At 69.2% G+C, this 54,289-nt stretch carries 56 protein-coding genes (1 of these 56 cut by a window edge); 20 read left to right on the forward strand and 36 right to left on the reverse strand.

Going from position 1 to position 54,289, the window contains the following annotated elements:
- Positions 1-133: 133 nt before the first annotated feature.
- From hypE to Sp245p_RS21665, 9 genes are read right to left on the reverse strand one after another with little or no spacing between them, the layout of a single operon-like run.
- Positions 134-1,180, reverse strand: a complete 1,047-nt coding sequence (hypE, locus tag Sp245p_RS21625) for a hydrogenase expression/formation protein HypE (protein WP_041812429.1) — start codon at positions 1,178-1,180, stop codon at positions 134-136.
- 28 nt (positions 1,181-1,208) lie between these two features.
- On the reverse strand, positions 1,209-1,439 hold the full coding sequence (locus Sp245p_RS21630) for a HypC/HybG/HupF family hydrogenase formation chaperone (protein ID WP_014198366.1): 231 nt from the start codon (positions 1,437-1,439) through the stop codon (positions 1,209-1,211).
- Complete coding sequence (hypF, locus tag Sp245p_RS21635) at positions 1,412-3,691, reverse strand: carbamoyltransferase HypF (RefSeq protein ID WP_014198367.1); 2,280 nt, start codon at positions 3,689-3,691, stop codon at positions 1,412-1,414. The genes Sp245p_RS21630 and hypF overlap by 28 nt, the downstream gene beginning before the upstream one ends.
- On the reverse strand, positions 3,688-4,299 hold the full coding sequence (locus Sp245p_RS21640; RefSeq protein WP_014198368.1) for a LysE family translocator: 612 nt from the start codon (positions 4,297-4,299) through the stop codon (positions 3,688-3,690). Before Sp245p_RS21640 ends, hypF begins: the two co-directional genes overlap by 4 nt.
- Positions 4,296-5,228, reverse strand: a complete 933-nt coding sequence (gene hypB, locus Sp245p_RS21645) for a hydrogenase nickel incorporation protein HypB (RefSeq protein WP_014198369.1) — start codon at positions 5,226-5,228, stop codon at positions 4,296-4,298. Before hypB ends, Sp245p_RS21640 begins: the two co-directional genes overlap by 4 nt.
- The gene (gene hypA / locus Sp245p_RS21650) at positions 5,228-5,569 is read right to left on the reverse strand and encodes a hydrogenase maturation nickel metallochaperone HypA (RefSeq protein WP_109138829.1); all 342 of its coding nucleotides are present in this window, start codon (positions 5,567-5,569) and stop codon (positions 5,228-5,230) included. The genes hypB and hypA overlap by 1 nt, the downstream gene beginning before the upstream one ends.
- 3 nt (positions 5,570-5,572) lie before the next feature.
- The gene (locus Sp245p_RS21655) at positions 5,573-6,757 is read right to left on the reverse strand and encodes a nickel-dependent hydrogenase large subunit (RefSeq protein WP_109138830.1); all 1,185 of its coding nucleotides are present in this window, start codon (positions 6,755-6,757) and stop codon (positions 5,573-5,575) included.
- Complete coding sequence (hybE, locus tag Sp245p_RS21660) at positions 6,754-7,455, reverse strand: [NiFe]-hydrogenase assembly chaperone HybE (protein WP_014198371.1); 702 nt, start codon at positions 7,453-7,455, stop codon at positions 6,754-6,756. Before hybE ends, Sp245p_RS21655 begins: the two co-directional genes overlap by 4 nt.
- Positions 7,452-7,724, reverse strand: a complete 273-nt coding sequence (locus Sp245p_RS21665) for a HypC/HybG/HupF family hydrogenase formation chaperone (RefSeq protein ID WP_014198372.1) — start codon at positions 7,722-7,724, stop codon at positions 7,452-7,454. Before Sp245p_RS21665 ends, hybE begins: the two co-directional genes overlap by 4 nt.
- A 236-nt stretch (positions 7,725-7,960) precedes the next feature.
- Here Sp245p_RS21665 and Sp245p_RS21670 point away from each other — a divergent pair, with 236 nt between their 5' ends.
- From Sp245p_RS21670 to Sp245p_RS21680, 3 genes are all read left to right on the forward strand, one after another.
- Positions 7,961-8,563, forward strand: coding sequence for a HupE/UreJ family protein (locus tag Sp245p_RS21670; protein WP_014198374.1), 603 nt, complete (start codon positions 7,961-7,963; stop codon positions 8,561-8,563).
- A 202-nt stretch (positions 8,564-8,765) separates the two neighbouring features.
- Positions 8,766-9,764 (forward strand): MBL fold metallo-hydrolase, encoded by a 999-nt coding sequence (locus Sp245p_RS21675; RefSeq protein WP_014198375.1) that lies wholly within the window; start codon positions 8,766-8,768, stop codon positions 9,762-9,764.
- A 179-nt stretch (positions 9,765-9,943) separates the two neighbouring features.
- Positions 9,944-10,948: an MBL fold metallo-hydrolase gene (locus Sp245p_RS21680; protein WP_014198376.1), complete on the forward strand. Its 1,005-nt coding sequence runs from the start codon at positions 9,944-9,946 to the stop codon at positions 10,946-10,948.
- 34 nt (positions 10,949-10,982) lie between these two features.
- Here Sp245p_RS21680 and Sp245p_RS21685 read toward each other — a convergent pair whose 3' ends face one another.
- The 6 genes from Sp245p_RS21685 to Sp245p_RS21710 all read right to left on the reverse strand — a co-directional run bounded on the left by Sp245p_RS21685 (position 10,983) and on the right by Sp245p_RS21710 (position 18,776).
- Positions 10,983-11,462: a HyaD/HybD family hydrogenase maturation endopeptidase gene (locus tag Sp245p_RS21685; RefSeq protein ID WP_014198377.1), complete on the reverse strand. Its 480-nt coding sequence runs from the start codon at positions 11,460-11,462 to the stop codon at positions 10,983-10,985.
- A 153-nt stretch (positions 11,463-11,615) separates the two neighbouring features.
- Positions 11,616-13,319, reverse strand: coding sequence for a nickel-dependent hydrogenase large subunit (locus tag Sp245p_RS21690; protein WP_041812431.1), 1,704 nt, complete (start codon positions 13,317-13,319; stop codon positions 11,616-11,618).
- Between the two features lie 18 nt (positions 13,320-13,337).
- Entirely contained in the window at positions 13,338-14,492 is a 1,155-nt protein-coding gene (hybB, locus tag Sp245p_RS21695; RefSeq protein WP_014198379.1) for a Ni/Fe-hydrogenase cytochrome b subunit, read from the reverse strand.
- Between the two features lie 13 nt (positions 14,493-14,505).
- Complete coding sequence (gene hybA, locus Sp245p_RS21700) at positions 14,506-15,591, reverse strand: hydrogenase 2 operon protein HybA (protein ID WP_244439439.1); 1,086 nt, start codon at positions 15,589-15,591, stop codon at positions 14,506-14,508.
- Positions 15,592-15,600: 9 nt separating this feature from the next.
- The gene (locus Sp245p_RS21705; protein WP_014198381.1) at positions 15,601-16,764 is read right to left on the reverse strand and encodes a hydrogenase small subunit; all 1,164 of its coding nucleotides are present in this window, start codon (positions 16,762-16,764) and stop codon (positions 15,601-15,603) included.
- 320 nt (positions 16,765-17,084) lie between these two features.
- Complete coding sequence (locus Sp245p_RS21710; protein WP_014198382.1) at positions 17,085-18,776, reverse strand: methyl-accepting chemotaxis protein; 1,692 nt, start codon at positions 18,774-18,776, stop codon at positions 17,085-17,087.
- A gap of 235 nt (positions 18,777-19,011) precedes the next feature.
- On the opposite strand from Sp245p_RS21710, the gene Sp245p_RS21715 reads away from it, so the two are divergent.
- From Sp245p_RS21715 to Sp245p_RS21725, 3 genes are all read left to right on the forward strand, one after another.
- Positions 19,012-19,269 carry a hypothetical protein gene (locus Sp245p_RS21715; RefSeq protein WP_014198383.1) on the forward strand — a complete coding sequence of 86 codons (258 nt, stop codon included), beginning with the start codon at positions 19,012-19,014 and terminating at the stop codon, positions 19,267-19,269.
- Positions 19,270-19,362: 93 nt separating this feature from the next.
- Positions 19,363-21,072: an adenine deaminase gene (gene ade, locus Sp245p_RS21720; protein ID WP_014198384.1), complete on the forward strand. Its 1,710-nt coding sequence runs from the start codon at positions 19,363-19,365 to the stop codon at positions 21,070-21,072.
- Positions 21,073-21,227: 155 nt separating this feature from the next.
- Positions 21,228-21,944, forward strand: a complete 717-nt coding sequence (locus Sp245p_RS21725) for a hypothetical protein (RefSeq protein ID WP_014198385.1) — start codon at positions 21,228-21,230, stop codon at positions 21,942-21,944.
- Between the two features lie 57 nt (positions 21,945-22,001).
- Here the strand turns inward: Sp245p_RS21725 and Sp245p_RS21730 are convergent, their stop codons facing one another.
- On the reverse strand, positions 22,002-22,850 hold the full coding sequence (locus tag Sp245p_RS21730) for a DMT family transporter (protein ID WP_041812434.1): 849 nt from the start codon (positions 22,848-22,850) through the stop codon (positions 22,002-22,004).
- A gap of 150 nt (positions 22,851-23,000) precedes the next feature.
- Here Sp245p_RS21730 and yddG point away from each other — a divergent pair, with 150 nt between their 5' ends.
- Positions 23,001-23,933, forward strand: coding sequence for an aromatic amino acid exporter YddG (gene yddG / locus Sp245p_RS21735; protein ID WP_014198387.1), 933 nt, complete (start codon positions 23,001-23,003; stop codon positions 23,931-23,933).
- A gap of 145 nt (positions 23,934-24,078) precedes the next feature.
- Here the strand turns inward: yddG and Sp245p_RS21740 are convergent, their stop codons facing one another.
- The 3 genes from Sp245p_RS21740 to gloB all read right to left on the reverse strand — a co-directional run bounded on the left by Sp245p_RS21740 (position 24,079) and on the right by gloB (position 25,977).
- Complete coding sequence (locus Sp245p_RS21740; protein WP_041812921.1) at positions 24,079-24,507, reverse strand: cupin domain-containing protein; 429 nt, start codon at positions 24,505-24,507, stop codon at positions 24,079-24,081.
- Positions 24,508-24,521: 14 nt separating this feature from the next.
- Positions 24,522-25,127, reverse strand: coding sequence for a glutathione S-transferase N-terminal domain-containing protein (locus Sp245p_RS21745; protein WP_109138831.1), 606 nt, complete (start codon positions 25,125-25,127; stop codon positions 24,522-24,524).
- Positions 25,128-25,215: 88 nt separating this feature from the next.
- A complete protein-coding gene (gloB, locus tag Sp245p_RS21750; protein ID WP_014198389.1) occupies positions 25,216-25,977 on the reverse strand; it encodes a hydroxyacylglutathione hydrolase in 762 nt (253 codons plus the stop codon).
- A 61-nt stretch (positions 25,978-26,038) separates the two neighbouring features.
- Between gloB and Sp245p_RS21755 the strand changes: the two genes are divergently transcribed.
- Together Sp245p_RS21755 and Sp245p_RS21760 are read left to right on the forward strand one after the other, a co-directional pair.
- Complete coding sequence (locus Sp245p_RS21755) at positions 26,039-26,815, forward strand: class I SAM-dependent methyltransferase (protein ID WP_035678754.1); 777 nt, start codon at positions 26,039-26,041, stop codon at positions 26,813-26,815.
- A gap of 61 nt (positions 26,816-26,876) precedes the next feature.
- A complete protein-coding gene (locus Sp245p_RS21760; protein WP_014198391.1) occupies positions 26,877-27,440 on the forward strand; it encodes an RBBP9/YdeN family alpha/beta hydrolase in 564 nt (187 codons plus the stop codon).
- A gap of 4 nt (positions 27,441-27,444) precedes the next feature.
- Here Sp245p_RS21760 and Sp245p_RS21765 read toward each other — a convergent pair whose 3' ends face one another.
- From Sp245p_RS21765 to metX, 3 genes are all read right to left on the reverse strand, one after another.
- A complete protein-coding gene (locus Sp245p_RS21765) occupies positions 27,445-28,029 on the reverse strand; it encodes a PRC-barrel domain-containing protein (protein WP_014198392.1) in 585 nt (194 codons plus the stop codon).
- A 98-nt stretch (positions 28,030-28,127) separates the two neighbouring features.
- On the reverse strand, positions 28,128-28,778 hold the full coding sequence (gene metW, locus Sp245p_RS21770) for a methionine biosynthesis protein MetW (protein ID WP_014198393.1): 651 nt from the start codon (positions 28,776-28,778) through the stop codon (positions 28,128-28,130).
- 10 nt (positions 28,779-28,788) lie between these two features.
- Positions 28,789-30,012 (reverse strand): homoserine O-acetyltransferase MetX, encoded by a 1,224-nt coding sequence (gene metX, locus Sp245p_RS21775; protein ID WP_014198394.1) that lies wholly within the window; start codon positions 30,010-30,012, stop codon positions 28,789-28,791.
- A gap of 145 nt (positions 30,013-30,157) precedes the next feature.
- Between metX and Sp245p_RS21780 the strand changes: the two genes are divergently transcribed.
- The 5 genes from Sp245p_RS21780 to Sp245p_RS21805 all read left to right on the forward strand — a co-directional run bounded on the left by Sp245p_RS21780 (position 30,158) and on the right by Sp245p_RS21805 (position 35,211).
- On the forward strand, positions 30,158-31,072 hold the full coding sequence (locus Sp245p_RS21780; protein ID WP_014198395.1) for a chorismate mutase: 915 nt from the start codon (positions 30,158-30,160) through the stop codon (positions 31,070-31,072).
- An 8-nt stretch (positions 31,073-31,080) separates the two neighbouring features.
- Entirely contained in the window at positions 31,081-32,175 is a 1,095-nt protein-coding gene (gene hisC / locus Sp245p_RS21785; RefSeq protein WP_014198396.1) for a histidinol-phosphate transaminase, read from the forward strand.
- Between the two features lie 276 nt (positions 32,176-32,451).
- The gene (locus Sp245p_RS21795; RefSeq protein ID WP_014198397.1) at positions 32,452-33,357 is read left to right on the forward strand and encodes a prephenate/arogenate dehydrogenase family protein; all 906 of its coding nucleotides are present in this window, start codon (positions 32,452-32,454) and stop codon (positions 33,355-33,357) included.
- Between the two features lie 193 nt (positions 33,358-33,550).
- The gene (locus tag Sp245p_RS21800) at positions 33,551-34,567 is read left to right on the forward strand and encodes a sulfate ABC transporter substrate-binding protein (RefSeq protein ID WP_014198399.1); all 1,017 of its coding nucleotides are present in this window, start codon (positions 33,551-33,553) and stop codon (positions 34,565-34,567) included.
- A 47-nt stretch (positions 34,568-34,614) separates the two neighbouring features.
- Positions 34,615-35,211 carry a helix-turn-helix domain-containing protein gene (locus Sp245p_RS21805; RefSeq protein WP_014198400.1) on the forward strand — a complete coding sequence of 199 codons (597 nt, stop codon included), beginning with the start codon at positions 34,615-34,617 and terminating at the stop codon, positions 35,209-35,211.
- A 23-nt stretch (positions 35,212-35,234) separates the two neighbouring features.
- Here the strand turns inward: Sp245p_RS21805 and Sp245p_RS21810 are convergent, their stop codons facing one another.
- Positions 35,235-36,191: a hydrogen peroxide-inducible genes activator gene (locus Sp245p_RS21810; protein ID WP_014198401.1), complete on the reverse strand. Its 957-nt coding sequence runs from the start codon at positions 36,189-36,191 to the stop codon at positions 35,235-35,237.
- A 234-nt stretch (positions 36,192-36,425) separates the two neighbouring features.
- On the opposite strand from Sp245p_RS21810, the gene ahpC reads away from it, so the two are divergent.
- Both ahpC and ahpF read left to right on the forward strand, forming a co-directional pair.
- The gene (ahpC, locus tag Sp245p_RS21815; protein ID WP_014198402.1) at positions 36,426-36,989 is read left to right on the forward strand and encodes an alkyl hydroperoxide reductase subunit C; all 564 of its coding nucleotides are present in this window, start codon (positions 36,426-36,428) and stop codon (positions 36,987-36,989) included.
- Between the two features lie 230 nt (positions 36,990-37,219).
- Positions 37,220-38,800: an alkyl hydroperoxide reductase subunit F gene (gene ahpF / locus Sp245p_RS21820; RefSeq protein WP_014198403.1), complete on the forward strand. Its 1,581-nt coding sequence runs from the start codon at positions 37,220-37,222 to the stop codon at positions 38,798-38,800.
- A gap of 135 nt (positions 38,801-38,935) precedes the next feature.
- On the opposite strand, the gene Sp245p_RS21825 is transcribed toward ahpF, so the two are convergent.
- The 7 genes from Sp245p_RS21825 to Sp245p_RS21855 form a co-directional block, all read right to left on the reverse strand.
- Positions 38,936-41,212, reverse strand: coding sequence for a xanthine dehydrogenase family protein molybdopterin-binding subunit (locus tag Sp245p_RS21825; protein ID WP_109138832.1), 2,277 nt, complete (start codon positions 41,210-41,212; stop codon positions 38,936-38,938).
- Entirely contained in the window at positions 41,209-42,207 is a 999-nt protein-coding gene (locus Sp245p_RS21830) for an FAD binding domain-containing protein (RefSeq protein WP_014198404.1), read from the reverse strand. The genes Sp245p_RS21825 and Sp245p_RS21830 overlap by 4 nt, the downstream gene beginning before the upstream one ends.
- Positions 42,204-42,740, reverse strand: coding sequence for a (2Fe-2S)-binding protein (locus Sp245p_RS21835; protein WP_014198405.1), 537 nt, complete (start codon positions 42,738-42,740; stop codon positions 42,204-42,206). Before Sp245p_RS21835 ends, Sp245p_RS21830 begins: the two co-directional genes overlap by 4 nt.
- 181 nt (positions 42,741-42,921) lie before the next feature.
- Entirely contained in the window at positions 42,922-44,535 is a 1,614-nt protein-coding gene (locus Sp245p_RS21840; protein ID WP_014198406.1) for a hypothetical protein, read from the reverse strand.
- Between the two features lie 216 nt (positions 44,536-44,751).
- Positions 44,752-45,405 (reverse strand): metal-dependent hydrolase, encoded by a 654-nt coding sequence (locus Sp245p_RS21845; protein ID WP_014198407.1) that lies wholly within the window; start codon positions 45,403-45,405, stop codon positions 44,752-44,754.
- Between the two features lie 213 nt (positions 45,406-45,618).
- Positions 45,619-46,038, reverse strand: coding sequence for a hypothetical protein (locus Sp245p_RS21850; protein ID WP_014198408.1), 420 nt, complete (start codon positions 46,036-46,038; stop codon positions 45,619-45,621).
- 40 nt (positions 46,039-46,078) lie between these two features.
- Entirely contained in the window at positions 46,079-46,378 is a 300-nt protein-coding gene (locus Sp245p_RS21855; RefSeq protein ID WP_014198409.1) for a cupin domain-containing protein, read from the reverse strand.
- A gap of 245 nt (positions 46,379-46,623) precedes the next feature.
- Here Sp245p_RS21855 and Sp245p_RS21860 point away from each other — a divergent pair, with 245 nt between their 5' ends.
- Positions 46,624-48,507, forward strand: coding sequence for a DEAD/DEAH box helicase (locus Sp245p_RS21860; RefSeq protein ID WP_082188243.1), 1,884 nt, complete (start codon positions 46,624-46,626; stop codon positions 48,505-48,507).
- Between the two features lie 90 nt (positions 48,508-48,597).
- Positions 48,598-48,981, forward strand: a complete 384-nt coding sequence (locus Sp245p_RS21865; RefSeq protein WP_014198411.1) for a response regulator — start codon at positions 48,598-48,600, stop codon at positions 48,979-48,981.
- A 10-nt stretch (positions 48,982-48,991) separates the two neighbouring features.
- Here the strand turns inward: Sp245p_RS21865 and plsY are convergent, their stop codons facing one another.
- The 6 genes from plsY to Sp245p_RS21895 are packed head-to-tail and all read right to left on the reverse strand — an operon-like array spanning position 48,992 to position 53,778.
- The gene (gene plsY, locus Sp245p_RS21870; protein WP_109138834.1) at positions 48,992-49,585 is read right to left on the reverse strand and encodes a glycerol-3-phosphate 1-O-acyltransferase PlsY; all 594 of its coding nucleotides are present in this window, start codon (positions 49,583-49,585) and stop codon (positions 48,992-48,994) included.
- A gap of 4 nt (positions 49,586-49,589) precedes the next feature.
- Positions 49,590-50,894 (reverse strand): dihydroorotase, encoded by a 1,305-nt coding sequence (locus Sp245p_RS21875; RefSeq protein WP_014198412.1) that lies wholly within the window; start codon positions 50,892-50,894, stop codon positions 49,590-49,592.
- The gene (locus tag Sp245p_RS21880; RefSeq protein WP_014198413.1) at positions 50,887-51,849 is read right to left on the reverse strand and encodes an aspartate carbamoyltransferase catalytic subunit; all 963 of its coding nucleotides are present in this window, start codon (positions 51,847-51,849) and stop codon (positions 50,887-50,889) included. Before Sp245p_RS21880 ends, Sp245p_RS21875 begins: the two co-directional genes overlap by 8 nt.
- A gap of 55 nt (positions 51,850-51,904) precedes the next feature.
- The gene (locus Sp245p_RS21885) at positions 51,905-52,411 is read right to left on the reverse strand and encodes a hypothetical protein (RefSeq protein WP_014198414.1); all 507 of its coding nucleotides are present in this window, start codon (positions 52,409-52,411) and stop codon (positions 51,905-51,907) included.
- 26 nt (positions 52,412-52,437) lie between these two features.
- Entirely contained in the window at positions 52,438-52,794 is a 357-nt protein-coding gene (locus Sp245p_RS21890; protein ID WP_014198415.1) for a DUF6152 family protein, read from the reverse strand.
- Positions 52,795-52,824: 30 nt separating this feature from the next.
- Positions 52,825-53,778, reverse strand: coding sequence for a transcriptional regulator GcvA (locus tag Sp245p_RS21895; protein WP_014198416.1), 954 nt, complete (start codon positions 53,776-53,778; stop codon positions 52,825-52,827).
- Between the two features lie 167 nt (positions 53,779-53,945).
- On the opposite strand from Sp245p_RS21895, the gene Sp245p_RS21900 reads away from it, so the two are divergent.
- Positions 53,946-54,176, forward strand: a complete 231-nt coding sequence (locus Sp245p_RS21900) for a DUF1127 domain-containing protein (RefSeq protein ID WP_014198417.1) — start codon at positions 53,946-53,948, stop codon at positions 54,174-54,176.
- Positions 54,177-54,212: 36 nt separating this feature from the next.
- Positions 54,213-54,289, forward strand: partial view of a GFA family protein gene (locus tag Sp245p_RS21905; RefSeq protein WP_014198418.1) — the beginning only. 340 nt of this gene lie beyond the right edge of the window; 77 of the gene's 417 nt are visible here — the first part of the coding sequence; the start codon lies at positions 54,213-54,215; the stop codon falls past the right edge of the window.

The following is a 54,289-nucleotide window of genomic DNA, read 5'->3' on the forward strand; positions in this document are numbered from 1 at the left end:
GCCTTCCGGGGGAGGCAACGCGTGAGGCGCGTCCGGGGTCCCCCGGCTGGGCCGATCCACCGCAGTTCCATTGCGGTACGCCGGGTGGTGGGGATAGGGCCGGCGGGGTGCCTCTTTCGGCGGAAGCGAGGACTCAGCAGATGCGTGGAAGCTGTTCGCCGGACAGCCAGTCGACGATGCGCTTGCCGCCAAAGCGCGTTTCCATCTGCACGAAACGGTGCGAGTCCTCGACCACAGTCCCGACGACCGCGGCCTCGGCTCCCAGAGGATGGGCCCGCATGGCCTCCAGGAGGCGCGCGGAGTCCTCGGCCGCGCAGATGGCGATCAGCTTGCCCTCGTTGGCGACGTACAGCGGGTCGAGCCCGAGCAGTTCGCAGGCGGCTGCGACCTCGGCCTTCAGCGGGATGTCCGCCTCGCGCAGCAGCATGCCGACGCCCGACTGGTGGGCGACCTCGTTCAGCGTCGTCGCCAGACCGCCGCGGGTCGGGTCGCGCAGGACATGCACATCCGGCACCGCCGCGACCATGCCGGCGACCAGCCCATGGAGTGCTGCGCTGTCCGACCGGATGTCCGTTTCGAAGCTCAGATTCTCGCGGGTGGACATGATGGCGACGCCGTGGTCGCCCATGGTGCCGCTGACCAGGATCGCGTCGCCGGGCCGCGCCCGCTCGCCGGACGGGGCGACGCCGGGGGGCACCACGCCGATGCCAGTGGTGGTGATGAAGACACCGTCGCCCTTGCCGCGCTCCACCACCTTGGTGTCGCCGGTCACGATGGACACGCCGGCCTCTCGCGCGGCATGGGCCATGCTGTCGACCAGCCGCTTCAGGTCGGCCAGCGGGAAACCTTCCTCCAGGATGAAGCCGGCGGTCAGATAGAGCGGCACCGCGCCGGCCATGGCGACGTCGTTCACCGTGCCGTGCACGGCCAGCGACCCGATGTCGCCGCCGGGAAAGAACAGGGGCGAGACGACGAAGCCGTCGGTCGTCACCACCATGCGCCCGGCGGGCGCGTCGAAGGCCGCCTGGTCATTGCCCTGGTCGAGCAGCGGGTTGGCGAAGGCGGCGGCGAACAGCTCCCGCACCATTTGGGCCATGGCCTTGCCGCCCGATCCGTGGCTCATGTCCACGGTGCCGCGGGCGAGATCGAGCTTGCGGGTGAAGAGACGGCGGTCGGTCATGGCGGGGTCCACAAAATCAGGCGGCGGATCAGGCGGCGGGCATCAAGGTGCCGGTTTCGGCGAGCAGGGCGAGTGTGCGCTCCGCCTCCTCCGGGTCGAGCCTGGACAGGGCGTAGCCGACATGGACGATCACGTAGTCGCCCACCGCCACCCCCTCGACCAGCGCCAGGGAGCAGGCGACCTTCACCCCGCCCAGGCTGACGGTGGCGCGGTCGTCCTCCAGAAGCTCGATCACGCGGGCGGGAACGGCGAGGCACATGGGGGCGGTCCTTCCTCAAGCAAGCTCTGCATGGCGACCCAGGCCTGTCCCAGGCTGAGCCCGCCGTCGTTGGCCGGCGCCCGACGCGGCAGCAGCGCGGTGACGCCGCGCGCCGCGAAGCCGGCGCTCAGCCCCTCCGCCAGCACGGCGTTCATCAGGCAGCCGCCGGACAGGGCGATGCGCTCGAAACCGCGAGCCGTCAGTTCCGGCATGGCCCAGGCGACCAGCGCCGCGGCCAGGGTGCCATGGAACCGGTCGGCCCCCTCCTGCGCATTGATCTGCAACAAACTTTCCAGAAGGGGCGTGAGGTCCAGCACGCCGCCGTCGATCCGCCAGCCGCCGTCCAGCACCGTGGGGCGGAGCACCAGCGATTCCAGGGCCATCGGCGCCTCGCCCTCGAAGCCGGCGCCCCCGGGGCTGAAGGCACGGACTCCCAGCAGCCCGCAGGCGGCGTCGAACCAGCGCCCGCAGGAACTGGTCGGCGGTGCGTTGACGCCGGCCTCGATCATCCGCCGCACGCCGTCCGCTGGGCCGCAGGCGGCGAAGCGCCCGGCGATCTCCGCGCCGCGTCCCATGCGGGCCAGCGCCGCCGCCGCCATGCGCCAGGGCTGACGCGCCGCCACGTCGCCGCCCGGCTGGGCCAGCGGCGCCAGATGGCCGAGGCGGGTGAAGCCGGCGCCCTCCGCCAGCAGCATTTCCCCGCCCCAGGACCCGCCGTCCGCTCCCAGCCCGAACCCGTCCAGCGCCAGCCCCAGCGCCGGGCCGTTCACACCGTGTTCGGCCAGAACGGCGGCGATGTGGGCGTGATGATGCTGCACCGGCAGCGTCGGCAGGCCGAGCGATTCGGCGAAGCGGGTGCCCTGGAAATCCGGGTGCAGGTCGTGGGCGACGGCGACCGGCTCCACCGCCAGGATGCGGCGCAGGTGGGCGACGCTCTCCTCAAGGAACGCCAGAGTTGCGGCGTTGTCGAGGTCGCCGATGTGCTGGCTGAGGAAGGCCTCGTCGCAGCGGGTCAGGCAGACGGTGGCCTTCTGGTGCCCGCCGACCGCCAGCACCGACGGTCCGGCGCGCGGCAGGCGGATGGGCACCGGCACATGGCCGCGCCCCCGCCGCAGGACGACCGGCGCGCCCGCCACCACCCGCATCACGCTGTCGTCGGCGCGGATCAGGATGTCGCGGTCGTGGTCGACGATCAGGTCGGCGATGCCGTCCAGCCGTCGCCGCGCCTCGTCGTTGCCGATGGCGAGCGGCTCGCCGCCGGGGTTGGCAGAGGTCATGACCAGGGCGAGATCCTGCGGCCGCTCCAGCCACGCTGTGCCGTCCGGGCGGCCGGCGGCCTCGTGGAACAGCAGATGATGGATCGGCGTGTAGGGCAGCATGATTCCCAGCCAGGCGAGGCCGGAGGCGATGGCGTCGGGAAGGGGCGGGGCGCCATCCCGCCGCCGCAGCAGCACGATGGGTCGCGCCACACCCTCCAGCAACGCCCGTTCCGCCGCTCCGACCTCCCCGAACCGCTCGGCGGAGGCGGCGTTGGCGACCATCAGGGCGAAGGGCTTGCCGTTGCGCTGTTTGCGGGCGCGCAACCGCTCCACCGCCGCCGCGTCGAACGCGTCGCAGGCGAGGTGGGAGCCGCCCAACCCCTTGATGGCGACGATCCGTCCGCCGCGCAATGCGGCCAGCATTTCCTTGATGGAATGGGACAGACGTGGGCCGCAGGCCGGGCAGGCGGTCGGCTGGGCGTGGAAGCGGCGGTCGGCGGGGTCGGCGTATTCGGCGGCGCAATCCGGGCAGAGCGGAAAACCCGCCATGGCGGTCTGCGGCCGGTCGTAGGGCAGGGCGCGCGTGATGGTGAAGCGCGGGCCGCAATGGGTGCAGTTGAGGAAGGGATAACGGTAGCGCCGGTCCGCCGGGTCGAACAGTTCGGCCAGACAGGCCGGGCAGACGGCGGCGTCGGGAGCGACCCCGGTGGTCACCGCTCCGCGCCGCGAGGCCAGGATGGCGAAGCCCGTCTCATCGGGCCGAGCGGGAATCGCGTCCGTTTCGATCGCGTCGATCCGCGCCAGCGGCGGGGCGTCCTCCGCGAGCGCCGTCAAAAAGCGCTCCAGAGCATCGCCCTGCACCTCCGCCAGCACCCCGGCCCCGTCGTTCAGCACCCAGCCGGTCAGGGCGAGGCGGTGCGCCAACCCATGCAGGAAGGGCCGGAAGCCAACCCCCTGCACCTGCCCGCGGACCCGGAGGCGAAGCCGTTTCACCGCGCGGCGACCGCCACGCCCGCGCCGATCATCAACGTGCCGGCGCCCTGGTTCAGCGCCTTCATGGCCCGCTCGCTGCGGAACAGATGACGGGCGCGCGACGCCGCCATGGCGTAGGTCAGCAGGACGGCGCTCAACACGCCCACCACGATGCCGGCCATCAGCACGGCGTCGATGGCGGAGACGCGGGTGAGATCCACGAAGGCCGGGAGAAAGGCCATGTAGAACAGGATGGTCTTCGGGTTGGAAAGGGTCAGGGCCAACCCGCTCGCAAAGCCTCGCAACTGTGCGCTTTCGGCCTCCGGAAGGTCTCCATTAAAGGTGACGGGAGCGCGCCACGTGCGGATACCCAGCCAGATCAGGTAACCAGCGGCGGCGAAGCGCAGCAGCGTGAACAGTTCCTCGAAGGCGTGGGCGACGGCGGCCAGCCCGCCGAGGGCGAGCGCCAGCAGCACGAGGTCGCCCACCACCATTCCGGCGAGGAAGCCCAGATTGCGCCGCCATCCCAGGGCGAGGGAACGGGCGACCACGGCGAAGATGCCGGGTCCGGGGGTGGCCATGAAATACAGGCAGGCCCCGGCCACCAGGAGGAAGTCGGCGGGGCTCATGCTCCGCGTTCCGCCACCGCTTTCGCAAGCCCCTCCTCGATCCAGTCGTACCAGTCCTCAAGCCCCTGGCCGGCGGTCGCGGAGACCTCGATCACGCGCAGGTCGGGGTTGAGTTGGCGGGCATAGGCGATCATGCGCGCCACGTCGAAGGTCAGGTGGGGCAGCAGATCGACCTTGTTGACCAGGAGCAAATCGGCGCCGGCGAACATCGCCGGGTACTTCAGGGGCTTGTCCTCCCCTTCCGTCACCGAAAGAACGACGACCTTGTGCGCCTCGCCGAGGTCGAAACCGGCCGGGCAGACGAGGTTGCCGACATTCTCAATGAACAGGACGCTGCCGGTCTCCACCGGCAGGCGCCCCACCGCCTGGGTGACCATCTGGGCGTCGAGGTGACAGCCCTTGCCGGTGTTGACCTGGATGGCCGGCGTGCCGGTGGCGCGGATGCGGTCGGCGTCGAAGCTGGTCTGCTGGTCGCCCTCGATCACCGCCATCGGGAAGCGCCCCTTCAGGTCGGTCAGCGTGCGGGTCAGCAGGGTCGTCTTGCCCGAACCGGGGCTGGACATCAGGTTCAGCACGAACACGCCCTTCGCCGCGAACAGCTGGCGGTTCACCGCGGCGAAGCTGTCGTTCTTGGCGAGGATGTCCTGTTCGATGGCGACCAGCCGGGTCTGCGACATTCCCGGAACCTCCGTCCCCGCCGGACCGCGGCCGAGGTCGATGGTGCCGTGGTCATGCCCATGGCCATGATCGTCGCCGTGCGTGTGCCGGTAGACCTTGCCGTCCGGGCCGACATGTTCGTGGCTGTGGTCATGGTGATGGTGATCATGATCGTGATGGTCATGATCGTGACCATGGTGGTGGTGATGGCCGTGCGCGTGGCCGGCTTCGATTTTCGTTTCGCCTTCGGCGCAGCCGCAGACCGTGCACATCACTCCACCTCCAGTTCCTTGACGCGCATTTCCTCGCCGCCGGTCACCATCAGCTGGTGGCCGCCGCAGTCCGGGCAGGGGGCCGACCGTTCGGGCAGCGGGACCGGTTTCTCGCAGGACAGGCAGAAGGCCTGACCCGGCGGGCGTTCGATGTCCAGGACGGCGCCCTCCGCGATGGTGCCGCGGCTGACCGCGTCGAAGCCGAAGGCGATGGCCTGCGGTTCGACGTGGGACAGGGTGCCGATGACCAGCCGCACCGTCTTCACCGTCGTGAATCCCTGGGCCGCGGCCTGGTCGCGGATCACGTCGATGATGCCCTGGCTGAGCGCCAGTTCGTGCATGGGTCAATCCTCGTCCTGAATCGTGATGGTGGAGGCCACACAGGGATCGAGTGCGGCCACCAGCAGGCCGGTGCGCTCAGCGAGAGCCGCGTCGGTCGCGGTGCCGTCCAAGCCCTGGGCCAGAGGTCCGTCCGCGGCGAAATTCCATTCGGTCGGCGCTGCGATGCGGTAATCGGCGATGCGACTATCCTCAAGCCGCAGCCAGTGGGCGAGGCGCCCGCGGGCTGTCTCCATGACGCCGCTTCCCGCGCCGCGCCGCGTGGCGCCGGTGTCCGGAGCCGGTTCGGCGTCGTCGAGGCGGTCCGCCCAGGATGCCAAGCGCTCCGCCACCCCCGCCAGCTCCACCAGCCGGGCGGCGGCGTGGGCGGCGAGGCCGGAGCCGTGCCGGGCCAGCAACGCGGCGACCAGCGGATGCGCGGTCCGGCGGGCCAGCGGGCCGGTGTGGGCCGGGGCGCCGTTCTGTCGGGGGTTCTCGGAAAAAGCGGCGTCGGCGGACAGCCGCTCCCCGAACCAGCCTGCCGGATACGGCTCCAGCGCCGGCACGCCGCAGGCGCCGAAACCCGCTATGCCCGGCGTCAGGAGGCGGCGCATCAGCCGGGCCGCGGGAGTCGCACCGGCATCGGCCCAGCGCTCCAGTTCCGCCTTGTCGGTGGGAGCCGGGCCGGCGAAGACGGTGCGCTCCACCCCCTCGCGCAACGCCGCGATGGCGGCGGTCAGGGTGGCGCGGTCGGGCCGCAGCGAGCCGCCGCCGAGGCGCAGCCCGTCGCGGGCCGGGTAGAGCGCGGGATGGATCGCCGCCGCCGCGCTGCGCAGGCCCGCCAATTCCCTGGGCTGCGGCGCTTCGCCCAGCCGTGCCGGCCAGTCCATCAGCACCTGCCACGCGTGGTTCGTCGCGGCTTCCGCCTCGGCCAGCAGGGCGCGGGCGGCGGTGTGCGGACGGGCGTCGAGGCCGAGCGCATCCTCCAGAGCCTCAAGCGCGGCCAGCGACTGGGCGGTGCCGCACAGGCTGAACAGCAGCGGCACGAGGCGCATCGCCTCGTCGGGCGTCCGTCCGCACAGCGCGCGGGCGACGACGGGACGGCGAACCCGCACCGACACGGCGCGCACCCGCCCGCCGGCGGTCCGCAACCGCACCGACACGCTGCCCTCCAGCCCGGCGCCTTCCAGCCCGGCGCCCGTCCTGCTCATCGGCGCGCTCTCCCGAACAGGGAGCGGCGGGACAGGGCGGGCTTGGTCTCCTCCCTGTGGCTTGCGTCCGGCTGATCGGACTGCGGCGCCGGCTGCGGCTCCCGCATCAGATGATCGAGCGCCAGAACGGCGGCGGCGCGGGCGTCCTCCTGATCGGTGAACACGTTCATGGCCGAGGCGAGCGGGATCACTGCCAGCGTTCCCAGGAGGCCCACCCGCGCCGCGGTGAAGCGGTAGGCGCCGGAGGGCAGCTCGATCTCCACTTTGTCGCCGTCGCGCCGCTCCGCCCACCGGGCCGGATCGCGCGGGATCAGCACGGCGTTGAGGAACCAGGGGGCGATGACGCAGCCGATCCAGCCCGTCCCATGGGGGCGGAATCCCAGCGCCTCCACCGCCAGGGCGGCGTTGCAGATGGGAACGCCGGCCATGTCGCGCTCCGCGATCAGGCGGTAGCTGGCGGTCAGCGCGGCGACGCGCCCCCCCATCGCATCGCCGCCGGGCAGGGCCATGACGATGAAACCATGCTGCGGGCCGTGGCAACCCGGGCAGCGCCAATAGTCGGGCAGACCACCGAAGGGCGTTCCCGGCGGCACGTCCCTCCCCGGATCGCCCGCCGCGGCGTCGTAGACCGCGCCGCAGGACCCGCAGGCGGGGCGCGCGTCGGCGGCGAAGCCCGCCTCGGGGCCGCCGGGGGTCATGCGGTCGCCTTTTCCATGAGGTCGGCGAACAGGTGGTCCACATTCTCCCCCTTGGCGGCCAGAAGGATGGCGTCGAGCGCGCGGTTCAGCGGCTCCACCTCATCGACCTCCAACGGGCGGACGGCGCGGTCGAGATGGACGAGGACCCAGCTGCCTTCCGGCACCTCGTCGATCAGCATGACGTTGACGCTCCGCTCCTCGCCCCGGCCGGCGCAGCGCGCGGTGAAGCCGTCGGTCTCCAGAACCTGCATCGGAATGCCGAGACACATGCGCGCGCCCTCACGCGGGGAAGCCGGTTCATCGAGATGATGTCCGTTCAACTGCGGCATCTTGACCGGGGGTTGAATCCGCACATTGATGTGCGTCAAACATGCGGTCCGACGCAATTTCATGGCGCTCCGCCATTTCCAATCGGAACGGTTCTGCTAAAGTGGCGACCGCTTCGCGCGCGATGGGGTAGGGGTCGGTCGTGCGCCGCTCAACGATACAGCAGGGGTTTTCACGGATGAAACGTTTCGCTCTCGCGTCGGCCACCGCGGCGGCGGCCCTGGCGGCGCTGCCCAACGCGGCGCTTGCCCACACCTTCGGCGCCCATGACGCCGGGCTCGTCCATGGCTTCCTGCACCCGGTCGGCGGCTGGGATCACCTGCTGGCCATGGTCGCCGTCGGCCTGTGGGCCGCGCAGCGCGGCGGCAAGGCCCTGTGGGCGCTGCCGATGGCCTTCGTCGGCGCGATGATCGGCGGCGGCCTGCTGGGTCTGGCCGGCATCGGCCTGCCGCAGGTCGAGCTTGGCATCGTCCTGTCCGTGGTCGCCCTGGGCGCCCTGATCGCCCTGCAGTCCCGCCTGCCGCTGCTGGCCTCCGCCGGTGTGGTCGCCCTGTTCGCCGTGTTCCACGGCCACGCCCACGGCGCCGAGATGCCGGAGGCGGCGCAGCCGCTGCTCTACGGCCTGGGCTTCGCCCTGTCCACCGCGCTGCTGCACGGTGCGGGGATCGGCGCCGCCCTGTCGCTGCGCCGTCTGGTCGAGGGTCGCAAGGGCGCCCTGGCGCTGCGCGGCACGGGTGCCGTGGTCGGTCTGGCCGGCGTGGCGCTGCTCGCGCTGGGCTGATCGCCAGACGGACGATAGGGGCGGGCGGCAAGACGCCCGATCCAAGGGAAGGCCCGGCGGAACGGTTCGCCGGGCTTTTTTTGTGCGTTTTCTCGAAAATTTCACAAAAATGCGTTCTTTTTTCTGATGTCTCCCCAGGCTGCGGCCCATATATTTGGTTGCCGTTACCAGCCATCGCCCAATCAGGAGTCGTGTGTTGCCGATGATGCCGCCGACCTTCGCCAGCCTGCGCAAAGCCTTGCTTGCCCTGGCCGTTGCCGCTCCTGCCGCCCTGGCCGCCGCGGCGCCGGCTCTGGCGGAGATGCCGGGCCAGCAGCGGACCCAGGCGCCGGGGTTCTACCGCATGGCCATCGGCGATTTCGAGATCACCGCGCTGTTCGACGGCTTCATCGACCGCGACCGCAAGTATTTCGTCGGCGCCAAATCCGAGGACATCATCGGCCTCCTCGACCGCATGTTCCTGGGGGAGCGGCCGGAAATCCAGACGGCGGTGAACGCCTATCTGGTGCACACCGGCACGAATCTGATCCTGGTGGATGCCGGGGCGGCCAAGTCGCTGGGGCCGACGCTCGGCTTCATCGCCGACAACATCCGCGCCGCCGGCTACAGTCCGGAGCAGGTCGACACCATCCTGATGACCCATCTGCATCCGGACCATGCCAACGGTCTGTTGCGCCCGGACGGCTCCATCCTGTTCCCCAACGCCGAGGTCCGGGTCGCCAAGGCCGAGTTCGATTTCTGGCTGGGCGGGGAGGCGGTGGCCAAGGCCCCGGCACCGCTCAAGCCCTTCTTCGCCATGGCTCGCGCTGCGGTGGCTCCCTACGAGGCGGCGGGCAAGCTGAAGCCCTATCAGCCCGGCGACAGCCTCCTGCCCGGCGTGGAGTCGGTGGCGGCCTACGGCCATACGCCGGGGCACAGCGGCTACCTGTTCCGCTCGAAGGAGCAGAGCATCCTGCTGTGGGGCGACACCGTGCACAGCCACGCCCTTCAGTTCGCCCGTCCGGAGGTCGTCATCGAGTTCGACGTCGACAAGGACGAGACCATCGCCTCGCGCAGAAGGCTGCTGGCCGAGGCGGCGGCGCAGAGGCTGTGGGTGGGCGGCGCCCATCTGCCCTTCCCCGGCATCGGCCATGTCCGCACCGAAGGGGATGGCTACGCCTGGGTTCCCGTGGAGTTCGGCCCGATCCGCAGCGACCGCTGAGCGACCCGATTCGGCGCCAAGGCTCGGCGGGACTCCCCGCCGAACCGGTTACGCGCGTGTGCCGGTTGAGAAATTTCGGAACGATTCCAATCGGTTGGCGCATTCTTCCCGGAACGCTTCCCCGGCACGCCCAGGACGGCCATGCTGAGCGCCGACCGTCCTGAAGGGGAACCACGCCGATGACACCGCCGACCTTCGCCCGCCTGCGCAACGCTCTGCTCGCCTTGGCCGTCGCTTTTCCTGCCGGTGCCGTCCTGGCCCCCGCGGCGCCGGCCTTTGCGGAGGTTCCGGGTCAGCAGCGGACCCAGGCGCCGGGCTTCTACCGCATGGCCATCGGCGACTTCGAGGTCACCGCGCTCTATGACGGCTTCATCGACCTCGACCGCAAGATCCTCAGCGGCGCCAGCGCCGACGACATCCAGGGCCTGCTCGCCCGGATGTTCCTGGCCGACACGCCGGGCGTCCAGACGGCGGTGAACGCTTTCCTCGTGCACACCGGTACGAATCTGGTCCTGGTGGACACCGGGACGGCCAAGGCCTTCGGTCCGGCGCTGGGCTTCATCGCCGACAACATCCGCGCCGCCGGCTACAACCCGGAGCAGATCGACACGGTTCTGCTGACCCACCTGCACCCGGATCATGCCAACGGCCTGCTGCGTCCGGACGGCGCCATGCTGTTCCCCAATGCGACGGTTCATGTCGCCAAGGCCGACGCCGACTTCTGGCTGAGCGAGGAGGTGGCGGCCAAGGCTCCGGCGGACAGCCAACCCTTCTTCGCCATGGCCCGAGCGGCTGTGGCGCCCTACGCGGCGGCGGGCAAGCTGAAGCCCTACCAACCCGGCGACAGCCTCGTGCCGGGCGTGGAGTCGGTGGCGGCCTACGGTCACACGCCGGGGCACAGCGGTTACCTGTTCACGTCGGGGGAGCGCAGCATTCTGATGTGGGGCGACGTCGTGCACAGCCACTCCGTGCAGTTCGCCCGACCGGAGGTCGTCATCGAGTTCGACGCCGACAAGGAGCAGGCCGTCGCGTCCCGCAAGAAGCTCTTCGCCGACGCCGCGGCGCAGAAGCTGTGGGTGGCCGGCGCCCATCTGCCCTTCCCCGGCATCGGCCATGTCCGCACCGAAGGCAAGGGCTACGCCTGGGTCCCGGTGGAGTTCGGCCCGATCCGTGCTGACCGCTGACGGTCAGGTCTCGCCGTGAACGGCGCCGCCACGCTCAGTTTCGGGGCGTGGCGGTCACGCCGAGCCGGGCCAGTTCCTCGACGATCATCGTCACCATCCGCGGGATCACCGCCTCGATTTCCGGAGACATCATCAGGCCGGTGCCCAGCGCCATCGGCACGCAGCCGACCACGGTCACGGTCTCCGGCGCCTCGTCCTGCAGGCGCAGCGAGGCCAGCAGGTCGCTGAGGCCGAGCTGGTGGGGCGACAGCTTGCCCTTGAAATAGGCCGGCACCTCGTCGCCGCGCAGCACGGTCAGGCTGGCCGGCGGCGCGCCGGTTTTCACCGCGTCCACGGCGATCAGGTGCTTGTGGCTGGCGATCAGGTCCAGCATGTCCATGCCGCAGGTGCCGCCGTCCACCACGCTGACGTGATCAGGCACGCTCCAGGCGGCGTCGAACGCCTCCATGGCGCGCACGCCCACCCCTTCGTCCATCAGGAGGATGTTGCCGAGGCCGAGGACGAGGATGGACATGGGACGCGCGCTCCGTTCGGTGATTTTGAAACAGAAGGATGAAGCGGGACCGGCACCGGGCGCCGTGAACTGGATCAATCGACCGGCGTGGGGGACACGAAAAGCCCCTCCTCCGTGGGGAAGAGGGGCTTTCGGCCGGTCAGAAGGCTTCGGTCAGACGACCTTCACCTGATAGTGCGACTTGGTTTCCGTGTCGGTCAGGTGCACGGCGCAGGCCAAGCACGGGTCGAAGCTGTGCAGGGTGCGGATGATTTCCAGCGGCTGGTCGGCCTCCGCCACCGGGTTGTCGATCAGCGCCGCCTCGTAGGCCGAGATGTTCCCGTCCTCGTCGCGCGGGCCGGCGTTCCAGGTGGTCGGCACGACCGCTTGGTAGTTCTTGATCTTGCCGTTCTCGATCACAACCCAGTGCGAGAGCATGCCGCGTGGCGCCTCGTGGAAGCCGAAGCCGCGGATCTCGCCCTTCGGGAACACCGGCTTGTTGAAGGTCTTGGTGTCGCCCTTCGCGATGTTCTCCATCAGCAGTTTCCACTGGTTCTGCAACTCCTCGTGCAGGACCACGCAGCGCACCGCGCGGGCGGCGTGGCGGCCGATGGTGGAGTGCAGCGCGTCGACGCCCACCTTGCTGCCGAGATGGCCGGACACCGCGTCGAGCACCGCGTTCACCCAGAACTGCGTCCGCTGGTGGCCCGAGGCGTACATGCCCAGCACGTTGGCCAGCGGGCCGACCTGGGCGCGCTTGTCGTAGAAGGTCGGCGACTTGATCCAGCTGTACTTGCCGTCGTCCTGCCAGTCGGTGAAGTTCGGGATCGTCTCGCCGTCGTAGGGGTGCAGGGGACCCTTGCCGCCCTGGTACCAGGAATGCTTCACGCTCTCCTTCACGCCCTTCTCGAAGTAGGGGTCGTGGAAGTCCTTGATCGGGGTGAACTTGGCGAGGTCGCCGCCGTCGATGTAGCCGGCGGGCAGGGCGAAGGTGGTGCCCTTTGTGTCCAGCGGCATGTCCGGGATGGACAGGTAGTTCACCACGCCGCGGCCATACTGCGTCCAGTCGGCGTAGAAGGCCCCGATGGCCGCCACGTCGGGGATGTAGACCTGGGTGATGAAGTCGCCCACCTCGTCGATCAGCTGCTTGATGTACATCAGCTTTTCGAGGGTCAGGGTGGACTGGCTGTCCATGTTGATCGGGTTGGTGACGCCGCCGACCGCCATGTTCTGGATGTGCGGGGTCTTGGAGCCGAGGATCGCCACCACCTTGTTCATGCGCCGCTGGTAGTCGAGCGCCTGGAGGTAGTGGGACGCCGCCATCAGGTTGGCTTCCGGCGTCAGCTTCATCGCCGGATGGCCCCAGTAGCCCGAGCCGAAGATGCCGAGCTGGCCGGAGTTGATGAAGGCCTGCAGCTTCTTCTGCGCGGTGGCGAATTCCTGCGTGCTGTTCTTCGGCCAGCCGGAGATCGACTGGGCCAGCTTGGCGGTCGCCGCCGGGTCGGCCTTCAGCGCCGAGACGATGTCCACGAAGTCGAGCGCGGACAGGTGATAGAAATGGACGATGTGATCGTGGACGTTGTGGGCGCCCTGGATCATGTTGCGGATGTACTGGGCGTTGAGCGGCACCTCCAGCTTCAGCGCGTTCTCCACCGCGCGGACGGAAGTGATGGCGTGCACCGTGGTGCAGACGCCGCAGATGCGCTGGGCGAAGATCCAGGCGTCGCGCGGGTCCTTGCCCTGGAGGATCAGCTCGATGCCGCGCCACATCTGGCCCGACGCCCAGGCGTTGGTGACCTTGCCGCCGTCCACTTCACAATCGACCCGCAGGTGACCCTCGATGCGGGTGACCGGATCTACAACAACTCGCTGAGCCATAATGAAACTCTCCTAAACTCAGCCGTGCTCGGGATGGACGGCGTGCATGACGGGCAGCTTCTTCACGAAGAGGAGATACAGCGCGATCTCCAGCGCGAAGACGCCGACGGTGACCATGATTTCCTTGACCGAGGGGAAGTAGTGCCAAGGACCGACCGCCGGCGTGAAGCCGATGAGATAGACGTTCAGGCGATAGAGGATGCCCGCCGCCAGCAGGAGCGAGGCCGACAGGAACAGCGCCCGCGACCGGTTGCGGTTGGCCTTGGGGATCAGCAGCGCGAGGCCGGAGATCATCAGGACCATTTCCACCACAAACCAGCCGGACTGCGGTCCGCCGAAGATCTGGCCGATCTGACCACGCACGATCAGGTCGACGAAGCGCAGCACGACGAACAGCGAGGCGACGACCAGCATCAGCCCCGCCAGCTTCGACAGCACCGGCGTCTCCATCGGGCGGCGGAAGTTCAGCGAGGCCATCACCGATTCCCAGACCACGATGGCGAAGCCCATCAGGATGGCGGTCAGCAGGAAGAAGACCGGCAGCATCTGCGACTGCCACAGCGGCGACAGCTTGTGCCCGACGATGACCATCATGGTGCCGAGCGACGACTGGTGCATCGTCGGCAGCAGGACGCCCAGCGCGATGAAGACCCACAGCACCTTGTTCAGCTTGGCGCGCAGCCCCTCGATGCCGAAGCGCTCCAGGAAGGCCGGGGCGAACTCCACCACCAGCACCAGCGTGTAGGTCGCCACGCACAGGCCGACCTCCAGCATCACGGAGTTGGGCTGCGCGTACCACGGCAGCATCATGTGGTAGAAGTTCCAGTAGCGGCCGAGATCGACCAGCACGGCCAGACCGGCGAGGCCGTAGCCGAACAGGCTGGCCAGCACCGCCGGGCGAACCAGCGGGTGATACTCCCCGCGGTTCAGGATGTAGCAGAGCAGCGCGATGACGTAGCCGGCGCAGCCGAAGGCCGAGCCGATCACCACGTCGATGGCCACCCAGATACCCCAGGGATAGCCGTCGTTCAGGTTCGACGCCGCCCCCAGACCCTGCGTGTAGCGCTGGAACAGGATGACGCCGGCGACGGCGACCAGGGCGGCGCAGATCAGGAAGGGAAGGGTGAGGACCCGGCCGCCGAGTGGCTGATGTTCATGAGCGTGCGATGACATGGCTTGACCCCCCTCACTCGTCGGTGTGGTTCTTGGTGTTGCGGTGCGCCAGATAGGCGAGACCGGCGAACACCGTGGCGGGGGCGATCATGCCCGCGTAGAGCGTGTGCTGGATGCCTTCCGACAGGGTCGGGTAGCCGTTCTCCGGCACGTTGGTGGGCAGGTTCAGCTTGTCGAACGGCACGGCGGACACCGCGAGGCACTGGGTGCCGCCCAGCTCCTTCTCGCCGTAGATGTGCGTCTGGTAGGCCGCCTCGACGAGCTTCTCATGGCCGGAGCGCTGGCCGCCGACCTTGCCGGCGATGTCGCCGCGCGGGAAGTGCGCGTATTCGCCCACCTTCAGCGCGGTGCGGCGCTTGGCCTCCGCCTTGAGGTCCTCCGTGCGGCCGAACAGCGTCGCCCCGGTGGGGCAGACGTCGGCGCAGCCCGGAAGCTCGTTCTTGGCGAGCTGCTGCTTGCAGAGCTGGCACTTTTTGATCTCGCCGAAGGCGTCGTTGTAGTCGTACTTCGGCACGCCGAACGGGCAGGACAGCACGCAGTAGCGGCAGCCGATGCAGGCGCTCGGGTCGTGATTGACGATGCCGGTCTTGGCGTCCTTGGTCATCGCCGACACCGGGCAGACCGACACGCAGGACGGATCGGCGCAGTGCAGGCATTGCCGCTTGATGAAGGCGAAGCCGTTCTCCGCCGCGTCCTTGGTGGCGCCGGTGCCGTGGCTGTAGGCCTTGATGACGTTCAGCGTCTTGGCCGACAGCTCCACCGGGCTGTCGTAGATCGGCTTGTCGCCGCCCCCCGCGTTCCAGCCCTGCTGGGCCGGGCCGACGTCGGGCGGCATGTGGTTGACCTCCTTGCAGGCGGTCACGCAGGCCTTGCAGCCGATGCACAGCGTGCTGTCGTAGAGCAGGCCGACGGCGTCGGGCGGCAGCGGCTTGGGCGGGCGGACCAGCGCGTTGGCCTCCGGCGGGGCGGCGACCACGGTGGTGCAGGCCGCGGCGGCGGCCGCCGCGCTGCCCTTGACCGCGTTCCGCAGGAAGCCGCGCCGTGAGACCGATGTCCTGCTTTTCGACATCTTGTTCGTCGACATCATGTTTTTGGACATGGCGTCACCTCACTCGGCGGCGGTGGAGGAGGATTCGGTCTTCGCGTCCTGCTTGCCGAGCCGGCTGGAGATGACGGCGCCGGCGCCGACCGCCGCGCCGACGATGCCGGCGACCACCGCCGCGGCCCCGGCCGACATGCCCTCGCCCTTGTCCACGGCGACCGCCGGGTAGGTGTTGGGCGGCGCCACCGACTTCAGCGAGGCCAGCTCATGGATGCTCTTGGTGAAGCCGACGCCCTTCTCGGTGCAGCCGAAGCAGGGATGGCCGGTGCCCACCGGCCAAGTGCCCTGGCCGACGTCGTTGAAGCCGACGGACGGACAGTTCGCGTAGGTCTCCGGCCCCTTGCAGCCGAGCTTGTAGAGGCAGTAGCCCTGGCGGTGGCCGTAGTCGCCGAACTCCATCGCGAAGCGCCCGGCGTCGAAATGCGGGCGGCGCTCGCAGTTCTCGTGGATCAGGCGGCCGTAGGCGAATTTCGGGCGCATCTTGTCGTCCAGCTCCGGCAGTTTGCCGAAGGCGACGAAATGCAGGACCAGCGACAGGAAATTGTACGGGTTCGGCGGGCAGCCGGGGACGGAGACGACCGGCTTGTCCTTGATGATCTCGTTCAGGCCGACGGCGCCCGTCGGGTTGACGCCGGTCGACGGCCAGCCGCCCCAGGAGGAGCAGGAACCCATGGAGATGACCGCGGCGGCGCCCTTGGCGCACTCCAGCACGGCGTCCTTGTAGGTCTTGCCGGCGACCTTGCAGTAGACGCCCCCGTCCTTCGTCGGGATGGAGCCGTCGGTGACCATCAGGTACTTGCCCCAATTGTCCTTCATCGCCTGCTGCTTCCAGTTCTCGGCCTGGTGGCCGGAGCCGGTCATCAGCGTCTCGTTGTAGTCGAGCGAGATGGTGTCGAGGATCAGCGTCTCGAGCGACGGGTGGTGGGTGCGCAGCAGCGATTCGGTGCAGCCGGTGCAGGCCTGTCCCGACAGCCAGATCACCGTCGGGCGCGGCGCGGCCACGGCGGCGTTGGCGATCTTCACGCCGAAGGCGGGGGACAGGCCCAGCGTGGCGGCCACGCCCGTGCAGTAGGTCAGGAATTCCCGGCGGGACAGGCCGGCCAGCGCACCCTCATACTCGTCGAGATCGCCGATGTGCTCGGCGTCGAGATCCACATGTCCGTCGGGCATGATTTCCCCCAAAGACCCTTTTGCATTGATCCGCTGGCCGCCCGGTTGCCGGACGCCGGATGCGCAGCACGCCACGGCGCGTCCTGGGGAACCCGAGGCGGGAAACCCACGGCGCGGCGTAATCCCTATCGATTGTAGGGGTATTTGGGCGCGAAACGCTCGCCGGCATTGCACCAGTTTCGATGCGGGCGCGGCATTGATCTACATCAAATGGGGTATCTGGCGGGTAAGCTTCGAACGCCGGAGGCGCATCAGTGGAAAGGATGCGTCGGGAAAAGCCTCCTCCCCGGCATGAAGTCCGGGGAGGAGGGGGGAGAGGATCAGACCGCCTTCATCTGGCGGGTGAAGTCGTCCACGTCGCTCTGCAGGGTGCGCGCGTGCACCGACAGGCCCTTGGCGGCGCTCAGCAGGCCACCGGCGGCCTCGCCGGTGTGGTCGGCCGACTGCGACACGCCGGAGATGGTCGAGGAGACCTCCTGCGTGCCGATCGCGGCCTCCTGCACGTTGCGGGCGATTTCCTGGGTGGCGGAGCCCTGCTGCTCCACCGCGGCGGCGACGTTGGTGCTGATGTCGCTGATCCGCTCGATGGTGCCGACGATGCCGCTGATCGCACCGACCGCCTGCTGGGTCTCGCTCTGGATGGCGACGATCTGGGCGGAGATCTCCTCGGTGGCGCGGGCGGTCTGGTTGGCGAGGCTCTTCACCTCCTGGGCCACCACCGCGAAGCCCTTGCCCGCCTCGCCGGCGCGGGCCGCCTCGATGGTCGCGTTCAGCGCCAGCAGGTTGGTCTGGCTGGCGATCTCGGTGATGAGGTTGACCACCGCGCCGATCTTCTCCGCCGCTTGGGCGAGGCCCTGGATGGTGCTGTTGGTGCGCTGGGCCTCGCGCTCCGCCTCGCTGGCGATGCGGGCGGCCTCGCCGAGGCGCTGGCTGATCGAGCCGATGGAGGTGGACAGCTCCTCGGTCGCCGCCGCCACGGTCTGGACGTTTCCGGTGGCCTGCTCCGCCGCCGCGGCGACGGTCGAGCTGCGGCGCGAGGCGTCGGCGGCGGAATGGGTCAGCGATTCGGCGCTGCTGCGGATGCTGTCGGCCTCCCCGTTCAGGGTGCGGCACAGCCCTTCGATCTTCTGGGTGAAGCCGTGGGTCAGGGCCTCCAGCCGTTCCTGGCGCTGGCGGCGCACGTCGATCTCGCGGCGCTCCTGCTCGGCCAGATCGTTGGCGCGGCGCAGCCCGTCGCGGAAGACCAGCACGGCCTCCGCCATGTCGCCGACCTCGTCGCCCTGGCCGGTGCCGGGCACCTCGGCCGCGGTGTTGCCGGCGGCGATGGTCTTCATCGCCGCGGTCATGCGGGCGATGGGGCGCGCGATCATGTCGCGGGCGACCAGCACGGCCAGCAGGATGCCGAAGAGCACGCCGCCAACGCCGATGGCGAGCATCAGGGTGGTCCAATGCTGGCGCGCCGACTCCAACTGGTCGTGCAGGCGGTCGATCATGCCGTCCTGGTCGGCGCTGAGCGTCTGGATTGCGGCGTTGAGCGCCTGGCGGTTGCCGCGGTTGGCGTCGTTGTCGCCGTAGGTGCGGGCTTCCGCCGTCCCCTTCTCGCGAGCGATGCGCACCAGCTCCGTGCGGAAGCGGATGAACTCCTCGGCCTTCGTCGCCACCGGAGCCAGCGCGGCCTGTCCCTCCGCCGGGGTGAGGCGCTTCAGTGTGCCAAGCCGCTCGCCGAGGGTGTTCAGGCTGTCCAGCAGGGGCTTGCCGAACTTGTCCACCTCGGCGCGGTCGCGGGCCATGTAGACGCCGCGCGAGTCCATGACGACGGCCAGGACGAGGCCGTTGAGCTGCTCGCCCAGCACTTGGCGGTCCGACGCCCGTTCGATGGCCTCGGACTTGCCGGCCAGATCCTGCATGGCGGCCAGCCCCATCAGGCCGGTCACCGCGGCCACCGCCGCCTGCAGCCCCACGAGAAGATAGACCTTTGGCCCGATCTTCAGATTCTTAAGCGCTTTCAACATGCTGGACGTCCCCATTGCGGCGGTCTTGGGCCGCCTCTGCGTCTGACGATAATGAGGTGCCCATTGGTTTCCGAAGCGTTAAATCGTTCCATGACACGTTGCCGCGCCGCCTTTTGGCCAGAACTGGACGAAACGCATATTGTTTTTGGAGCGAACCAATTTTTTCAGGAATAGCCAAAGTCACGGCGTGTTTGTTTTCATGAGGGCGCAACGCGTCGGACCGGGCGGGTGGACCATGAAACCCATCGCAGCCATCATCGGAACGCTCACGCAATTGTTCATTGCCGTTCTTCTTCTGGCGCTGACGGCTTGCGGAGACAACGGCTCGCCGGAGGGGGGCAACTACGGCGTCGGCTATGGCGGAAGCGGGCCGGTCTACACGTTGGGCGGGGGGCTGCCAGCTTACCGGCTGGAGCCGCGCACCTACTGGAATTACCCGGACTACCGTGGCACCGCACCGGTGATTGAACTGGCGGGTCGGCCGGGCGGCTGACCGCGCAATCGACGTTATGGAATATCCGATTGAAGGGCACCGTCCGGCCATTTACCTAAAGAAGACTTGGAACGGGCAGGACGAGGCGGAGCGATGGCGGTCACCCGGGACGAACTGAAGACGCGCATCGGCCAGGCCCTGGGCGAGACGAAGGCCGATCTGGTCATCAAGAACACCCGTTTCCTCAACGTCGTCACCGGCGAGACCGCCGCGGGCGACATCGCCCTGTGCGGTGACCGGATCGTCGGCACCTACGAGTCCTACGACGGGGTGGAGGAGATCGACGGGTCCGGGCTGACCGTCGTGCCGGGTTTCATCGACACCCACGTTCATTGCGAATCCACTTGCGTCACGCCGATGGAGTTCGACCGCTGCGTCCTGCCGCGCGGCACCACCACGGCCATCTGCGACCCGCATGAGATCTGCAACGTGCTGGGGGAAAAGGGGCTTCGCTACTTCCTGGACTGCGCCGAGGGAACGGTGCTGGACCTGCGGGTGCAGCTCTCCTCCTGCGTGCCGGCGACGGAGCTGGAGACCTCCGGCGCGCGGCTGGAGGCGGCGGACCTGCTGCGCCACAAGGACCATCCGAAGGTGCTGGGACTGGCGGAGTTCATGAACTTCCCCGGCGTCTTCCACAAGGTGGACGGGGTTCTCGACAAGCTGGCCGCCTTCGACGGCCGCCACATCGACGGCCACGCCCCTCTGCTCAGCGGGCGGGAGCTGAACGCCTATCTGTCCTGCGGCATCCGCAACTGCCATGAGACGACCAGCGCGCCCGAGGCGATGGAGAAGCTGCGCAAGGGCATGCAGGTGCTGATCCGCGACGGGTCGGTGTCGAAGGACGTGCACGCGCTGGCCCCGGTGATCCAGCCGGAAACCTCGCCCTTCCTGGGCTTCTGCACCGACGACCGCAACCCCCTCGACATCGCCGAGGAGGGGCACATGGACCACCTGATCCGCAGCGCGATCCGGCTCGGTGCCCCGTTGGCCCACGTCTACCGCGCCGCCACATGGTCGGCGGCGCGCGGTTTCGGCCTGTTCGACCGCGGCCTGATCGCGCCGGGGCAGCGCGCCGACCTCGTCCTGCTGGACGATCTGGAGGACTGCGTGGTCAACCGGGTGATCCGCAACGGGCGGGTGGTGACCCCGGAAACCTTCGCCGGCCGTCCGGCGGTCAGCCCGGTCGGCCTGCGCTCGGTCAAGCTCCAGCCGGTGACGGCAGAGGATTTCGTGGTGCCCGCCCGCGGTTCCGTCCAGTCGGTGATCGGGGTTCTGCCCGGCAAGATCATCACCGCCCATCTGCGGTTGGAGGTGCCGGCCAGGGACGGCAAGCTGGTGGCCGATCCCGACCGCGACATCCTGAAGATCTGCGTCTTCGCCCGCCACGGCACCAACCAGAATGTCGGGCGCGGCTTCGCCAGCGGCTTCCACCTTCGCGAGGGCGCTCTGGCCTCCTCGGTCGGGCACGACAGCCACAACATCTGCGTGGTCGGCGCGTCGGACGAGGACATGGCCATCGCCGTCAACCGCCTGATCGAGCTTCAGGGCGGCTTCGTCGCCGTGCGCAACGGTCAGGTGGTCGGCGAACTGGCCCTGCCGCTGGCCGGGCTGATGAGCCTGGAGCCCTTCGAGACGGTGGAGCGTCATCTGCGCAGCCTGCGCGCCTCGGTGAAGGGGATGGGGTGCCCGCTGGCCGAGCCCTTCCTGCAACTGGCCTTCCTGCCACTGCCGGTGATCCCGCATCTCAAGATCACCGACCGCGGGCTTGTGGATGTCGACACATTCGCGCTGGTCGAAGCGTGACCCCGGCAATTCCTGCCGGACGGGGTGCGGATCTTGCCGGCCCCTTCGGCGGGAGCCCCGGCTCAACCCTTTGAAAATCATGGAAAGCCTTCTGGCCCGCCGCCTGCAAGGGGCCGTCCGACAAACGCGAAGAATGCCGGTCGGAGGGGCGTGCCATGGTTGGAATGAGCGACATCAGCGGCTTGGCGCAGAGCATCCAGACGTCCATCGACGCGGCGATGAAGCGCGTCCAGGAGCAGGCCAAGCAGGCGACCGACGCCAAGCCCAGCGGCAACGTCCAGGAGTATGAGCAGACCGTCCGCAAGTCGGCCCTGAACGCCGCGCCCTTCGCCACCAACGTCGGCACGCTGATCAAGGACACCAGCCGCCTCAACGTGCTGAGCACGCTGGCCGCCAACGATCCGGCGGACTTCTACAAATTCAATCTGGCGACGCCCGGCGAGGTCGCCCTCGGCCGCGTCGGCGACACCGGCGTGCGCGTCCAGCTGATGGACAAGCAGGGCAAGATCGTCGCCGACAGCAACAGCGAGGCCGGCGCCACCTACGACGCCTACAAGAAGTTCGAGGCGGGCACCCTGTCGCTCGACCGTGGCGACTACACGCTGCGCGTCTCCCGCGACAAGGGCGTGGCGGCCAAGGAGGAGAAGAACTACGGCCTCCAGCTCCGCATGGGCGACTACAGCAAGGACTACGACACCATCGCCAAGCAGCCGGCCAAGGGCGACAACCCGCTCCAGCAGACGCCGCAGCTTCAGCGCCTGACCTCCCTGCTGACCGGTGGCACGACGACCAGTTCCGGGGCGCTGGGCATCCTCACCGGAGGAAGCGGCGGCTACAGCGGGCGCGGGTCTCTGCTGAATGGGCTTTTCTGAGGCGCCAGAACCTCCTCGCCATCCGCCTGTAGAGGCGGCCGATCCGTTGAGGCGACGTCAGGCCGCGAGGCGCAGCGACGCGGCGCCGAGCACGATGACCGCGCCGGAGGCCAGACGCACCGGACCGACCCGCTCCTTGAGCACCAGGGCCGCCAGCGCCATCGCGAACAGGATCGAGGTTTCGCGCAGCGCCGCCACCACGGCGATCGGCGCCAGGGTCATCGCCCAGAGCGCGAGCCCGTAGGAGGCGATGCTGGCCGCCCCGCCGGCCAGCGCCACCATCCAGCGCCGGCGGGCGTGGCTCAGGAAGCCCCGGGCGTCGCTCAGCAGCGACCCGCCCACCATGGGCACGCTCAACAGCAGGAATCCCCACAGCGTGTAGCCGGCCGCCGAACCGGACAGCCGAACGCCGATGCCGTCCACCACCGTGTAGGCGGCGATCACCAGGGCGTTGGCGAGCGCGCAGGCGGTGCCCCGCCACGATCCCGACGGGGCCGAGCGCCGCCCCAACAGGGTCAGCCCGAGAATTCCGCCGCAGACCAGCAGCGTTCCCATCCAGGCGCCGGCGGACAGCCCCTCGCCCAGCAGCACGCCGCTGCACAGCGCCACGAGCAGCGGCGGCGTGCCGCGCATCAGTGGATAGGCGTGGCTCATCGCCCCCTCGCGATAGGCGGCGGCGAGGAGACGGAAATAGGCGACGTGCAGCACCGCCGTCACACAGAGGTAAGGTGCGCTGGCGAGCGATGGCGCCGGAACGACGGGAAGCAGCAGCAGGGCGATGAAGGCGGACCCGGCGACCACCAGGACCGCGTCGGACGCACTGCCGCCGCCGGCCTTCAGCGCGGTGTTCCAGCCGGCATGGAGAAGGGCGCCGGCCAGGACGGCGAGAAGGGCTTCGGTGGGCAAGGCGGGAGCCGTGGTTGGGAAGGGGACGACGCGGACGGAGGGACGGCATGCGGCCCGCCGGATGGCAGGATACACGCACAGGTCCGGTGTCGGACAGTTTGATTGCCAGCCCCGATTGCCCGAGGGCCTTCTTTGCGCTAAGCGTTCGTCATGTCGACCGACAGCTTCCCGAACCTCCCGTCCGCTGCGGCCTCCGCCCCGGCCGCCGTCCGCCGCGCCACCGCCATCGGCGGTCTGGCCATCCTGATGTGGTCCACGCTGGCGCTGCTGACGGCGCTGTCGGGGACCATTCCGCCGTTCCAACTCGTCGCGATGTCCTTCGGCGTCGCCTTCATCATCGGGACGGCGGCGGGGGCCGCGCGGGGCAAGGACGTGATCGGCGTGCTGCGCCAGCCATGGCGGGTCTGGCTGCTCGGCGTCGCCGGGCTGTTCGGTTACCATTTCTTCTATTTCCTGGCCTTCCGCCTCGCTCCCGGTGCGGCGGTCGAGGTCAATCTGCTGAATTATCTCTGGCCGCTGCTGATCGTCCTGTTCTCCGCACTGCTGCCGGGGGAGCGGCTGAAGCGCGGCCATGTGCTGGGCGCGCTGTGCGGGCTGGCCGGGACGGTGCTGATCGTGACCGGCGGCGGGCGCGGCCTGTCGCTCGACGCCGGGGACACGCCGGGCTACCTGTCGGCCATGGCCGCGGCGGTGCTCTGGGCGTCCTATTCGGTGCTGTCGCGCCGTTTCGGCGATGTCCCGACCGAGGCGGTCGGCGGATTCTGCCTCGCCACGGCGGTGCTGGCCGGGGTGTCGCACCTGCTGTTCGAAACCACCGTGGCGCCGTCGGGCGGCGAATGGCTGGCGGTGCTCGCCATGGGGATCGGGCCGGTCGGCGCGGCCTTCTTCGTGTGGGACCACGGGGTGAAGCATGGCGACATCCGGGCGCTGGGCGTGCTGTCCTACGCCACGCCGCTGACCTCCACGCTGCTGCTGATCCTGTTCGGGCAGGCGGCGGGGGGCTGGGCCGTCTGGGCGGCCTGCGCGCTCATCATGGGCGGCGCCGTGCTGGCCAGCCGCGACGTTCTGCGCGGCGACCAGTAGGGTGTAGAGCGGATGAGCGACGGGGGTGACGATGTCCTCCCCCGTCGGTCGTCGATAAGGTCGGGGGTCGAGGATCGACCTCAACCGCATCCAACCAACCTCGTCACCCCAGCCTCGTCACCCCAGCCTCGTCACCCCAGCCTCGTCATCCCGGCTCCCATCCTTCCGGCGCCATTTCAAAGCCGGAGAATTCGAAGGCGGGGGACACGGTGCAGCCGACCAGAACCCACCCCTCCATTGGCCGTGCCGCCTGCCACGCGTGGGCCGGAACGACCCCCTGCGGGCGTTGACCACCCGCAAGGTCCATCCCGAGGATCACCCGCTCCACCGACCACCCGTCGTTGGAGATGGACAGCTCCAGCGGCCCCCCGGCATGCCAGTGCCACATTTCGACCGCGTCCACACGGTGCCAGTGGGAGCGCTCCCCCGCCTGCAGCAGGTAGTGGATGCCGGTCTTGACCCCGCGTTCACCGTTTGCCGGAGCGTCCCGGAAGGTCTCCACATAGTGGCCGCCTTCCGGATGGGGCTGCATGCCCAGAGTCGCGATGATGCGCTCGGGCGTCAGGGGCTCCATGGTGTCGTCCCCTCTCACGCCGGCGGCGGCGCGGTGCGGCGGAAGCTGTCGAGGTCGGACGCCGAAGCGAACCACGCCGCCAGCTCCGGACGGCCGGCCCGCCAATCCTCGTGCCCGAACCGGAAGTCGAGGTAGCCGAGCGCCACCAGGATGGACAGCGTGCCGATGGTCAGCGTGCCGTCGAGGGCCGGCGCCTCCGCCTCCAAAACGTCGAGCGCGCGGGCGACGGCGCGGCGCTGGCGGTCCGCCCAGGAGTCGGAGCGCTCGCCGTCCGGACGCTGAAGCTCCAGCCGGCGCAGGATGGCGGCGTCGCAGATGCCGTCGGCCAGGGCCTGCTGGCGCAGCGCCGTCCAGCGCGCCGGGCCGGAGGCCGGGAACAGGCGCGGGCCGTCGTGCAGCGAGTCCAGATACTCGGCGATCACCGGGCTGTCGTAGAGCGCCGAGCCGTCGTCCAGGATCAGGGCCGGGACCTTGCCCAGCGGGTTGTCCGCCGGCAGGTCGGTGTCCGGCGCCCAGGCGTTGGTCACCTGCTTCTCGACCGCCGAGTCCAGCCCGCATTCGATGAGGACCATCGCGATCTTGCGGACGTAGGGCGAGGTCGGGCTCCAGCGCAGCTTCATCAAAATCTCTCCTCCCGTTTTGTAGCCATCAGCGTAGCGCGAGGGCGCGCCGTCTTGAAAGCGGTCCTTCTTAAAAGCGATCCTGGCCTTAAAAGCGGTCCTTGCGGCCGCGGATTTCGGCGAAGACCGCCACCGGGTCGGCCCCGGCCATGCCGAGGGCGGACTGGACCTCCGGCACATCGGCGCGCAGGAAGGGGTTGGTGGCCTTCTCGACGCCCAGCGTGGAGGGGATGGTCGGCTCCCCGCGCTCGCGTTGCGCGGCTATGTCCGCCGCGCGGGCCTTCAGGGCAGCGTTGTCCGGCTCAACCGTCACGGCGAAGCGGGCGTTGGACAGGGTGTATTCATGGCCGCAATAGACGCGCGTGTCGTCCGGCAGGCCGCGCAGCTTGACCAGCGAGGCCCACATCTGGGCCGGCGTGCCCTCGAACAGCCGTCCGCAGCCGAGCGCGAACAGCGTGTCGCCGCAGAACAGCGCCTTGGCCTCCGTAAACCAGAAGGCGATGTGGCCTGAGGTGTGGCCGGGGACAAAAAACACCTGTGCGGCGAGCGATCCGAACGAAATGGTCTCGCCTTCGCCCAGGCACGTCTCCATATCGGGAATGCGGGCGACGTCGGCGCGCGGGCCGATCACGTCGGCGCCATAGCGCGCCTTCAGCGCGTGGTTGCCGCCGATGTGGTCGTTGTGATGGTGGGTGTTGAAGATGTGCGTCAGCGTCCAGTTGCGCCGCTCCAGTTCCGCCAGCACAGGCTGCGCGTCGCCGGGGTCGACGACACCCACGGCGCCGCTGGCCGGGTCGCGCAGGAGGTAGATGTAGTTGTCGGCGAACGCCGGAATCAGGTGGATGTCCATGGCCTTGGGCCCCTCCCGCATGAATGGACGTTTGATCGAAACGTGATAGCCTGGGATGACCATGTACACCGATATCGTCGATCTTCGTGAATTCTACGAGTCCGGGCTTGGTCAGGCGGCGCGGCGGATGATCCGCCGGCGCATCCGCACCATCTGGCCCGACCTGCGCGGACAGATCGTTCTGGGGGTCGGCTACACGACGCCGTACCTGCAGCCCTTCCGCGACGAGGCCGAGCGGGTGTTCTCCATCATGCCGGCGACCCAGGGCGTGACCTTCTGGCCGCCGGGCGGGCCGGGGCTGGTGGCGCTGGGCGACGAGGCGGACCTTCCACTGGCCGACATGTCGGTGGACCGCGTGCTGCTCGTCCATGGGCTGGAGGGCACGGAGCAGCTCCGCCCGATGATGCGGGAGATCTGGCGCGTGCTGGCCGGCGGCGGGCGCGTGCTGGTGGTGGTGCCGAACCGCCGCGGCTTGTGGGCGCGGGCCGACTGGACGCCCTTCGGCCATGGCTTTCCCTATTCGGCCTCTCAACTGAAGCAGGTGCTGCGCGACACCATGTTCGTGCCGGAGCGCACCGGGCACGCCCTGTTCCTGCCGCCGCTGCGCTCCCGCTTCCTGATGAAGACCGCCCCGGCCTGGGAAGAGGTCGGCTGCCGCTGGTTCAAGGCCTTCGCCGGGGTCACGATGATCGAGGCGTCCAAGCAGATCTTCGCCGGGGTGTCGCGCAAGACCCAGCAGCCGGCCAAGCGCCGCCTGATCGTTCCGCTTCCCGGCGGTGCGGCCCCGGCCCGCCGCCCGGCGGGGTCCGGCGCGTGGCGGGTGTCGGAGGAACCGTAAGCCTTGCTCCGGGGGCGTTGCGGTTTGTAACCTTCCTGGTCACCGCAGCGGATCGGACCCCATGGCGAAGGCGAGCGTTCTCATCGTCCCCGGACTCGGCAATTCCGGCCCGGACCACTGGCAAAGCTGGTTGCAGCAGCGCCACCCGTCCTTCACGCGGGTCGAGCAGGCCGACTGGGACGCGCCGGCCTCGGAGGACTGGGTGCGGTCGCTGGAACAGGCCGTGGCCGCCGCGGCCGCCCCGGTGGTGCTTGTCGCCCACAGCCTGGGCTGCATGACGGTCGCCCATTGGGCCCTGCGGAGCGGATCGTCGGTCGGCAAAGTCGCCGCCGCCCTGCTGGTCGCTCCGCCCGACGTCGAATCGGCGGAGCACACGCCGCCGGAGGTCCACGGCTTCGCCCCGGTGCCCACCGATCCGCTGCCCTTCCGCACGGTGGTGCTGGCCAGCCACAACGATCCCTACGCCCCGATCGCGCGCTCCTGCGGGTTCGCCGTCGGATGGGGTGCCGATTTCATCGACGGTGGCGACCTCGAACACATCAACACCGCCGCCGGCTACGGTTCCTGGCCGGACGGCGAGCGGCTTGTTCTCGACCTGCTGCGCGCGGTGGACAGCGGCGCTTGAGCCGTCACTGCGGCTGGCCGCTCACCGTCTTCACACCCTCGCCATAGGAGAATTCCGGTGCCCGCGCGAGTTCGGCCGCCGGCAGGTCCAAAGTCGGCGGCGTCGAGCCGTCGGCACTGGCAGCCGCGCCCGCGATGTCGGTGCGCAGCATGCTGACCGGCAGGGACCGCAGTTTTCCGTCCGCCCCGCTGCCCTCGGCGGGGGCCAGCACGATCCGTTCGATCGCGGCGGCGCTGCCGTCCAGCGTGAAATCCTTGATGGAGCCGCCGGGCTGACCGTCGCGGGTCCGCACCTCCTTGCCGATCAGGGTCCGCGCCTCCTCCGGGGTCAGCAGATGGGGGATCGCGGCGACGGAGGGGGCCACGCGCTTCATCTCGTCGGAGGGCGCGTCGCCGCCGAGTCCCTCCGGCGAGGCGGCGGGCGGGGTGGCCGGCGTGTCATCCGGGCGCGGCGCCGTCATCAGCGGGGACCGCGCGGCGTCCGGTGACGCCTGTGGCGTTTGCGCCTGCGATGTTTGGGCCGATGCGGCGCCGGACAGCAGCAGGGCGGCGGCCGATGCGGCCAGGACGGAGGAGGGGACGAGGCGCATGGTGCGTGGCTCCCGCTGGTCTGTTGTTGAACGGACGTTGCCTATCAACAGCGCCAGCGGGGCAGGGGTTGCATCGCCGGGGACCGGCGGCCTTCCGGTCAGTCCCGGCGCAGCAGGAAGACGCCCTGCTCGCCCAGCAGGTTGGCGAGCCCGGAATGGGCATGGCCGGTGACCCGGCCGGCGCGGTCCACGATCATGCAGCGCTCGATGCGGATGCCCATCTCCTCCGCCAGGACGACGAAGTCCTTGATCGTGCAGAAATGGATGTTGGGGGTTTCCCACCACTGGTAGCCCAGCTTCTCCGTCACCGGCATGCGCCCGGTCAGCAGGAGCTGCACGCGGATGCGCCAATAGCCGAAGTTGGGCACCGACACGATGGCCCGCCGCCCGATGCGGGTCATCGTCTCCAGCACCGTCCGCGGCTCCCGCATCGCCTGGAGGGTCTGGCTGAGGATCACATAGTCGAAGGCGCCCGGCGGGTAGTCCTTCAGGTCGGTTTCGGCGTCGCCCTGGATCACCGACAGGCCCTGGGCCACGCACTGGTGCACGCCGTCCATCGACAGCTCGATCCCGCGCGCGTCCACCCCCTTCTGCCGGGACAGGAAGGCGAGCAGGGCGCCATCGCCGCAGCCGACGTCGAGCACGCGGCTGCCCGGCTCCACCATCTCGGCGATCAGCTTCAGGTCGGTGCGGATGCCGTTGCCGGAGGCGGTGCGGGCGGCGGCTTGATTGTCGTCGAGGGGGCTCATGGCCGGGATGTCATGGTCTGGAGGGTCGTGTCAGGCCGCGGTGTTCGGCGCAGCCGTCCAGGAAGCCGCGGATCACCTGGTGGAATTCCGGCTCGTCGAGCAGGAAGGAGTCGTGGCCCTTGTCGGTGCGGATCTCCACGAAGCTGACGTTGGCCGCCACCGCGTTCAGCGCGTGCACGATGGCCCGCGATTCGGAGGTCGGGAACAGCCAGTCGCTGGAGAAGCTGGCCAGGCAAAAGCGCACCGGCGTGCCCTTGCCGTCCTTGCGGAAGGCGTTGGACAGGGTGCCGCCCCCGTAATCCGCGGCGAGGTCGAAATAGTCCATCGCCCGCGTGATGTAGAGGTAGGAGTTGGCGTCGAAGCGCTCCACGAAGGTGATGCCCTGGTGGCGCAGATAGCTCTCCACCTGGAAATCGGCGTCGAAGCCGTAGGTGACGGTCTGGCGGTTCTGCAGGTTGCGCCCGAACTTGCGGTGCAGCGCCGGTTCCGACAGGTAGGTGATGTGCGCGGCCATGCGCGCCACCGCCAGCCCGCGGTGCGGGCGGGTGCCCTCCAGCAGGTAGTTGCCGCCGGCCCAGTCCGGGTCGGCCATGATCGCCTGCCGGCCGACTTCGTGGAAGGCGATGTTCTGCGCGGAATGGCGGGCCGCCGTGGCGATCGGCACCGCAGCGAAGACCGATTCGGGATAGGCCACCGCCCATTGCAGGACCTGCATGCCGCCCATGGAGCCGCCGATCACGCAGAACAGCTGGTCGATCCCGAGATGCTCCACCAGCAGCTTCTGCGCGCGCACCATGTCGCCGATGGTGATGACGGGGAAGCCGAGACCGTAGGGCTCGCCGGTCGCCGGATCGGTCTCCTTCGGGCCGGTGGAGCCCATGCAGCCGCCGATCACGTTGGAGCAGATGACGAAATAGCGGTCGGTGTCGACCGGCTTGCCGGGGCCGACCAGCATCTCCCACCAGCCGGGCTTGCCGGTCACCGGATGCTGGTCGAGCACGTAATGGTCGCCGGTCAGGGCGTGGCAGATCAGGATGGCGTTCGACCGGTCCGCGTTCAGCGCGCCGTAGGTCTGGTAGGCGACCTCGAACGGCCCCAGCTCCGCGCCGCTGTCCAGCCGCATGGGCCGGTCCACCCCGAGCGTGACCCGGTGGCCGGGCATCGTCGCGGGCTCGGCAGGCGCGGCGGCAGGCACGGGGCCAGACACGGCGGCGGCGGGGTTCGGCGCGGACATGACGGGTCGGTGGCCTCCGGAAAACGGGAGTTCATAGCTACGGACCGGCGGTTGGGAGTGTCAACGTTTTCTTTGATTTCGCTCCGCTTGCGGACTACTACTATCCGGCTTTGGATTCGCCCTGGATTTGACGGTTTCCCGCCCCATGCCTCCGCCCAAGTCCCCGCTCGACGATCTGCGCCGCGAGATCGATCACATCGACGATACGATCCACGACCTGCTGATGCGCCGCGCCGCGGTGGTGGAGCGCGTCGGCGTCGTCAAAGGCCAGATCGAGGCCGCGGAAGGTCAGGTCAGCGGGAATCCCCAGACCCCGATCTATCTGCGCCCGGCGCGCGAGGCGGTCATCCTGCGCCGCCTGATGGCGCGCCACGCCGGCTCCTTTCCGGCGATGGCCGTCACCCGCATGTGGCGGGAGATGATCACCGCCTTCACCCGGCTCCAGGGCCCCTTCGCCGTCGCGGTCTACGCGCCGGAGGACCGCCGCGGATTCTGGGACGTGGCCCGCGACCATTTCGGCAGCGTCGTTCCGATGACCGCCGTCAACACCCCCGCCGCGGCCATCCGCGCGGTGTCGGAGGGCACGGCCACCGTCGGCGTCGTTCCCTACCCGGCGGAGGACGACGCGGACCCCTGGTGGCGCTTCCTGGTGTCGTCCGACGCGCGCACGCCGCGCGTGGTGGCGCGGCTGCCCTTCGCCGGGCGCGGCAACGCCCGCGGCGAGGACCGCGACGCGCTGGCCATTGCGCTGGTCCCGCACGAGCCGACCGGCGACGACCGCACCCTCCTGGGGATCGAGCTGGGGCATGACCTCAGCCGCGGCCGGCTCAAGGACCATCTGGAGACGAGCGGCCTCGCCCCGACCTATTTCTGCACTTGGCACGCCCGCGACCCGTCCGGCCCGTCCATCCATCTGGTCGAGGTCGCCGACTTCGTCGACCACACCGACCCGCGCCTGTCCGCCTTCGCCGGCCGGCTGGGCGAGATCCCGGTGCGGATCAACATCGTGGGCGGCTACGCCGTCCCGCTTCATTTCTCCCACGACGCCCGCAAGGTCTGAGACCTGACATGACCCAGCCGAACAACGGCCCGGCGCCCCGCCCGGGGATTCTCGACATCGCCCCCTACGTCGGCGGCGAGCATGCGGGGCACATCCGCCTCGCCTCCAACGAAGGCGCGCTCGGCCCCAGCCCGCGCGCCGTGGAGGCCTACAGGGCCGCCGCGGGCGAGCTGCACCGCTACCCGGACGGCGGCTCCGCCAAGCTGCGCAAGGCCATCGCCGAGCGCTTCGGCCTGGACGCCGACCGCGTGGTCTGCGGCGCCGGTTCCGACGAGCTGATCGCCCTGCTGATCCGCGCCTACGCCGGTCCGGGGGACGAGGTGCTGTACTCGCAGCACGGCTTCCTGATGTACCCGATCGGCGCCAAGTCGGTCGGCGCCACGCCGGTCCAGGCGCCGGAGACGAACCTGACCACCGACGTGGATTCGCTGCTGGCCCACGTCACGCCGCGCACCCGGCTGGTCTTCGTCGCCAACCCGAACAACCCGACCGGCACCTACATCACCGCCGACGAGATGGCCCGCCTGCACGCCGGCCTGCCGGAAAACGCCATTCTGGTCATCGACGCGGCCTACGCCGAGTACATGAACCACAACGACTATTCGGCGGGGCAGGAGCTGGTCGACCGCTTCCCCAACGTGGTGATGACCCGCACCTTCTCGAAGATCTTCGCGCTGGGCTCGGTCCGGCTCGGCTGGGCCTACTGCCCGGCGGGGATCGCCGACGTGCTGAACCGCGTGCGCGGCCCCTTCAACGTCTCCTCCGCGGCGCAGATCGCCGGGGTGGCGGCGCTGGAGGACACCGCGTTCCTGGAGCGCTCGCGCAGCCACAACATCGAATGGCGGGAGTGGTTCGTCCAGCAGGTCCATGGCCTTGGCCTGAAGACCCACCCCAGCGTGACGAACTTCGTTCTGGTCGACTTCGCCGGGCAGACCGCCGGGAAGGACGACGCCGAGGCGGCGCGCCTGTTCCTGAAGGGCCGCGGCATCCTGGTCCGCCAGATGCCCGCCTACGGCCTGCCGAGCTGCCTGCGCGTCACCATCGGCACGGAGGCCGAAATGCGCGAAGTGGTGCAGGCGTTGAAGGACTTCCTGGCGGCGTAAGGCCGGAGTGGTTTTCCCTCTCCCGCCCCGGGAGAGGGAGGGGCCCGCCGCGAAGCGGTGGGAGGGTGAGGGTATAGACAAGAATCAGCGCCTTGATCCTTGCGCGACCCTCACCCGGCCCTTCGGGCCACCCTCTCCCAGGACGGGAGAGGGGATCGCGCCGTTGCGCGCGTTTCCTCACGAGGCGGCCGGGCAAACTTTCCCTTGGTCACGCGGCGGCTTGGTGCTTTATAGCGGGGCGTTCTGCAACCCATCCGCAGCCGGTGCCTTGAGATCATGAGCGAGACCGCAGCCCCTCTGGCCGCCCCCCTGTTCGACCGCGTCGCCATCGTCGGCGTGGGTCTGATCGGTTCGTCCCTGGCGCGGGCGCTCACGCATTACGGGGTGGCGCGTCAGGTCGTCTGCGCGGACCGCAGCCCGGAGCATTGCGCCAAGGCGATGGAACTGGGCATCGTCGAGCGCGCCACCACCGATCTGGCGGAAGCGCTGGAGGGTGCGGACCTAGTGGTCCTGGCGACTCCCGTCGGCGCCTTCGCCGAGGTGGGGGAGCAGCTCGGGCCGCTGCTGCGCCCCGGCATGATCGTGACGGACGTCGGCTCGGTGAAGCAGGCGGTGCTGCGCGACGTCGGGCCGCACATCCCGGACGGGGTGCATCTGATTCCCGGCCACCCGGTGGCGGGCACCGAGCATTCGGGGCCGGAGGCCGGCTTCGCCACCCTGTTCCAGGGCCGCTGGTGCATCGTCACCCCGCCGCCCGGCGCCAACGAGGGCGCGGTGGACAAGGTGGTGACGATGTGGCGCCGCATCGGTTCCACGGTGGAACTGATGGACGCCAACCATCATGACCGCGTGCTGGCCATCACCTCGCACCTGCCGCACCTGATCGCCTACACCATCGTCGGCACGGCGTCCGACCTGGAGGACGACACCAAGTCCGAGGTCATCAAGTTCTCGGCCGGCGGTTTTCGCGACTTCACCCGCATCGCCGCCAGCGACCCGGTGATGTGGCGCGACGTGTTCTTGAACAATCGGGAAGCGGTCCTGGAAATCCTCCAGCGCTTCACCGAGGACCTGACCGCCCTCCAGCGCGCCATCCGCTGGGGCGAGGGGGAGCAGCTGCAGGACCATTTCACCAAGACCCGCGCCATCCGCCGCGGCATCATCGACGCCAAGCAGGCCTGACCGGTCCGGTTGCGCCGTTCGGCTGGCGCAACCGTTTGACGTCCTTTTTTCACATTAAAATTCCGATAAATGATAATCGCACATATGTGAATTACACATTCGACGGCAAAAGACGACTTGCTTGATAGGGATCGTCCGTGTTCAATAATCCCCGGCACCACGCCATCGACCGTCAGCCTGGGGAACACCGTTCATGCCGTCGCGCTTCAGCCAGAGCCTCATCGCCGTCGGGCTGGTGACCTTGGCCGCCTTGGCGACCGCCAGCGCCGCGAGCCGCAGCACGATCCTGAACGTCTCCTACGACCCGACGCGGGAGCTGTACGAGGAGTTCAATCCCGCCTTCGCCCGCACCTGGGCGGACGCGTCGGGGGAGACGGTGGTCATTCACCAGTCGCACGGCGGATCGGGCGCGCAGGCGCGCTCGGTCATCGATGGGCTGGACGCCGATGTGGTGACGCTGGCTCTGGGCTACGACGTGGATGCGATTGCCGACGCCGGACTGATCGCGAAGGACTGGCGGACGCGCCTGCCGAACAACAGCTCCCCCTACACCTCGACGATCGTCTTCCTGGTCCGCAAGGGCAACCCGAAGCAGATCAAGGACTGGGACGATCTGGTGAAGCCGGACGTGGAGGTGATCACGCCGAACCCGAAGACCTCGGGCGGGGCACGCTGGAACTACCTTGCCGCCTGGGCCTATGCGCTGAAGACCAACGGCAACGACGAGGCGAAGGCCAGGGAATTCGTCGCCGACCTTTACAAACACGTCCCGGTGCTGGACAGCGGCGCCCGCGGGGCCGCCCTGACCTTCACCCGCAAGGGCGTCGGCGACGTTCTGCTGGCCTGGGAGAACGAGGCCTTCCTGTCGCTCCAGGAGTTCGGGGCCAACCAGTTCGAGATCGTCGTGCCGTCCCTGTCCATCCTGACCGAGCCGCCGGTGTCCGTGGTGGACAGCGTGGTCGACCGCAAGGGCACCCGCAAGGTGGCCGAAGCCTATGTGCAGTATCTCTACACCCGCGAGGGGCAGGAGATCGCCGCGCGGAATTTCTACCGGCCCCGCCATCCCGAGCTGGCGCGGCAATATGCCGGGCGCTTCTCGCCGGTGGCGCTGGTGACCGTGGACGACGTCTTCGGCGGCTGGCGCAAGGCCCAGGCGACCCATTTCGCGGAGGGTGCCGTGTTCGACCAGATCCAGTCGGCGCCCCGCTGAATCCCAGGATATGAGCACGCAGTGATGGAACGGGAGGGCCAAACACCATGAGCACGACATCGACCCCCCGGAGCACGGATGGCGACGCCAACCCGCTGACCGGCGTGATCGCCGAGAACATCCGCAGCTTCCGGCTCCGCCAGGGGCTGTCCGTCGACGCGCTCGCCAAGCTGTCGGGGAACAGCCGGGCCGAGTTGGCGGCGATCGAAGCCGGGCGGGGGCCGTCCAGCATCGACTTCCTGTGGACCATCGCCCGCGCGCTCGACGTGCCCTTCTCCAGCCTGCTCAGCAGCGGGGGCAGCGGCGGGACCACGGTAATCCGGCGGGTGGACAGCCGGCCGTTGGCCTCGCGCGACGGACGGTTCAGTTCGCGGGCGCTGTTTCCCTTCCACGGCGAGCGGCAGGTGGAGTTCTACGAGCTGCGCCTCGCTCCCGGCACCGACGAGCGGGCCGACGCCCACACCATCGGCACCGTGGAGAACATCCTGGTCGGGCGCGGCGTGGTCGAGATCGAGACCGGCGACGGCACCCACCGGCTGGAGGAGGGCGACACGATCCAGTTCGACGCCGATGCCCCCCACGCCTACCGCAACGCGGGTGACGGCGAGGCGCTGCTGTATCTCGTGATGACCTACGTCTTCTGATTCCGGCGTTCTCTGGCCCTGGATCAGGCGGCGGTCCGCACGCTGGCGTCGCCGTTGGCGGGGGCCTGCGGCCCGCTGTCGCGGGACATCTCCGTCTTCAGGGCAGCGGCGAGCTGCCGGAAGGTCTCCTTGCGGCCGGAGGTGCGGCGCCAGACCAGCCCGATCCGGCGGAACGGCCGCTCCCCGCCCAGCGGGCGGACCACCACGTCCAAACCGCGCAGAATCCCCGAGTCGAGCGCCATCTGCGGCAGCAACGTCACCCCCAGCCCGTTGGCGACCATCTGGACCAGCGTGTGCAGGCTGGTGCCCTGGAACGCGGCGCTTTGCCGCGCCCCCTCCATGGAGCAGGCGGCCAGCGCGTGGTCGCGCAGGCAGTGCCCGTCCTCCAGCAGCAGCAGATCATCCAGCGCGACATCGGAGGGGCGGGGCGTCGTGACGTCGCTCAGCCGGTGCTCGGGCGTGCAGACCACGGAAAAGCGGTCTTCGGCGATGTCGATCGATTCCACGTCGCCGGAGGGGTAGGGCAGGGCGAGGATGGCCGCGTCCAACTCCCCCGACTCCAGCCGGTCGAGCAGCCGGGCGGTCTGGTCCTCGCGCAGGAACAGCTTCAGCTTGGGGAAGCTGTCGCGCAGCGCCGGCATCACGCGGGGGATCAGGAACGGGCCGATGGTCGGGATCACGCCCAGATGGAGCGGTCCGGACATCGGGTCCTCCACCGAGCGGGCCATGTCCACCAGCTCCTCCGCCCCCTTCAGGACGGTGCGGGCGCGGTCGGCGATCTCGCGGCCCAGCGGAGTCGGCAGGACGGTGCGCCGCGTGCGCTCCAGCAGCGGGGCGCCCAGCAGATTCTCCAATTCCTGGATGCCGGCGCTGAGCGTCGACTGGCTGACGAGGCAGGCCTCGGCCGCCTTGCCGAAATGGCAGCGATCGACGACGGCGACGAGGTAGTGGAGCTGACGCAAGGTGGGGAGGGGCTTCATGCACTGCACAATAATCGGTTTTATCGATCAAAGCGATTGGTATTTTTCGCTTCCATCGCTGACCCATTGCCCCTAACTTCCCTGGTGTCAAGCGACCAACGAGGGGGGAGCAGACTTCCGGCAGGGATGCCGCGGCACCGGTAGCCCATTTGGGAAACCATTGGGAAGACGGGGCCAAGCTGGCAGGACACCGGAGTGACGCTTGCTCCAATCATTCAGACTGATGGAGAAATCATGTCCTTGATCAACACCGAGATTAAGCCGTTCAAGGCGACCGCTTTCAAGGGCGGCAAGTTCATCGACGTCAGCGACGCCGACCTGAAGGGCAAGTGGTCGGTCGTCTTCTTCTACCCGGCGGACTTCACCTTCGTGTGCCCGACCGAGCTGGAAGACCTGGCCGATAACTACAGCGAGTTCCAGAAGCTCGGCGTTGAGATCTACAGCGTTTCGACCGACACCCACTTCTGCCACAAGGCCTGGCACGACACCTCGCCGGCCATCGGCAAGATTGCCTACACCATGGTCGGCGACCCGACCGGCACGATCTGCCGCAACTTCGAGATCCTGATCGAGGAGAAGGGCCTCGCCGACCGCGGCACCTTCGTCGTCGACCCGGACGGCAAGATCCAGATCATCGAGATCACCGCCGGCGGCATCGGCCGCGACGCCCGCGAGCTGCTCCGCAAGGTGAAGGCCGCCCAGTACGTCGCCTCGCACCCGGGCGAGGTCTGCCCGGCCAAGTGGGAAGAGGGTGAGAAGACGCTCGCCCCGTCGCTCGACCTCGTCGGCAAGATCTAAGCCTCTCCGGCTTGATCCTCTGGGAACCGCCGGCCGCAACCGCGGCCGGACGGTTCGGCCGCGGTCACGCTGGCCGCGGCGCCACGGCTTCGGGCCCGGATCGATTCCGGGCCCGGATCACGAGTGGCCTTCATCCGTTCAAAAAAGTCTGTTCAAAGACACTCTGCTGCCCGGACCCGCCCTGGCGCCACCGGGCTCGCTTCGAAAAACCACTTTCGGGAGCCCTCGCCGTGTTGGATAGCAACGTCAAAGGCCAGCTCAAGGCCTATTTCGACAAGATCACGCAGCCCATCGAACTGGCCGCTTCCCTGGACGACGGCGCCAAATCGCAGGACATGCAGGCTCTGCTGCAGGACATCGCGTCCCTGTCGGACAAGATCACCTTCGTCCGCACCGACGACGACGCGCGCAAGCCCTCCTTCGCGATCAAGCGCACCGGCACCGACGTCAGCGTCCGTTTCGCCGGCCTGCCGATGGGCCACGAATTCAATTCCCTCATCCTCGCCCTGCTGCAGGTCGGCGGCCACCCCTCCAAGGAGTCGGCGGAGGTCATCGAGCAGGTGAAGGCGCTGGAGGGTGAGTACAGCTTCGAGACCTACTTCTCGCTGTCCTGCCAGAACTGCCCTGACGTGGTGCAGGCCCTGAACCTGATGAGCGTTCTGAACCCGCGGATCAAGCATGTCGCCATCGACGGCGCGCTGTTCCAGCAGGAGGTCGACTCGCGCAAGATCATGGCCGTCCCGTCCATCTTCCTGAACGGCGAGCCGTTCGGCCAGGGCCGCATGGGGCTGGAGCAGATCCTCGCCAAGATCGACACCGGCGCCTCGCAGCGCGACGCGGAGAAGATCAAGGCCAAGGACGCCTTCGACGTGCTGGTGATCGGCGGCGGCCCGGCCGGCGCCGCGGCGGCGATCTACGCCGCGCGCAAGGGCATCCGCACCGGCGTCGCGGCGGAGCGCTTCGGCGGTCAGGTGCTCGACACCATGGCCATCGAGAACTTCATCTCCGTCTCCCACACCGAGGGTCCGAAGCTGGCCACCGCGCTGGAGCAGCACGTCAAGGAGTATGAGGTCGACGTGATGAACCTGCAGCGGGCGGAAAAGCTGATCCCCGCCGAGGGTCCGGGCGGCCTGATCGAGATCCAGCTCGCCAACGGCGCCTCGCTGAAGTCCAAGACGGTGATCCTGTCCACCGGCGCCCGCTGGCGCCAGATGGGCGTCCCCGGCGAGGACGAGTACCGCAACAAGGGCGTGGCCTATTGCCCGCACTGCGACGGCCCGCTGTTCAAGGGCAAGCGCGTGTCGGTCATCGGCGGCGGCAACTCCGGTGTGGAAGCGGCCATCGATCTGGCCGGCATCGTCGCCGAGGTGACGCTGATCGAGTTCGACAGCCAGCTTCGCGCCGACGAGGTGCTCCAGCGCAAGCTGCGCAGCCTGCCGAACGTGCGCGTCATCACCTCGGGCCTGACGACCGAGGTGCATGGCGACGGCACCAAGGTGACCGGCCTCAGCTACAAGAACCGCAACACCGGCGAGGTGCACCGCATCGATCTGGAAGGCATCTTCGTGCAGATCGGCCTCGTGCCCAACACCGAGTGGCTGAAGGGCTCGGTGGCGCTGAGCCCGCGCGGCGAGATCGAGGTGGACGCCCGCGGTCAGACCTCCATCCCCGGCGTCTTCGCGGCGGGCGACGCGACGACGGTGCCCTACAAGCAGATCATCATCGCCATGGGCGAGGGCTCGAAGGCCGCCCTGTCGGCCTTCGACTACCTGATCCGCATGGCGCCGGTCGAGGCCGTCGCGGCGGCGTAAGGGGGACGTGGTACGGAAGGTGGTTGCGTAAGGCCCCCCTCCCGACCTCCCCCCGCTTCGCAGGGGGAGGAAAAAAGCCTCCCCTGCGAAGCGGGGGAGGGTTGGGTGGGGGCCCGTCGCGACCACCCGCCCTCGTCAGCGCAGCCCCGCCAGCACCTTGTCCAGCGTGATCGGGAACTCGCGCACGCGCACGCCGGTCGCGTGATGGATGGCGTTGGCGATGGCGGCGGGAACGCCGACGATGCCGATCTCGCCGACCCCCTTTGCGCCCAGCGCGTTGACCATGTCGTCATGCTCCTCGACGAACAGCACGTCGATCTCCGGCACGTCGGCGTTCACCGGGACATGGTACTCCGCGTAGTCGTGGTTCATCACGCGGCCCAGCCGGTGGTCGGTGAAGGCCTCCTCCTCCAGACCCATGCCGATGCCCCAGACCACGGCGCCCTGAATCTGGCTGCGCGCCGTCTTGGGGTTGATGATGCGGCCGGCGGCGATGGCGCTGACCACGCGGGCCACCCGGATGGTGCCGAGATCCTCATCCACCCGCACCTCCACGAAGACCGCGGAATGGGTGGCGAAGGTGTGCCGCGCCCGCGCCAGCAGATAGGGCAGGGCGCGTGCCTCCTCCTCGATGCTGAGGGTGCCGGAGCCGCGCATCACGTCGGTGATGGACAGCCGCCGCGACCGGTCGTCCCGGACGATCAGATGGCCGTCGGCAAAGAGCACATCCGCCTCCGCCACCCCCTTCAGCGGGCTGTCGTTCAGCTTGCCGGCCAGCGTGACCAGCTGTGAGCGCACCCGGTCGCACACCGCCTTCACCGCCGACCCGACGGTGGAGACGGTCCAGGACCCGCCCTCGATGGGGGCGGTGGGAAGCGAGGAATCGCCCAGGCAGAAGGTCACCTCCTCGATCGGCAGGCCCAGCACGTCGGCGGCGATCTGCGTCATGACGGTGTAGGTGCCGGTGCCGATGTCGGCGGTGGCGCTGGACACCACCAGCTTGCCGTCGACGCCCAGCACCGCCTTGGCGGCGGCCTGCCCCTGCATGGCGTCCCACACGCCCGCCGCCATGCCCCAGCCGATCAGTTCGCGCCCCTCGCGCATGGAGCGCGGCGCGGGGCTGCGCTTCGCCCAGCCGAACCGCTCCGCCCCGTGCTGGAAGCAGGCGCGCAGTTCCTTGCTGGAGAAGGGGTTTCCGGTGTTGGGGTCGGTCTCCGCGTAGTTCTTCAGGCGAAGCTCCACCGGGTCCATGCCGAGCTTGCAGGCCAGCTCGTCCATGGCGATCTCCAGCGCCGGGACGCCGGTCGCGGCCCCGGGCGCGCGCTGGTCCAGCGGCGTGTGCACGTCCAGCCGGGTCAGCTTGTAGTCCAGCCGGACGTTGTCGCAGGCGTACTGCTGGCCCGACCAGTTGACGACGATCTCCACATAGTTCTCGTTCCGGGAGCTTTCCTGCACCGCCTCGTGGATCAGCGCGCGCAGCGTGCCGTCGCGGTCGGCGCCCAGGGCCACCCGCTGGATGGTTTCGGGCCGGTGGCCGAAGCTGAACATCTGCGGGCGCGACAGCTCCACCCGGACGGAGCGTTTCAACTGCGTCGCCGCCAGCATGGCCATGAAGAGCTGATGCTGCGGCCGCAAGCCGGAGCCGAAGGCGCCGCCGACGAAGGGCGACATCACCCGCACCGCGGATTTGGCCAGGCCGAAGACGTTGCAGACGTAGGTGTGGCAGTTCTGAGCGCCCTGGGTCTTGTCGTGGACGGTCAGCGTGCCGTCGTCGTGGTGCAGGACGGTGGTGGCGTGCATCTCCATCGGGTTGTGGTATTCCGCCGCCTGGGTGAACTCCGCGTCCACTTGGACGGGCGAGTCCAGGAAGGCTTGCTCCGGGTTGCCGCGGGGCTTCGGCGGGGGCTCGAAGCCGCCCTTGTCCTTGCCGGGGGTGAAGCTGTTCGCGCGGTTGGCGCGCAGGTCGGTCTGGTGGGGAGCCGCCTCATACTCGATGTGGACGAGGCGGGCGGCGTAGCGGGCCAGCTCGAAGCTCTCGGCGATCACCAGCGCCACCGGCTGGAGCGCGTGGTGGATTTCCGCGTCGTAGAGCGGGCGGAAGGGCGCTCCCTTGGGCGCGTCGTCGTCCTTCCATTTGCGGTCGAACCAAGCGAGGCTCGGCCGGTTCTCGTGGGTGAAGATGTGGATGACGCCGGGCAGGGCGAGCGCCGCCGCCGTGTCGATGCGGGTGATCCGTCCGCGCGCGATGGCGCTGGAGACGATGTAGCCGTGAGCGAGGTCCGGCAAGGTGAACTCGGCGGCGTAATGGGCGTTGCCGGTCACTTTCTTGCGCCCGTCCACCCGGCTGACGGGCTTCCCGATCGGGCCGTTGGGCTCCGTCAGGAAGCCGGGGATGCTGGGAATGGCGATCATGGACGGGGCGCTCCCTTGCGCTCGGCGGCTTCGGTCAGGGCACGGACGATGGCGCGCTCGGCGAGTTCGATCTTGAAGCTGTTGTGCTCGTGCCCCTTGGCGTCGCGCAGCAGCACGCGCGCGGCGGCGCGGAACCGGTCGGGCGTGGCAGGTTTTCCGATAAGGGCGGCTTCCGCTTCCGGGTCGCGCCAGGGCTTGTGGGCGACCCCGCCCAGCGCCAGACGGGCCTCGCGGACGGTGCCGCCATCCATCTCCAGCCCCGCCGCGACCGACACCAGCGCGAAGGCGTAGGAGGCGCGGTCACGGACTTTCAGATAGGTCGAATGCTCGGCGAAGCCCTTGGCCGGCAGGTCGATGGCCGTGATGAGGTCGCCCGGCCGCAGGACCGTGTCGATCTCCGGACGGTCGCCGGGCAAGCGGTGGAACTCGCCGAAGGGGATGCTGCGCTCACCCTCCGGCCCGGTCACCTGGACCACCGCTTCGAGCGCCGCCAGGGCGACGCAGAGGTCGGAGGGGTGGACGGCGATGCACTGGTCGCTGGCACCGAGGATGGCGTGGATGCGATTCACCCCGCCGATCGCGCCGCAGCCCGACCCCGGCTCCCGTTTGTTGCAGGGGGTGGCCGTGTCGTAGAAGTAGTAGCAGCGGGTCCGCTGCAGCAGGTTGCCGCCGTTGGTCGCCATGTTGCGGAGCTGCGCCGAAGCCCCCGCGAGAATCGCCTTGGACAGCATGGGGTAGCGGGTCTGCACACGCTCGTCGTAGGCGGTGTCGGCGTTGCGGGCCAGCGCGCCCAGCCGCAGGCCGCCCTCCGCCGTCTCCTCGATCCGGTCCAGCGGCAGACGGGAGATGTCGACCAGCCCTTCCGGACGCAGCACGTCGGCCTTCATCAGGTCCAGCAGATTGGTCCCCCCGGCGACGAAGGCCGTCCCGGAGGCGCCGGCCCGCCCGATCGCGTCTGCCGCGCTGTCGGCGCGGGCGTAGGTGAAGGATCTCATGGCGCGCCCTCCGCCTTCGGGCCGGCGATGGTCATGGCCTGCCGGATCGCCGCGACGATGTTGGGATAGGCCCCGCAGCGGCAGAGGTTGCCACTCATCAGTTCGCGGATCTCGTCGTCGGTGGTGGCCTTGCCTTCGGCGATCAGCCCGGCGGCGGAACAGATCTGGCCCGGCGTGCAGTAGCCGCACTGGAAGGCGTCATGCTCGATGAAGGCGTCCTGGAGCGGGTGGAGCGCGTCGCCGGTGGTCAGCCCTTCGATGGTGGTGACCTTGCGGCCGTCCTGCATCGCCGCCAGCGTGAGGCAGGCGTTGATGCGCCGCCCGTCCACAAGCACGGTGCAGGCCCCGCACTGGCCGTGGTCGCAGCCTTTCTTGGTGCCGGTCAGGTCGAGGTGCAGGCGCAGCGCGTCCAGCAGCGTCGTCCATGGCGCGAGATGAAGCGCCCGCTCCACCCCGTTGACGTTCAGCGTGACGGGAATCGGTTCGGGCGGCGGGGCGGGGGCCGGGCGCAGGCTGGCGTTGAGCTGTGCCATGGAGACTCCGGATCTGCGGGGGAGGGCCGGACGCCGCCACGATCAAGGGCTGCGCCGACTTCACATGTCCGGACAACAGAAGGTTGGCACCGCCGTTCCGCAGCCGGAATGAACCGGCCGGGAACGGGCGCCGCCGCATCCTGGGCACACGCTGAAAGGATGGGGGTTCGGCGGGTCGCCGTTACTTCTTCGCGGTACCGGCGATGCCGGACTTTTCCGCAGCGTCCAGCAGGGTGACGACCTCCGGGGCGACCCACCAGCGGCAGCGCTTGCGCTCGTCGCTCGACACGGCGATGACGCGGTCGATCAGCCGGGTTTCGGCAGCGCCGAACGTCTTCTGCTGCCGCAACGCCGCCTCGATCACCCCGGCCAGCGCGATGTCGAGCGCGGTGATCTCGATGGGGTAGCTCAGCATGTCCGCCAGATCGGCGAGCTGGCCGAGCGTCCGCAGCCCTTCCGCGGCGCCGGTGGAGGACAGGCGGCGGAAGACCGTGGCGACGTGGTTGCCGTCCTCGGCCCGCCACGGCTTGCCCGACGACACGATGCCGCGCCGCGCCAGCTGCGCCTGGAACTCGTTGACGAAGCGCACGCGCTCCATCAGCGGGTCGAGCACGCTGTGCATGGTCAGCGCTTCGATCCGCCGGGCGAGGACGGGGGCGAGATCCTCGTGCACGGCGTTGCTCAGCTCGCGGAACGCCTGATGGACCATGTTGCGTTCGCGGTCGGTGGTGTCCAGTTCCAGCGCATGGACGGCGTCGTACCAGGCCAGGAAATGCTGGAGCTGGGCGGAAGGGTGGTCGCGGTCGTCCACCGCGTCCGCCACCAGCAGGCCCGGCTTGCTGAGGAAGCTGCCGGTCAGTGTGGCCTTCAGCGCCTCCGCGGCGACCAGAAGGCGTCCGATGATGGCGTCCTTCGCCACGGCGACGGGGAAGGCTTCGAACAGGCGGATCGCCAGGGCGGCGTCGTCGCGCCGGTGCAGGCCGGCCACCGCGAACATGGCCGCCCCCTCGCGCGTGCAGTCGCCGCGGCGCACCATCTCCCGCGCCAGACGCACCGGGTCGCCGTGCAGCATCGACGGCAGGGGCTGGTCCGCCCAGGCGGGGGCGGCCAGAAGGATGGTTTCCATCCGCTCCAGCTCCGCACGGGCGACGCCCTCGCGCTGGCGCACACCGTGGCGTTTCAACATCTGCGCGCGGAAGCCCGACACCTCGGCCAGGAAGGCGGTCGCCTCCGCCGGCGTGGCGCGCAGGCGGGCCAGAACGGCGAGGCTGCGCTGGCGCAGCTCGTCGGCCCAGCTCTGCGCCTCGGCGGACGCGAAGATCTCGTTGAGCGGCTGGTCCTTGGCGAGGCGGGCCACCGTTTCCTGCACGCGGCCGACCAGCGGTTCCATGCGCGGAGCCAGGGCGAACCACCAAGCGCTGACGTCCGCCAGATGCAGGGCGCCGGCCAGCCGGACCCCGCTGGTCAGCAGGGAATCGTCGCGCAGGATCAGCGCGTCGAACAGGCCGGTCCAGACGCGGCGCGCGTGCTCGGACCGCCGCCCGTTCAGCATGGTGACCAGCATCTGGGCGACCGGCTCGGCCATGTCCTCCAGATACCCGTCGCGGATCATCTTGTAGAGCTGGAGCTTCTGCCCATGGTCCAGCGGCGCCAGCACGTCGGACACACGCTTCAGGCTTTTGTCCTGTCCGCCGGGCAGGTCGGGAAGGGCGAGGTGGAGCGGAATCGCCGTCGCCGCATCGGGCGGCACGCCGTCGGCCGCCTGCGTCTCTTTCGACATCCGGAGCTTTGCCATGGTCGGATCCGTCCGCATCGAAGCGTGTGGAAATTCAATCTAAGATCGATTGGATATGGTCGTTAGAATGTGCCTAAAAAGCCTAACGAATCGCTAAGCGGTGACAAAGACAGATTTTCACGGTCTCTATGACGAAATGCAACAAGGTTGGTGAAACAGAAAGCCAAGATGAGTCGTTGACCGTTACATTTAAAACACAATCCAGGCGCTCATGACTCAGCCTTTCAACGGGCGGGTCTTCGCCGGCTCGGCGGGCTTGCGCGCGGGGATGGGTGGCGCACTGCGTTCCCGCCCTTCCTCCCCAAGGAATCCTTGCGCCGCGACGACGGCGGAGCGCCACGGGCGGTCGATCGCCATCCAGTTCTCGAAGGGCAGGCGGTCGAGGGGCAGACCCGGCCAGGACGCGGAAAACAGGCCGGAGATCATCCAGCCGGCCAGCAGCGTGACCGCCAGCTGCTCCGAGAATCCGCCGGTCTTCAGGATGGGCAGCGCGAAGTTGCGCCGCCGTTTGATCGGCCACAGCAGCGGCAGTCCCGCCGGGGTCAGCAGGTCGCCCGCCAGATGGGTCAGATAGCCGATCAGGAAAGGCAGGATCAGGTGCGAGTAGTCCGCGTACTCGTGCAGAGCCCACAGGCATCCCACGATGGCCAGCGTGGAATGGGTGACGCCGCGATGCCCGAAGACGGCGGAGATCACGTTCGACAGGGGCCGCATCAGCTGGCCAAGCGTCGATTTGGGATGGTCGATGTCCGGCGCCAGCGACCCGATCACCGCCGCCCCGAACGCCACCACGTCGAAGGGCAGGCCGAAGCGCGCCGAGGCGTAGAACCACGCCGCCCCGCCGACGATCATGTGGGAAGAGGCCATCATGGGCGGTCACCGCAGGACGAGCGATGAGGCACAGGGCGTCAGAACGCGCGAAGGCTGTGCCTGGGTGACGGCCACTCTGTCGGATGCTCCCGGATTCCTGGTTCCTAACATTAGGACAGAAGTCGCGCCCACACAATAACGGCCTGATCAAGAGGGATTCCGAAATGACATGGCGCTTATGCGTTCACGGGCGTCTGTGATGGAGGTTCGCTCTCAGCCTGCCGGACCGCGGCTGCAGGTGGCCCCGATGGCACGCAGGGCGTTGCGCACCCGCCCGACGCTCTCGCGGTCCGGCAGGCTGTACCACGTGATGGTCAGGGCGACCGGCGCGGCGCGGCGCAGGCCGTGGACATCGCCGGGGGCGGCCTCGACGACGCGGCCCTGGCTACCGACGAACCAGCGCCAGCGCTGCCCCTCCCCGTCGGCCAGCGATTGCCAGACCTCGCGGGAGTCCCGGTAATAGGCCCCGCCCCCGGCGTCCGCCGCGTCGGCGTAGAGGTAGAGCGGATTCTCGGGCGACAGCGAGAGCAGCAAATGCTGGACGGACCGCGGCCCGCCGGAACGTATGACGGCGTCGGGAAGCGGCTCGTCGCCGTCCTGGCCATAGTCGAACATGGTGGAGCCGCGGTGCATCGGTCAGTCGGATCGGGCCTGGGGGATCAGATTTGGGGGATCAGCCGGGCTGGAGGAATTCGACCTCGACGAAGACGATGTCGCTGTCGCCGTCGTTGATGACGTTGTGGCTGACGCCAGCCTTGCGGAAATAGGAGCGGCCCGGCTCCAGCGGAAACTGGCGGGCGTTGCCGTCCGGATCGACGATGGTGAAGGCGCCGGCCGTCACCGGAACGATCACATAGTCGTAGCCGTGCACATGGGCGCCGGTCTCTGCCCCCGGCACCAGACGCCATTCGGTGACGCGGGTGCGCTCGTTCTCGACATGCTGGGTGGAAACCGCCTGCGGACGGGTGCTCATCTCCTGGTGCCCTCCTTGCTCTTCCCGTCAGGGACTTTTCAAAAGAACAATTCGTGTACCACGAAGCCCGTGCCGCGCCCAGACCGAAGCGCATCCTGTGCCTTTCCTTCGGACTCCTTTGGCGAGCGGCCCCCCTCCTTTGGGGGATGCCTACCTACGATTGAATCCGTGACCCGGTGACTCCCCGCAGCTTAGCCTTGCCGGTCCGTACCGCGGAAACCGTCAGGGAGGGGCGTCAGGCCGGCATGCCAGCGTTGAGAAGCCACCAGACCATGGTTGCCGGCGTCGCCGCGGCCATCGCCCAGCGGCAGACGGACGTGCGGGACGTGCTGGCCGCGGTGACGCCGGGTGGGGGAAAGTCGCTGCTGCCGGTGATCATGGGGGCGGCGCTGATGCGTGCCGGACTGATTGACCGCATCTGCTGGATCGTGCCGCGCGACAGCCTGCGCCGGCAGGCCGAGGAAGCCTTCGCCGACCCACGCTGGCGCGAGGCGCTGGGCCACGGGATCGCGCTGCGGGCGGCGGAGAACGGGCGCGATCCCTGCCGAGGCCTCCAGGGCTACGTCACCACCTATCAGGCGGTCGCCGCGGCCCCGGACCTGCACCTTCAGGAGTTCCGCCGCCACCGGTACCTGCTGGCGGTGGACGAACTGCACCACCTGCCCGCCGTCGCCGACACCGGAACGGCGACCACGGCGGAGGACGAGACCGCCTGGAGCCGCTCCATCCTGCCGCTTCTTGAAAGCGCCGCCGCCCGGCTGCTGATGAGCGGCACGCTGGAACGGGCGGACGGACGCCCCATCCTGTGGCTGCCCTACCGCGCTCCGCTGGGGGTGCGGCGGGTGCGCGAGATCGACTTCAAGGCGCCGGGCTGGGCCATCGTCGGTTATTCGCGGCGGCAGGCGTTGGCCGAGAAGGCGATCCTGCCGGTGACCTTCGGCGCGATGGACGGCACCGCGACATGGCTGGACGCGGAGCGGACGACGCGCAGCGTCGATGCCCTGTCCCGCGCCGGGGAGAACACCCGCGACGCCCTGTTCACCGCGCTGCGCACCGGCTTCGCCCAGGCCATGCTGCGCGAGGCCTACCGCTCCTGCCGCGAGCACCGGGCGAAGCGGCGCGCGGCGGCGAATGGTTCTGGGCATGAGGGCGCCGGGCTGGGCAAGCTGCTGGTGATCGCGCCGGACCAGGAGACCGCCCGCAACTACCTCGACACGTTGCGCGGCTGGATGCCTGGTGCGCAGGCGGCGAGGATGGCGCAGATCGCCATTTCCGAACGGCGCGACGCGCAGGAGGTGGTGGCCGCCTTCCGCCTGCGCCCGGAACCCGCCGTGCTGGTCTCCGTCGCCATGGCCTATGAGGGGCTGGACGCGCCCGCCATCTCGCACGTCGCCTGCCTGACCCACATCCGTTCCCGCCCCTGGCTGGAGCAGGCCATCGCGCGGGCCACCCGCGTCGATCCCCACGCCGGCGCCTACGAGCAGCAGCGGGCGGTGATCTATCATCCCTCCGACATGATGTTCGAACGGTTCCGCCAGATGGTGGAGACCCAGCAGGGCACGCGGGCCATGGTCAAGACGCGGCGCCAGCACGAACTGCCCTTTGAGCGCACGGTGGAAGCGGAGCCGGAGATCATCCCGCTGGAATCCAACGCGACGGCCCTGCGCTTCGCCGTGGTCGCCCCCGGCCCCGATTTCGGCAACCCGCCGCCGGGGCGCGATTCCGCCGACCGCCCCTCGGCCGAGCGCCCGTCCAAGGACGGGGTGCAGGTGCCCAGCGCCGTGGAGCATCATCTGCGCCAGCGCATCGGCCAGATCGTGGCGGCCCAGGTGATCGAGGACCAGGACAACAACCTCGTCGCCGAGGGGCCGGTCAGCTACCACACTTACAACGCCGTCCTGAAGCGCTGCATGAACAAGGCGCGGTCGGAAATGACGCTGTCGGAACTGGAGGCCGCCCTCGGCTGGCTGGAGCGCAACCGCATCTCTGACCATCTGCACCTGATCGCCGACGACCCACAGTACCGCTGGTCGAGCCGCCGCAAGGGCCGAGGCGCGGGGGCGGTCACGGCCTTCTCGAAACCATCCCGCCGGGCGCCACACCATGGTACGGTGAAGCCGGCGTCCTAAATAACGCCCCCGGCCACACTTTTTTGCAGGAGCGAAGCAATCGGCCTTCGTGGAGAGTGTCGGCCCGTTCGCCACCCGTGGAGGTTCCTGGTGCGTTTCGCGAGGCCGCTCAAGATTCTTCTCGTGGAGGATGACTCGCTCACCGCCATGGCGCTGGCCCGCATGCTGGAAATGGCCCATTGCACGGTCACCACCGTGACGGACGGCGAGGCCGGTTTGAGCGCCCTGGCCGAGGGCACATACGATGCGCTGGTCACCGATCTGGTGATGCCCCGGCTGGGTGGCGAGGCGATGATCCGCCAATTGCGCCTCGACCGGCCCAACCTGCCCATTGTCGTGCTCTCCGCCTCCCCACCCGAGGACGGCATCCCCGGCCTGCGGGACGGGGATGGCGGACCGTTGGTGATCCTGAGGAAGCCTGTCCTGGCGGGGGAACTGCTGACGGCGATGGATGAGCTGTTCCTGAAGACGTGAGCGGGGGCGGTCAGGCCTTCTTCTTGCCGAAGCTGATCTTCGGCTCCTCGCCCTTCAGCAGGCGCGTGATGTTCGCGGAATGGCGGATGGCGACCAGCACGGCGATGAACAGGCACAGCCCCGCCACCAGCGGCCCACCGAAGATCCAGCCGAAGATCGGGCTGAGGCCCAGCGCGGTCAGGGCGGACAGGGACGAGATCTTGAACAGGAAGGCCATCGCCAGCCACGTCGCGCAGGCGATCACGCCGACCGGCCAGGACACCGCCAGCAGCACGCCGAGCGCCGTCGCCACACCCTTGCCGCCCTTGAAGCCGAGCCAGACCGGGAAGCTGTGGCCCAGCATGGCGCCGCCCGCCGCGAAGACCGCCGCCTCCGGCCCCGCCCAGGCGAGGGCGATGAGGGCGGCGATGGCGCCCTTGCCGCTGTCCAGGATCAGGGTGGCGACGGCCAACGGCTTGTTGCCGGTGCGCAGCACGTTGGTGGCGCCGATGTTGCCGGACCCGATCTGGCGGATGTCGCCCAGACCGGCCAGCCGCGTCAGCACCAGCCCGAAGGGGATCGAGCCCAGCAGATAGCCCAGCAGGGCCGAGACAAGCAGGGTCACCGCGTCAGCCCTCGAACTGCCAAACGGTGCGCCCGTCGACCACGGTGCGCAGCGGACGGCCCTGGACGGGGCGGTCCTCGAAGGGGCTGTTCTTCGACTTCGACTTGAAGGCCGCTACATCCACCTTCCACGGCACGTCGAGGTCGAAGGCGATCAGGTCGGCGGGCGCCCCCTTGGCGATGCGGCCGAGCGGCAGACCGAGGAGTTCCGCCGGCTTCACGGTCACGCAGGCCAGCGCCTTCAGCAGCGGCATGGCGCCCTTGTGCACCAGCTCCAGCGTCAGCGGGAACAGCGTCTCCAGTCCGATCACGCCGCAGGCGGCCTGGGCGAAGGGCAGGCGCTTCTGGTCCTGGTCCTGCGGCGTGTGGTCGGAGGCGATGGCGTCGATGGTGCCGTCGGCCAGACCCTCCACGATGGCGCGCCGGTCCATCTCGCCGCGCAGCGGCGGGGACACCTTGGCGAAGGTGCGGTAGTCGCCGACGTCCGTCTCGGTCAGGGCGAAGTAATGCGGGGCGGTGTCGCAGGTGACCTTGAGCCCGCGCGCCTTGGCGCGGCGGATCAAGTCCACCGACTCGCCCGTCGAGACGTGGGCGAAGTGCAGCCGGCCACCGGAGAGTTCGAGCAGGCGCAGGTCGCGCTCGATCATGATGATCTCGGCCTCCCGCGGGATGCCGACGAGGCCGAGGCGGGTGGCGCGCTCGCCCGAATTCATCATGCCGCCGCTGGCGAGGCTCGGCTCCTCCGGATGCTGGACGATCAGCTTGTCGAAGGTGCGGGCGTAGCTGAGCGCGCGGCGCATCGCCTTGGCGCTGGCGATCGCCTTGGTGCCGTCGGTGAAGGCCACGGCCCCGGCGCGGGACAGCAGGCCCATCTCGGTGATCTCGTTGCCGTCCGTCCCGCGGGTGGCGGCGGCGTAGGCGAAGACCTTGACCAGACGGACCTCGCGGGCGCGCCGGGCGATGAACTCCAGGCTCGCCACCTCGTCGGTCACCGGGTCGGTGTTGGGCAGCAGGACCACGGCGGTGATGCCGCCGGCCACCGCGGCGCGCGACGCGCTCTTGATGGTGTCCTTTTCCTCCTCGCCGGGCTCGCCGATCAGGACGCGCATGTCGACGAGGCCGGGGGCGAGGCACTGGCCCTGGAGGTCGACGACCTCGATCCCCTCCGGCACGCCGCCGGCGAACAGCGACGGGCCGAAGTCGGCGATCTTCGCCCCTTCGGTCAGCAGGTCGCCCCGCTGGTCCAGGCCGCTGGCGGGGTCGAGCAGGCGGGCGTTGCGGTAGGCGACGCGGGCGTTGGCGTTAGACATCGGTGCCCCGGCGGTCTCGGGTGAGAAGGTCGAGCACGGCCATGCGGACGGCCACGCCCAGCTCCACCTGATCGAGGATCATGGAGCGCTTGAGGTCGTCGGCGACCTCCGAATCGATCTCGACGCCGCGGTTCATCGGGCCGGGGTGCATCACCACCGCGTGCGGCTTCGCCACCGCCAGCTTCTCGTAGTCCAGGCCGTAGAAGTAGAAGTATTCACGGGTCGAGGGGACGTACTGGCCGCTCATCCGCTCCGTCTGGAGGCGCAGCATCATCACCACGTCGGCGTCCTTCAGGCCGGTCGCCATGGAGTGGTGGATTTCGACGCCCAGCCGGTCGATCTGCGAGGGGATCAGCGTCGGCGGCGCCACGACGCGGACGCGGGCGCCCATGGCGTTCAGCAGATGGATGTTGGAGCGCGCGACGCGGCTGTGCAGGATGTCGCCGCAGATCGCCACGATCAGACCGTCGAGGCTGCCCAACCGGCGGCGGATCGCCAGCGCGTCCAGGAGCCCCTGCGTCGGATGCTCGTGGTGGCCGTCGCCGGCGTTGATGACCGAGCAGTTGACCTTGTCGGCCAGCAGCTTCACCGCCCCCGAATCGGCGTGGCGAACGACCAGCGCGTCGAGGTGCATGGCGTTCAGCGTCATCGCCGTGTCGATCAGCGTCTCGCCCTTCTTCACCGAGCTGCCGTCCGACGACATGTTGATGACGTCGGCGCCGAGCCGCTTGCCGGCCAGCTCGAAGCTGGTGCGGGTGCGGGTCGAGTTCTCGAAGAACAGGTTGACGATCGTCCGCCCGTCGAGGAGCGACGACTTCTTCGAAGGCTGGCGGTTCTGCTCGACGTAGCCGTCGGCGAGGTCGAGGATGGTGGTGATCTCGCCTGCCGTCAGCCCCTCGATGCCAAGGAGGTGGCGGTGCGGGAAAACCGTCGTGGAATGGGGCGATCCGGTCATGGGCCGCGACTATAGGAGCGGTCCCGGACGCCCGCAAGCGCGCCCTATGACCTTTTTAAAGGTAGGCGATGAGGCGCCCGCAGGCCAGGACACCGACCCACAGCGCGAGCGAGGCGGCGCCGGCGAACCGGGCGCCCGGGGGTGGCCGGTCCGCGAGGCTCCACTCCGCCATCCGACGGCCGGCGAGCCCATGGAAGGCCAGGATGTTCAGCAGGGCCAGCCCGATCAGCGCCAGCTTCGCCAGGAAGGCCGGATTGCCGGCCAGCGCCGTCGCCTCCGTGGTGAAGAGGAGGAGACCGGTCGGCACCGCCAGCGTGAAGCCGGTCACCGCCACCGGCAGGAGCAGCCGCGCCAGCGCATCCGCCGGCAGCAGCGGCGCCCGGACCCCGATCAGCCGCAGGTCGAAGGCCAGGATCGCCCCGACCAGAAGCGCGAATCCGAGGATGTGCGTGATCTCGACCAGCGGGTAGAGCCAGATCGACTGGCGCAGCGATTCGCCGAGCCCGGACGTCTCCAGCGCGACGAGCCAGCCGGGGCCGGCGGGGGCGAGATCGTGGTCCATGCTGCGACCGGGCGCGGGGGCCGCCGTCAGCGCAGCTCGATGGTCTTGTCGGCGGCGGTGATGCGTTCCGCCCGCAGCTCCGCCGGATCGGACTTGGCGGGGTAGCCGACCACCGTCACGGTCTGGCCGGGCTTGATCGAATCGGCGGGCAGGCCGCGCGTGCTCATGCGGCTGGGCGGGGCGAGCACGACGTGCCAGACCTTGCCGTCGGCCTGGAGGTTCAGCATGGCGTGCGGGTTGTTGAAGGCGATCTGCTGCACGGTGCCGGTCAGCGTCATCTCCTGGCCCGCCTCATAGCCGCCCCAGCCATGGTGGGCGGCGGCGGGCCAAGCCAGCGAAGCGGACAGGAGGGCGGCGAGGGCGAGTGGGCGTGCGGGCGTCATGGCGCAACCTTTCCCCGGTCAGGCGTCTGTTCAGGCGTCTGGGGTAGAGGTTGTGGCGGACTCCGCCGCGGACAAGGTCCGGCTGTGACCGGCCGCAGGATCGGCGGCGGCTTCCTCGAACAGCCAGTCGCGGAACGCCTTCACCTTCGGGCGCGAGAAGTAATGGGGCGGGGCGACGACGTAATAGGCGTAGTTGCCCGGCAGATGGATGTCGAACAGCCGGACCAGCCGCCCGGCGGCGACATCGTCCGCCACCAGGACGCCGCGCGCCAGCGCGACGCCGCCGCCCTCCGCCGCGACCTGGAGCAGCAGCGCCGAATCGTCGAAGCGCGGGCCGCGGGCGTGGTCCAGCCCGGCGATCCCGGCGGCCTCGCCCCAGGTGCCCCAGGTGATGAAGTAATCGTCGTGGAGCAGCGTGTGGTGGCGCAGGTCCTCCGGACAGCACAGCGGGCGGGGGCCGTTGAGAAGCGAGGGGCTGCACACCGGGTAGATGTCCTCGGTCATCAGCCGCTCGCAGCGCAGGCCGGGCCAGTTGCCGGCGCCGAAGCGGATGCCGATGTCCACGTCCTGCTGGGTGAAATCCACGAGCTGCGGGGTGGTGTGCAGCCGCACCTCCAGCTCCGGATGGCGGGCCTGGAAGCGGCCAAGCCGCATGACCAGCCACTTCGCCGCGAAGCTGGGCATTGTGGAGATTGTCAGCGCGCCGGACCCGTCCATACGGAACAGCCGCTCCGTGGCGTGCGACAGCGTGTCGAGCGCGTCGCGCACCGGCGGCAGGTAGGATTGCCCGGTCTCGGTCAGGATCAGCGCGCGGTTCATCCGGCGGAACAGCGGCATGCCCAGCCATTCCTCCAGCCCCTTGATCTGGTGGCTGACGGCGGCCTGGGTGACGTGAAGCTCCTCCGCTGCCTTGGTGAAGGACAGGTGCCGGGCGGCGGATTCGAAGGCGCGCAGGGCGTTCAGCGGCGGCAGGCGGCGGGCCATGGAGCGGCTCCTGGAAGCTGTCTTCGGATTAGTTTTCCTAATCCAAACTATGAGAAAGCGTCGTTTGTGCGCAAGGACCGGGTGGCCCATCCTCCAGTCACGGAACACAGTCCGGAACGTCGGGCGACAGGCACCGACGACGACCGGACATAAGAGGAGACGCGGTCATGGCCCAGAGCATGGATGACGGCATGAACACCCGCACCGACGCGCGGGAGCGGCCCGGCCAGGGCATCGGTAATGCGGTGGTCGCCCTGTTCGACACGGTGGCGACTTGGAACGAGCGGCGGCGCCAACGGCGCGCGCTGGAGGCTTTGCCTGACCACCTGCTGCAGGACATCGGCCTGTCCCGCGCCGACGCGGTGACCGAGGCCGACAAGCCCTTCTGGCAGGGCTGACTCACCCCTATCGAGCAAACCAACGGGAGCGGTTCGATGAGCAACAGCGGAGGAGGTCTGACGGGCGGTTGTCTGTGTGGTGGCGTGCGGTACCGGGCGACCGAGCGGCCCAT

The sequence above is a fragment of the Azospirillum baldaniorum genome, from assembly GCF_003119195.2.
In the GTDB taxonomy this organism is placed as follows: domain Bacteria; phylum Pseudomonadota; class Alphaproteobacteria; order Azospirillales; family Azospirillaceae; genus Azospirillum; species Azospirillum baldaniorum.

Coding starts and splice junctions, on each gene's coding strand:
- hypE (WP_041812429.1), bottom strand. CDS start 1,180: ATGACCGACCGCCGTCTCTTCACCCGCAAGCTCGATCTCGCCCGCGGC.
- Sp245p_RS21630 (WP_014198366.1), bottom strand. CDS start 1,439: ATGTGCCTCGCCGTTCCCGCCCGCGTGATCGAGCTTCTGGAGGACGAC.
- Sp245p_RS21640 (WP_014198368.1), bottom strand. CDS start 4,299: ATGAGCCCCGCCGACTTCCTCCTGGTGGCCGGGGCCTGCCTGTATTTC.
- hypB (WP_014198369.1), bottom strand. CDS start 5,228: ATGTGCACGGTCTGCGGCTGCGCCGAAGGCGAAACGAAAATCGAAGCC.
- hypA (WP_109138829.1), bottom strand. CDS start 5,569: ATGCACGAACTGGCGCTCAGCCAGGGCATCATCGACGTGATCCGCGAC.
- Sp245p_RS21655 (WP_109138830.1), bottom strand. CDS start 6,757: ATGAGCAGGACGGGCGCCGGGCTGGAAGGCGCCGGGCTGGAGGGCAGC.
- hybE (WP_014198371.1), bottom strand. CDS start 7,455: ATGACCCCCGGCGGCCCCGAGGCGGGCTTCGCCGCCGACGCGCGCCCC.
- Sp245p_RS21665 (WP_014198372.1), bottom strand. CDS start 7,724: ATGTGTCTCGGCATTCCGATGCAGGTTCTGGAGACCGACGGCTTCACC.
- Sp245p_RS21670 (WP_014198374.1), top strand. CDS start 7,961: ATGAAACGTTTCGCTCTCGCGTCGGCCACCGCGGCGGCGGCCCTGGCG.
- Sp245p_RS21675 (WP_014198375.1), top strand. CDS start 8,766: ATGATGCCGCCGACCTTCGCCAGCCTGCGCAAAGCCTTGCTTGCCCTG.
- Sp245p_RS21680 (WP_014198376.1), top strand. CDS start 9,944: ATGACACCGCCGACCTTCGCCCGCCTGCGCAACGCTCTGCTCGCCTTG.
- Sp245p_RS21685 (WP_014198377.1), bottom strand. CDS start 11,462: ATGTCCATCCTCGTCCTCGGCCTCGGCAACATCCTCCTGATGGACGAA.
- Sp245p_RS21690 (WP_041812431.1), bottom strand. CDS start 13,319: ATGGCTCAGCGAGTTGTTGTAGATCCGGTCACCCGCATCGAGGGTCAC.
- hybB (WP_014198379.1), bottom strand. CDS start 14,492: ATGTCATCGCACGCTCATGAACATCAGCCACTCGGCGGCCGGGTCCTC.
- hybA (WP_244439439.1), bottom strand. CDS start 15,591: ATGTCCAAAAACATGATGTCGACGAACAAGATGTCGAAAAGCAGGACA.
- Sp245p_RS21705 (WP_014198381.1), bottom strand. CDS start 16,764: ATGCCCGACGGACATGTGGATCTCGACGCCGAGCACATCGGCGATCTC.
- Sp245p_RS21710 (WP_014198382.1), bottom strand. CDS start 18,776: ATGTTGAAAGCGCTTAAGAATCTGAAGATCGGGCCAAAGGTCTATCTT.
- Sp245p_RS21715 (WP_014198383.1), top strand. CDS start 19,012: ATGAAACCCATCGCAGCCATCATCGGAACGCTCACGCAATTGTTCATT.
- ade (WP_014198384.1), top strand. CDS start 19,363: ATGGCGGTCACCCGGGACGAACTGAAGACGCGCATCGGCCAGGCCCTG.
- Sp245p_RS21725 (WP_014198385.1), top strand. CDS start 21,228: ATGGTTGGAATGAGCGACATCAGCGGCTTGGCGCAGAGCATCCAGACG.
- yddG (WP_014198387.1), top strand. CDS start 23,001: ATGTCGACCGACAGCTTCCCGAACCTCCCGTCCGCTGCGGCCTCCGCC.
- Sp245p_RS21740 (WP_041812921.1), bottom strand. CDS start 24,507: ATGGAGCCCCTGACGCCCGAGCGCATCATCGCGACTCTGGGCATGCAG.
- Sp245p_RS21745 (WP_109138831.1), bottom strand. CDS start 25,127: ATGAAGCTGCGCTGGAGCCCGACCTCGCCCTACGTCCGCAAGATCGCG.
- gloB (WP_014198389.1), bottom strand. CDS start 25,977: ATGGACATCCACCTGATTCCGGCGTTCGCCGACAACTACATCTACCTC.
- Sp245p_RS21755 (WP_035678754.1), top strand. CDS start 26,039: ATGTACACCGATATCGTCGATCTTCGTGAATTCTACGAGTCCGGGCTT.
- Sp245p_RS21760 (WP_014198391.1), top strand. CDS start 26,877: ATGGCGAAGGCGAGCGTTCTCATCGTCCCCGGACTCGGCAATTCCGGC.
- Sp245p_RS21765 (WP_014198392.1), bottom strand. CDS start 28,029: ATGCGCCTCGTCCCCTCCTCCGTCCTGGCCGCATCGGCCGCCGCCCTG.
- metW (WP_014198393.1), bottom strand. CDS start 28,778: ATGAGCCCCCTCGACGACAATCAAGCCGCCGCCCGCACCGCCTCCGGC.
- metX (WP_014198394.1), bottom strand. CDS start 30,012: ATGTCCGCGCCGAACCCCGCCGCCGCCGTGTCTGGCCCCGTGCCTGCC.
- Sp245p_RS21780 (WP_014198395.1), top strand. CDS start 30,158: ATGCCTCCGCCCAAGTCCCCGCTCGACGATCTGCGCCGCGAGATCGAT.
- hisC (WP_014198396.1), top strand. CDS start 31,081: ATGACCCAGCCGAACAACGGCCCGGCGCCCCGCCCGGGGATTCTCGAC.
- Sp245p_RS21795 (WP_014198397.1), top strand. CDS start 32,452: ATGAGCGAGACCGCAGCCCCTCTGGCCGCCCCCCTGTTCGACCGCGTC.
- Sp245p_RS21800 (WP_014198399.1), top strand. CDS start 33,551: ATGCCGTCGCGCTTCAGCCAGAGCCTCATCGCCGTCGGGCTGGTGACC.
- Sp245p_RS21805 (WP_014198400.1), top strand. CDS start 34,615: ATGAGCACGACATCGACCCCCCGGAGCACGGATGGCGACGCCAACCCG.
- Sp245p_RS21810 (WP_014198401.1), bottom strand. CDS start 36,191: ATGAAGCCCCTCCCCACCTTGCGTCAGCTCCACTACCTCGTCGCCGTC.
- ahpC (WP_014198402.1), top strand. CDS start 36,426: ATGTCCTTGATCAACACCGAGATTAAGCCGTTCAAGGCGACCGCTTTC.
- Sp245p_RS21825 (WP_109138832.1), bottom strand. CDS start 41,212: ATGATCGCCATTCCCAGCATCCCCGGCTTCCTGACGGAGCCCAACGGC.
- Sp245p_RS21830 (WP_014198404.1), bottom strand. CDS start 42,207: ATGAGATCCTTCACCTACGCCCGCGCCGACAGCGCGGCAGACGCGATC.
- Sp245p_RS21835 (WP_014198405.1), bottom strand. CDS start 42,740: ATGGCACAGCTCAACGCCAGCCTGCGCCCGGCCCCCGCCCCGCCGCCC.
- Sp245p_RS21840 (WP_014198406.1), bottom strand. CDS start 44,535: ATGGCAAAGCTCCGGATGTCGAAAGAGACGCAGGCGGCCGACGGCGTG.
- Sp245p_RS21845 (WP_014198407.1), bottom strand. CDS start 45,405: ATGATGGCCTCTTCCCACATGATCGTCGGCGGGGCGGCGTGGTTCTAC.
- Sp245p_RS21850 (WP_014198408.1), bottom strand. CDS start 46,038: ATGCACCGCGGCTCCACCATGTTCGACTATGGCCAGGACGGCGACGAG.
- Sp245p_RS21855 (WP_014198409.1), bottom strand. CDS start 46,378: ATGAGCACCCGTCCGCAGGCGGTTTCCACCCAGCATGTCGAGAACGAG.
- Sp245p_RS21860 (WP_082188243.1), top strand. CDS start 46,624: ATGCCAGCGTTGAGAAGCCACCAGACCATGGTTGCCGGCGTCGCCGCG.
- Sp245p_RS21875 (WP_014198412.1), bottom strand. CDS start 50,894: ATGTCTAACGCCAACGCCCGCGTCGCCTACCGCAACGCCCGCCTGCTC.
- Sp245p_RS21880 (WP_014198413.1), bottom strand. CDS start 51,849: ATGACCGGATCGCCCCATTCCACGACGGTTTTCCCGCACCGCCACCTC.
- Sp245p_RS21885 (WP_014198414.1), bottom strand. CDS start 52,411: ATGGACCACGATCTCGCCCCCGCCGGCCCCGGCTGGCTCGTCGCGCTG.
- Sp245p_RS21890 (WP_014198415.1), bottom strand. CDS start 52,794: ATGACGCCCGCACGCCCACTCGCCCTCGCCGCCCTCCTGTCCGCTTCG.
- Sp245p_RS21895 (WP_014198416.1), bottom strand. CDS start 53,778: ATGGCCCGCCGCCTGCCGCCGCTGAACGCCCTGCGCGCCTTCGAATCC.
- Sp245p_RS21900 (WP_014198417.1), top strand. CDS start 53,946: ATGGCCCAGAGCATGGATGACGGCATGAACACCCGCACCGACGCGCGG.